Annotated in this window: 53 protein-coding genes and 2 pseudogenes (1 of these 55 cut by a window edge); 43 read left to right on the top strand and 12 right to left on the bottom strand. The window is 67.8% G+C overall.

What is annotated here, in order from left to right:
* Positions 1–271, top strand: the 3' portion of a protein-coding gene (locus CQ042_RS17260) for a methyltransferase domain-containing protein (protein ID WP_258132303.1). Its footprint begins 410 nt before the window's first position; only the last 271 of its 681 coding nucleotides appear in the window; the start codon falls outside the window, past its left edge; the stop codon is at positions 269–271.
* Complete coding sequence (locus CQ042_RS17255; RefSeq protein ID WP_181157610.1) at positions 258–1,376, top strand: NAD(P)/FAD-dependent oxidoreductase; 1,119 nt, start codon at positions 258–260, stop codon at positions 1,374–1,376. Before CQ042_RS17260 ends, CQ042_RS17255 begins: the two co-directional genes overlap by 14 nt.
* Positions 1,377–1,442: 66 nt before the next feature.
* Here CQ042_RS17255 and lpdA read toward each other — a convergent pair whose 3' ends face one another.
* Positions 1,443–2,840, bottom strand: a complete 1,398-nt coding sequence (gene lpdA, locus CQ042_RS17250; RefSeq protein WP_105671682.1) for a dihydrolipoyl dehydrogenase — start codon at positions 2,838–2,840, stop codon at positions 1,443–1,445.
* Between the two features lie 9 nt (positions 2,841–2,849).
* Entirely contained in the window at positions 2,850–3,500 is a 651-nt protein-coding gene (locus CQ042_RS17245) for a copper resistance CopC family protein (RefSeq protein ID WP_105671681.1), read from the bottom strand.
* A gap of 100 nt (positions 3,501–3,600) precedes the next feature.
* On the opposite strand from CQ042_RS17245, the gene CQ042_RS17240 reads away from it, so the two are divergent.
* The 3 genes from CQ042_RS17240 to CQ042_RS17230 all read left to right on the top strand — a co-directional run bounded on the left by CQ042_RS17240 (position 3,601) and on the right by CQ042_RS17230 (position 5,418).
* Positions 3,601–4,086: an FHA domain-containing protein gene (locus CQ042_RS17240; protein ID WP_105671680.1), complete on the top strand. Its 486-nt coding sequence runs from the start codon at positions 3,601–3,603 to the stop codon at positions 4,084–4,086.
* Positions 4,086–4,772, top strand: coding sequence for a MerR family transcriptional regulator (locus tag CQ042_RS17235; protein ID WP_105671679.1), 687 nt, complete (start codon positions 4,086–4,088; stop codon positions 4,770–4,772). Before CQ042_RS17240 ends, CQ042_RS17235 begins: the two co-directional genes overlap by 1 nt.
* A 100-nt stretch (positions 4,773–4,872) precedes the next feature.
* Positions 4,873–5,418, top strand: coding sequence for a MerR family transcriptional regulator (locus tag CQ042_RS17230; RefSeq protein WP_021199318.1), 546 nt, complete (start codon positions 4,873–4,875; stop codon positions 5,416–5,418).
* A 72-nt stretch (positions 5,419–5,490) separates the two neighbouring features.
* Here CQ042_RS17230 and CQ042_RS17225 read toward each other — a convergent pair whose 3' ends face one another.
* Positions 5,491–6,303, bottom strand: coding sequence for a ParA family protein (locus tag CQ042_RS17225; protein ID WP_105671693.1), 813 nt, complete (start codon positions 6,301–6,303; stop codon positions 5,491–5,493).
* A 93-nt stretch (positions 6,304–6,396) separates the two neighbouring features.
* Between CQ042_RS17225 and CQ042_RS17220 the strand changes: the two genes are divergently transcribed.
* The 3 genes from CQ042_RS17220 (at position 6,397) to def (ending at position 12,134) form a co-directional block, all read left to right on the top strand.
* On the top strand, positions 6,397–9,804 hold the full coding sequence (locus CQ042_RS17220) for a pyruvate carboxylase (protein WP_105671678.1): 3,408 nt from the start codon (positions 6,397–6,399) through the stop codon (positions 9,802–9,804).
* Positions 9,805–9,870: 66 nt separating this feature from the next.
* A complete protein-coding gene (locus CQ042_RS17215; RefSeq protein WP_105671677.1) occupies positions 9,871–11,643 on the top strand; it encodes a MinD/ParA family protein in 1,773 nt (590 codons plus the stop codon).
* Positions 11,643–12,134, top strand: coding sequence for a peptide deformylase (def, locus tag CQ042_RS17210; protein ID WP_105671676.1), 492 nt, complete (start codon positions 11,643–11,645; stop codon positions 12,132–12,134). Before CQ042_RS17215 ends, def begins: the two co-directional genes overlap by 1 nt.
* Before the next feature lie 70 nt (positions 12,135–12,204).
* On the opposite strand, the gene CQ042_RS17205 is transcribed toward def, so the two are convergent.
* Positions 12,205–14,037, bottom strand: a complete 1,833-nt coding sequence (locus CQ042_RS17205) for a long-chain fatty acid--CoA ligase (protein WP_105671675.1) — start codon at positions 14,035–14,037, stop codon at positions 12,205–12,207.
* 152 nt (positions 14,038–14,189) lie between these two features.
* On the opposite strand from CQ042_RS17205, the gene CQ042_RS17200 reads away from it, so the two are divergent.
* Together CQ042_RS17200 and CQ042_RS17195 are read left to right on the top strand one after the other, a co-directional pair.
* Positions 14,190–14,879 (top strand): 1-acyl-sn-glycerol-3-phosphate acyltransferase, encoded by a 690-nt coding sequence (locus tag CQ042_RS17200; RefSeq protein ID WP_105671674.1) that lies wholly within the window; start codon positions 14,190–14,192, stop codon positions 14,877–14,879.
* 47 nt (positions 14,880–14,926) lie between these two features.
* Positions 14,927–16,267, top strand: coding sequence for a class II 3-deoxy-7-phosphoheptulonate synthase (locus tag CQ042_RS17195; protein ID WP_105671673.1), 1,341 nt, complete (start codon positions 14,927–14,929; stop codon positions 16,265–16,267).
* A 132-nt stretch (positions 16,268–16,399) separates the two neighbouring features.
* Here CQ042_RS17195 and pknB read toward each other — a convergent pair whose 3' ends face one another.
* Both pknB and CQ042_RS17185 read right to left on the bottom strand, forming a co-directional pair.
* On the bottom strand, positions 16,400–18,346 hold the full coding sequence (pknB, locus tag CQ042_RS17190) for a Stk1 family PASTA domain-containing Ser/Thr kinase (protein ID WP_105671672.1): 1,947 nt from the start codon (positions 18,344–18,346) through the stop codon (positions 16,400–16,402).
* A 78-nt stretch (positions 18,347–18,424) separates the two neighbouring features.
* Positions 18,425–19,624, bottom strand: a complete 1,200-nt coding sequence (locus CQ042_RS17185; RefSeq protein WP_258132301.1) for a LysM peptidoglycan-binding domain-containing protein — start codon at positions 19,622–19,624, stop codon at positions 18,425–18,427.
* Positions 19,625–19,745: 121 nt separating this feature from the next.
* On the opposite strand from CQ042_RS17185, the gene CQ042_RS17180 reads away from it, so the two are divergent.
* Positions 19,746–20,114: an Rv2175c family DNA-binding protein gene (locus tag CQ042_RS17180; RefSeq protein WP_374954477.1), complete on the top strand. Its 369-nt coding sequence runs from the start codon at positions 19,746–19,748 to the stop codon at positions 20,112–20,114.
* Positions 20,115–20,124: 10 nt separating this feature from the next.
* On the opposite strand, the gene CQ042_RS17175 is transcribed toward CQ042_RS17180, so the two are convergent.
* Positions 20,125–21,213, bottom strand: a complete 1,089-nt coding sequence (locus CQ042_RS17175) for a polyprenyl synthetase family protein (protein ID WP_374954476.1) — start codon at positions 21,211–21,213, stop codon at positions 20,125–20,127.
* Between the two features lie 97 nt (positions 21,214–21,310).
* On the opposite strand from CQ042_RS17175, the gene CQ042_RS17170 reads away from it, so the two are divergent.
* The 27 genes from CQ042_RS17170 to CQ042_RS17040 all read left to right on the top strand — a co-directional run bounded on the left by CQ042_RS17170 (position 21,311) and on the right by CQ042_RS17040 (position 49,724).
* Positions 21,311–21,685, top strand: a complete 375-nt coding sequence (locus tag CQ042_RS17170; RefSeq protein ID WP_105671668.1) for a DUF3040 domain-containing protein — start codon at positions 21,311–21,313, stop codon at positions 21,683–21,685.
* Positions 21,686–21,947: 262 nt separating this feature from the next.
* The gene (gene mraZ / locus CQ042_RS17165; RefSeq protein WP_105671667.1) at positions 21,948–22,379 is read left to right on the top strand and encodes a division/cell wall cluster transcriptional repressor MraZ; all 432 of its coding nucleotides are present in this window, start codon (positions 21,948–21,950) and stop codon (positions 22,377–22,379) included.
* Between the two features lie 102 nt (positions 22,380–22,481).
* On the top strand, positions 22,482–23,420 hold the full coding sequence (rsmH, locus tag CQ042_RS17160) for a 16S rRNA (cytosine(1402)-N(4))-methyltransferase RsmH (RefSeq protein WP_105671666.1): 939 nt from the start codon (positions 22,482–22,484) through the stop codon (positions 23,418–23,420).
* Complete coding sequence (locus CQ042_RS17155; protein WP_105671665.1) at positions 23,417–23,977, top strand: hypothetical protein; 561 nt, start codon at positions 23,417–23,419, stop codon at positions 23,975–23,977. Before rsmH ends, CQ042_RS17155 begins: the two co-directional genes overlap by 4 nt.
* 25 nt (positions 23,978–24,002) lie before the next feature.
* Entirely contained in the window at positions 24,003–25,772 is a 1,770-nt protein-coding gene (locus CQ042_RS17150; RefSeq protein WP_105671664.1) for a penicillin-binding protein 2, read from the top strand.
* 27 nt (positions 25,773–25,799) lie between these two features.
* Positions 25,800–27,212, top strand: a complete 1,413-nt coding sequence (murF, locus tag CQ042_RS17145; RefSeq protein ID WP_105671663.1) for a UDP-N-acetylmuramoyl-tripeptide--D-alanyl-D-alanine ligase — start codon at positions 25,800–25,802, stop codon at positions 27,210–27,212.
* A complete protein-coding gene (gene mraY / locus CQ042_RS17140; RefSeq protein WP_105671662.1) occupies positions 27,209–28,315 on the top strand; it encodes a phospho-N-acetylmuramoyl-pentapeptide-transferase in 1,107 nt (368 codons plus the stop codon). Before murF ends, mraY begins: the two co-directional genes overlap by 4 nt.
* On the top strand, positions 28,305–29,840 hold the full coding sequence (murD, locus tag CQ042_RS17135) for a UDP-N-acetylmuramoyl-L-alanine--D-glutamate ligase (protein ID WP_105671661.1): 1,536 nt from the start codon (positions 28,305–28,307) through the stop codon (positions 29,838–29,840). The genes mraY and murD overlap by 11 nt, the downstream gene beginning before the upstream one ends.
* Complete coding sequence (ftsW, locus tag CQ042_RS17130; RefSeq protein ID WP_105671692.1) at positions 29,809–31,014, top strand: putative lipid II flippase FtsW; 1,206 nt, start codon at positions 29,809–29,811, stop codon at positions 31,012–31,014. Before murD ends, ftsW begins: the two co-directional genes overlap by 32 nt.
* On the top strand, positions 31,011–32,087 hold the full coding sequence (locus CQ042_RS17125; protein ID WP_105671660.1) for a glycosyltransferase: 1,077 nt from the start codon (positions 31,011–31,013) through the stop codon (positions 32,085–32,087). The genes ftsW and CQ042_RS17125 overlap by 4 nt, the downstream gene beginning before the upstream one ends.
* A 40-nt stretch (positions 32,088–32,127) precedes the next feature.
* Positions 32,128–33,528: a UDP-N-acetylmuramate--L-alanine ligase gene (gene murC, locus CQ042_RS17120; protein WP_105671659.1), complete on the top strand. Its 1,401-nt coding sequence runs from the start codon at positions 32,128–32,130 to the stop codon at positions 33,526–33,528.
* Positions 33,529–33,531: 3 nt separating this feature from the next.
* Complete coding sequence (locus CQ042_RS17115; protein WP_105671658.1) at positions 33,532–34,473, top strand: FtsQ-type POTRA domain-containing protein; 942 nt, start codon at positions 33,532–33,534, stop codon at positions 34,471–34,473.
* 164 nt (positions 34,474–34,637) lie between these two features.
* The gene (ftsZ, locus tag CQ042_RS17110; RefSeq protein ID WP_105671657.1) at positions 34,638–35,780 is read left to right on the top strand and encodes a cell division protein FtsZ; all 1,143 of its coding nucleotides are present in this window, start codon (positions 34,638–34,640) and stop codon (positions 35,778–35,780) included.
* Between the two features lie 20 nt (positions 35,781–35,800).
* Positions 35,801–36,484, top strand: coding sequence for a YggS family pyridoxal phosphate-dependent enzyme (locus CQ042_RS17105; RefSeq protein ID WP_105671691.1), 684 nt, complete (start codon positions 35,801–35,803; stop codon positions 36,482–36,484).
* A gap of 43 nt (positions 36,485–36,527) precedes the next feature.
* On the top strand, positions 36,528–37,007 hold the full coding sequence (locus CQ042_RS17100) for a cell division protein SepF (protein WP_021199342.1): 480 nt from the start codon (positions 36,528–36,530) through the stop codon (positions 37,005–37,007).
* A gap of 3 nt (positions 37,008–37,010) precedes the next feature.
* Complete coding sequence (locus CQ042_RS17095; protein ID WP_105671656.1) at positions 37,011–37,310, top strand: YggT family protein; 300 nt, start codon at positions 37,011–37,013, stop codon at positions 37,308–37,310.
* A 181-nt stretch (positions 37,311–37,491) separates the two neighbouring features.
* Entirely contained in the window at positions 37,492–38,088 is a 597-nt protein-coding gene (locus CQ042_RS17090; protein ID WP_105671655.1) for a DivIVA domain-containing protein, read from the top strand.
* A 9-nt stretch (positions 38,089–38,097) separates the two neighbouring features.
* Positions 38,098–38,793 (top strand): signal peptidase II, encoded by a 696-nt coding sequence (lspA, locus tag CQ042_RS17085; protein ID WP_105671654.1) that lies wholly within the window; start codon positions 38,098–38,100, stop codon positions 38,791–38,793.
* Between the two features lie 2 nt (positions 38,794–38,795).
* Entirely contained in the window at positions 38,796–39,716 is a 921-nt protein-coding gene (locus CQ042_RS17080) for an RluA family pseudouridine synthase (RefSeq protein WP_105671653.1), read from the top strand.
* Positions 39,717–39,764: 48 nt separating this feature from the next.
* Positions 39,765–40,364, top strand: a complete 600-nt coding sequence (locus CQ042_RS17075) for a GNAT family N-acetyltransferase (RefSeq protein WP_105671652.1) — start codon at positions 39,765–39,767, stop codon at positions 40,362–40,364.
* A 31-nt stretch (positions 40,365–40,395) separates the two neighbouring features.
* On the top strand, positions 40,396–41,001 hold the full coding sequence (locus tag CQ042_RS17070; protein ID WP_105671651.1) for an RNA polymerase sigma factor: 606 nt from the start codon (positions 40,396–40,398) through the stop codon (positions 40,999–41,001).
* Positions 40,976–42,052 (top strand): hypothetical protein, encoded by a 1,077-nt coding sequence (locus tag CQ042_RS17065; RefSeq protein ID WP_146115421.1) that lies wholly within the window; start codon positions 40,976–40,978, stop codon positions 42,050–42,052. Before CQ042_RS17070 ends, CQ042_RS17065 begins: the two co-directional genes overlap by 26 nt.
* 63 nt (positions 42,053–42,115) lie before the next feature.
* Positions 42,116–45,634 carry a DNA polymerase III subunit alpha gene (dnaE, locus tag CQ042_RS17060; RefSeq protein ID WP_105671649.1) on the top strand — a complete coding sequence of 1,173 codons (3,519 nt, stop codon included), beginning with the start codon at positions 42,116–42,118 and terminating at the stop codon, positions 45,632–45,634.
* A gap of 70 nt (positions 45,635–45,704) precedes the next feature.
* Positions 45,705–46,889, top strand: a complete 1,185-nt coding sequence (locus CQ042_RS17055) for a hypothetical protein (protein ID WP_105671648.1) — start codon at positions 45,705–45,707, stop codon at positions 46,887–46,889.
* A 1-nt stretch (position 46,890) separates the two neighbouring features.
* On the top strand, positions 46,891–48,195 hold the full coding sequence (hisD, locus tag CQ042_RS17050; RefSeq protein WP_105671647.1) for a histidinol dehydrogenase: 1,305 nt from the start codon (positions 46,891–46,893) through the stop codon (positions 48,193–48,195).
* 10 nt (positions 48,196–48,205) lie between these two features.
* Positions 48,206–48,676, top strand: coding sequence for a transcriptional regulator NrdR (gene nrdR, locus CQ042_RS17045; RefSeq protein WP_105671646.1), 471 nt, complete (start codon positions 48,206–48,208; stop codon positions 48,674–48,676).
* Positions 48,677–48,686: 10 nt separating this feature from the next.
* Entirely contained in the window at positions 48,687–49,724 is a 1,038-nt protein-coding gene (locus CQ042_RS17040) for a quinone-dependent dihydroorotate dehydrogenase (protein ID WP_105671645.1), read from the top strand.
* Here the strand turns inward: CQ042_RS17040 and CQ042_RS17035 are convergent.
* Positions 49,699–50,271, bottom strand: a complete 573-nt coding sequence (locus tag CQ042_RS17035; protein ID WP_105671644.1) for a DUF3043 domain-containing protein — start codon at positions 50,269–50,271, stop codon at positions 49,699–49,701. The two genes, CQ042_RS17040 and CQ042_RS17035, sit on opposite strands and share 26 nt — an antisense overlap.
* Positions 50,272–50,316: 45 nt before the next feature.
* On the opposite strand from CQ042_RS17035, the gene CQ042_RS17030 reads away from it, so the two are divergent.
* The 5 genes from CQ042_RS17030 (at position 50,317) to CQ042_RS17010 (ending at position 55,371) form a co-directional block, all read left to right on the top strand.
* Entirely contained in the window at positions 50,317–51,720 is a 1,404-nt protein-coding gene (locus CQ042_RS17030; protein ID WP_105671643.1) for a dipeptidase, read from the top strand.
* Between the two features lie 70 nt (positions 51,721–51,790).
* Positions 51,791–52,153, top strand: a complete 363-nt coding sequence (erpA, locus tag CQ042_RS17025) for an iron-sulfur cluster insertion protein ErpA (protein ID WP_105671642.1) — start codon at positions 51,791–51,793, stop codon at positions 52,151–52,153.
* Positions 52,154–52,293: 140 nt separating this feature from the next.
* Entirely contained in the window at positions 52,294–53,196 is a 903-nt protein-coding gene (coxB, locus tag CQ042_RS17020; protein WP_105671641.1) for a cytochrome c oxidase subunit II, read from the top strand.
* A gap of 3 nt (positions 53,197–53,199) precedes the next feature.
* Positions 53,200–54,933, top strand: a complete 1,734-nt coding sequence (ctaD, locus tag CQ042_RS17015) for a cytochrome c oxidase subunit I (RefSeq protein ID WP_181157608.1) — start codon at positions 53,200–53,202, stop codon at positions 54,931–54,933.
* 3 nt (positions 54,934–54,936) lie between these two features.
* On the top strand, positions 54,937–55,371 hold the full coding sequence (locus tag CQ042_RS17010) for a cytochrome c oxidase subunit 4 (RefSeq protein ID WP_105671640.1): 435 nt from the start codon (positions 54,937–54,939) through the stop codon (positions 55,369–55,371).
* A 66-nt stretch (positions 55,372–55,437) separates the two neighbouring features.
* Here CQ042_RS17010 and CQ042_RS17005 read toward each other — a convergent pair whose 3' ends face one another.
* From CQ042_RS17005 to CQ042_RS16990, 4 genes and pseudogenes are all read right to left on the bottom strand, one after another.
* Positions 55,438–55,857, bottom strand: a complete 420-nt coding sequence (locus tag CQ042_RS17005; RefSeq protein WP_105671639.1) for a rhodanese-like domain-containing protein — start codon at positions 55,855–55,857, stop codon at positions 55,438–55,440.
* A gap of 71 nt (positions 55,858–55,928) precedes the next feature.
* Positions 55,929–56,447 (bottom strand): GNAT family N-acetyltransferase, encoded by a 519-nt coding sequence (locus CQ042_RS17000; RefSeq protein WP_105671638.1) that lies wholly within the window; start codon positions 56,445–56,447, stop codon positions 55,929–55,931.
* Positions 56,448–56,449: 2 nt separating this feature from the next.
* Positions 56,450–56,656: pseudogene (locus CQ042_RS16995) on the bottom strand (RidA family protein); the annotation flags it as partial.
* Between the two features lie 113 nt (positions 56,657–56,769).
* A pseudogene (locus CQ042_RS16990) lies at positions 56,770–57,040 on the bottom strand (ubiquinol-cytochrome c reductase cytochrome b subunit); the annotation flags it as partial.

Below are 57,040 nucleotides of genomic sequence, written 5' to 3'. Positions count from 1 at the left end.
CTCCGTGCGGCTCGTCGCGCCCGGTGGACTGGTGTCGCACCACGACATCGCCCGGAGCCGCACCGCCCATGCGCTCTTCGCCGTGGCCACCTGGCCGATCTCCGGGACTCTCCTCGCGGACTCGTTCATCCGCGAGGACGGCCTCATCAGCATCCGCCGCTCGTACACGGTCTCCGAGCTCGCGACGATCGCCCCCGCCGGCTGGCTCGTCCGCGGGGGTGTGCCGGCCCGTCTGGAACTGCGATGGGAGAGGGATCGTGCCCGACCATGAGGTGCTGATCGTCGGCGCGGGCCCGGTCGGTCTGCTGCTGGCGTGTCTGCTGCGTCAGGAAGGGGTGCGGGCGGTCGTGTGCGAGCGCCGCACGGACGCCGACGACCGGACCAGGGCGATCGGCATCCACCGGCCGGGGATCGATGCGCTGGATGCCGCCGGGATCGGTGCCGATGTGCGGGCGGAGGCGCTGCGCCTGGAGGGCGGAGAGGTGCGGAGTCGACGCCGGACCGTCGCGACGCTGACCTTCGCGCCGGAGCGCCCGGTCCTGATACTTCCGCAGCCGCGGACCGCCGCCCTGCTCCGCGCGCGTCTGCGGACGCTCGCCGCCGACACCCTGATCGCCGGATGCACCGTGCGGGAGGTGCGGGATGACGGTGACGCCGTGCGGGTCGTGGCGGAGAGCGCGAACGGACGTCGCGAGCACACGGCGTCGGTCGTGGTCGTCGCGGATGGCGTCCGGAGCGGTCTCCGCGGCGATCTCGACGCCGGGTGGCGCCGCCGGGCGGGACGGGCCTCGTACTCGATGCTCGATGTGGTGGATGCCGCGCCCGGGGTGCGGGCGGTCCTGCACCTCGAGTCGGGCGGCCTCGTCGAGTCGTTCCCCTTGCCCGGGGGTCGGCGGCGGTGGGTCGTGCGAGAGGGCGTGCGAGAGATCCGCACCGCCGACGGCTTCGGCACCGCGATCGAGGAGCGCACGGGGATCCGCATCGACCTCCCGCCCGGGGCGGTGCCGACCTCTTTCGTCGCCGCTCAGCACGGGGCGACCCGGGTGCACCGGGGGCGCGTGGTGCTGCTCGGCGATGCCGCGCATGAGATCAGCCCGATCGGCGGGCAGGGCATGAACCTCGGCTGGGCGGATGCCGTGCGTCTCGCAGCCGAGATCGTGCGATCGCTGCCGAAGGGGACTCCGGATCTCGCGACGTACGACCGGCGGGTGCGCCGGTCGGCTGCGCGCGCGCAGCGCCGCTCCGCGTTCTACATGTCGATGGGTGCTCCGGCGCCCGGCGCGGTCGTGCGCAGCAGGGAACTGCTGGTGCGCGCACTCGGGTCGGCGCCTCTGCGTGGATGGACGGCGGGGCTCCTCACGATGCGCGGCCTCTGATCGGGGCCGCAGACGCACGAGGGCCCGGTCCGCCGCAGCGGACCGGGCCCTCGTGAGGAGTCTCGATCAGAAGTTGATCATGTGGCCGGCGAGGCCGTGGAAGCCCTCCTGCAGCGCCTCCGACAGCGTCGGGTGCGTGTGCACGTTGCGGGCAAGCTCCAGAGCCGTGAGGTCCCACTTCTGCGCCAGCGTCAGCTCCGGCAGGAGCTCCGAGACGTCGGGTCCGATCATGTGGGCGCCGATGAGCTCGAGGTGCTCGGCGTCGGCGATCAGCTTGACGAAGCCGACCGGCTCGCCCAGGCCGTGCGCCTTTCCGTTGGCCATGAACGGGAAGGTCGCGACCTTGATCTCGCGCCCTTCATCCTTGGCCTGCTGTTCGGTGAGACCGAACGAGGCGACCTGCGGCGAGCAGAACGTCGCGCGCGGCATCATGCGGTAGTCGCCGAGCGTCTGGGTCTCCGCGCCGCCGATGGTCTCGGCGGCCACGACGCCCTGCGCCTCGGCCACGTGGGCGAGCTGCAGCTTGGCGGTCACATCGCCGATCGCGTAGATGCCCTCGACGTTGGTGCGCATGTGGTCGTCGATGTCGATCGCGCCGCGCTCGGTCAGCTTCACGCCGGTGTTCTCGAGACCGAAGCCCTCGACGTTCGGGGCGAACCCGACCGACATGAGCACCTTGCCGGCGTCGATCGACGACTGCTGCCCGTCCTTGCCGGTGTAGGTGACGGTCACGGAGGAGCCGTTGTCGACGACGGACTCGACCTTGGTGGAAGTGAGGATGTCGACGCCGTAGTTCTTGTACTGCTTCGTGATCTCCTTCGACACGTCTGCGTCCTCGTTGGGGAGCGCACGGTCGAGGAACTCGATGATGGTGACCTTGACGCCGTAGTTCGTCAGGACGTACGCGAACTCCATGCCGATGGCGCCCGCGCCGACGATGACGATCGACTCCGGCAGCTCGCGGGTCATGATCTGCTCTTCGTAGGTCACGACGTTCTCGCTGAGCGTCACGCCCGGAAGGAGACGGACCCGAGAGCCGGTGGCGATGATGACGTTGTCGAACGTGACCTCTTCGGTGGAGCCGTCCGCCTTGGCGACCGAGATCGCCTTGGGGCCGGTGAAGGTGCCGCGACCGTTGTACTCGGTCACCTTGTTCTTCTTCATCAGGAAGTGGATGCCCTTGACGCGGCCCTCCGCGACCTCGCGGCTGCGGTCGAACGCCTTGCCGAAGTCGATCGTGAACTCGCCGGAGATCCCGAAGAACTCCGCCTTGTGGTTCAGGGTGTGTGCGAGCTCCGCGTTCTTCAGGAGCGCTTTGGAGGGGATGCAGCCGACGTTGAGGCAGACACCGCCCCAGTACTTCTCCTCGATGATGGCGGTGGAGAGACCGAGCTGCGCGCTGCGAACCGCAGCGACGTATCCGCCAGGACCTGCACCAAGGATGACGACGTCGTAATGTGGCATGCCTTAAGCCTATCGCTCGGAGGACGGGTCGGAATCGGTTGCCGGAGGGGTCTTCTGCCCGCGCATGCTGTACCAGAGCATCAGCGCCACGATCACGAGGATGCCCCCGATCGAGATCCCCCAGATCCATGCGGATGCGCCGGGGCCGGAGTCGGCGTCGGCGGGAGCCGGCGTGTCGCTGGGTGCGGGTGCGGCGGTCTGCTCCGTGGTGGGTGCAGTCGTCGTCGGCGCGGTGCTGGGCTGCTCGGTGGCTTCGCCGTCGCCGACGGTCACGGTGAAGGTGTACTCGCCGGACGTGGGGTGCCCGTCGCTGGAGACGACCTTCCAGATCACGTGATAGGCGCCGGCGGGTCCCGACCCCCGCAGCGGCTGGGTGACGATCGCGCCGTCGACCGTCGCCGCGCCGTCGGTGACCGGGTTGCCGTCCGGGTCGGTCACCACCACCTCGGTGGCGCCCTCACCGCCGATCAGCTTCGCGCTGAAGGTGAGCGTCAGCTCGGCGGGAACGACCTCGACCGACTCGTCGGCCGCCGGTGACGACGACACGAGGGCGTCGTGGGCCGAGGCGGAGAGAGGGGAGAGGAGGACGAGGAACGCGGCGAGCAGTGTCGCGGCGACGGCGATCGGAGCGGCTGGGCGGCGCAGGGCTGTGGTCTTCACGACTCCACCCTATGAATACCCGGTATGCGATGGCTGAGTATGAAAGCGGCCTCCCGCGAGCGGCTCGGCATCCGTTAGTCTGGACAACCAGGAGGGCACAGTGACTGACAGCGACAGCCGACCGGCCGGAGAAGCCGCTATCCACCGTTCCGGTGAGCAGAGACACGACGTTACGCAGACGTTCGGACATGATTCCGATCTGTCGTTCGTGCCGTTCGGGGTGGAACTCACCGATGTCGAGCAGAGCGCGATCGCGGCTCTGCCCGCAGGATCGGCCCTGCTGCTGGTCCGTTCCGGCGCTCTCGCCGGTGCGCGCTACCTCCTCGACACCGATGTGACGACCGTCGGTCGTCACCCCGAGGCCGACATCTTCTTCGACGATGTGACCGTCTCCCGTCGTCACGCGGAGATCACCCGCACCGGGTCGACGTTCGAGATCATCGATCAGCGTTCCTTGAACGGGACCTACGTCAACGGCGAACGCGTCGACCGCAGCATGCTCGTCGACGGCTCCGAGCTCCGCGTCGGAAAGTTCCGTCTGAACTTCTTCGCTTCTCCGCACGACCGCGGGGCGGCGAACGCCTGATGGCGGCTTCCCCCGCCCGCGAACGCTCTGCGTCCGCGGGCCTGCTGAGTATCGGTCAGGTGCTCGCGAGGCTCACCCCGGAATTCCCCGACCTGACCTCCAGCAAGCTGCGTTTCCTCGAGGTGCAGGGCATCGTCAGCCCCTCTCGCACCGACTCGGGATACCGCAAGTTCTCCGCGGCGGACATCGAGCGCCTCCGGCTCGGGCTCACCCTGCAGCGGGATCACTATCTGCCCTTGAGCGTCATCCGTGAACAGCTCGACGAGGCCGATGCGGGCGGCGAGACGACCTCGCTCCTGCCGCCGCCTTCGATCACACCCGCGCCGCGGCGCTACCGTCGCGACGAGCTCCTCGCCGCCGCGGGTGCCGGGCCGCAGCTCCTCAACGATGCGATCAGCACGGGCGTCATCACCGCCCAGGAGAGCTACCAGGAGACGACCGTCACGCTGCTGCGCGGCCTGGTCGCGCTGGACAGGCATGGCATCGAACCGCGGCACCTGCGTTCGCTGCGTCAGGGGGCGGAGCGCGAGGTCGCCCTCATCGAATCCGCCATGTCCTCGCTGCTGCGTCGGACGGATGCCACCTCTCGCGCCAAGGCCAGCGAACTGGCCCCCGAACTCGCCACGCGGATCGACGAGGTGCGCTCGCTCTTCGTCAAGGATGCGCTCTCGCGCGTGCTTTCGTAACGAACTGATTGCGACACACCTTCGCCGTCCCACGGATGTGATTGCCGGTGCCCAGGCACTGCTCTACCGTGGAAGATAACCGTTCCAGAGAGGATTTCAGATGAATGCGGATGAGCTCACAGGCGACCCGCGGTTCGTACCCGAACTCCTCTTCACGGACGGTCTCCCGGCCATGGATGACGAGGTCGGCTACCGCGGTGCGGTCGCCGCTCGTGCCGCCGGCATCACCTACCGTCAGCTGGACTACTGGGCGCGTACCGAGCTGGTCGAGCCCACCGTCCGTGGCGCGAGCGGCTCGGGATCGCAGCGTCTCTACGGCTTCCGCGACATCCTCGTCCTCAAGCTCGTGAAGAGCCTCCTCGACACGGGCATCTCGCTGCAGCAGATCCGCACCGCGGTCGAAGAACTGCGCCGTGCCGGCATCCGTGATCTCGCCGGGACCACGCTCATGAGCGATGGCGCCTCGGTCTATCTCTGCACCTCGAACGACGAGGTCATCGACCTCGTGAGCCGCGGCCAGGGCGTTTTCGGCATCGCTGTCGGCAAGGTCCTCCGCGAGGTGGAGTCGACGCTGGTCGCTTTCGACGCGACCGCTCCCGATCCTGTCGATGAGCTCTCCGCTCGTCGGACCAAGCGCTCCGCCTGACGCGCGTCCCGCGCCGACAGAAAACGGCCGTCCTCGATGAGGACGGCCGTTTCGCTGTGCGCGACGGGAGGGTCAGCTCTGGGGGCCGCTCTCGGGGACGGCGATGCGTCCGGTGCGGATGATCCGGTCGAGCAGCTGATCGAAGTCGGCGGCGAGTTCCTGAGCGGAGTCTCCGGGCCAGATGTGCAGAGGCTTGGCAGCGCCCTGAGCCTGCTGCAGCGACGTGCGCTCCGGCAGCTGAGGGGAGAGCACGAGGGGCCCGAACATGTCGCGCAGCTCCTTGATGCGGAACTGGTGCTCGATGGACTGCGGGCGCACACGGTTCACGACGATGCCGAGCGGCTGAAGCCGCGGCGACAGACCGCGGCGGATCTCTTCGATGGCACGGAGGGCGCGATCGGCGGCGGCGACGGAGAAGAGGCCGGGTTCGGTGACGACCATGACACGGTCGCTCGCCGCCCAGGCCGTGCGGGTCAGCGCGTTCAGCGAGGGCGCGCAGTCGACGAGGACGAGGTCGTAGTCGGCCTCGACGGACGCGAGTGCCTCTTCGAGCTTCCACACGTCGCGGACGCTGGGGTGCGGCCCGTCGAAGTTGATCGCGGAGGGGCTGCCGATGAGCACATCGATCGTTCCGGGGTGCACCTTCGCCCAGCCGCTGGAGGTGATCGCCTGACGGACGACCTTCTCCTTCGGGTTCGCCAGGACGTCGGCGATGTTGAGTCGTCCGGCCACCTGGATGTCCATCCCGGTGGAGACGTCGGACTGCGGGTCGAGGTCGACGACGAGAGTCCGGACTCCTCGGGCGAAAGCCGCTGAGGCCAGCCCGAGTGTCACGGTCGTCTTGCCGACGCCCCCCTTGAGAGAGCTGACGCTGAGTACGTGCACGGACACCACGTTACCTTCCCCTAGGCTGGGGGAACACTCAGCCCCGCCCCATGTGCATCGAAAACGCTGCGCATCGAGCTCCCAGAGGTGTGCATGTTCCAGAAGATCCTTGTGGCGAACCGCGGCGAGATCGCGATCCGTGCCTTCCGTGCGGCGGTCGAAGTGGGGGCGCGCACCGTTGCGGTGTTCCCGCACGAGGACCGCGGCTCCGTGCATCGACTCAAAGCCGATGAGGCCTACGAGATCGGTGAGCGCGGGCATCCCGTGCGCGCGTACCTGAACGTCGACGAGATCATCCGCGTCGCGCTCGAGTCGGGCGCGGATGCGATCTACCCCGGGTACGGGTTCCTCTCCGAGAACCCCGAGCTGGCGGAGAAGGCCGCGGCGAACGGCATCGTCTTCATCGGCCCGCCCTCGAACGTGCTCGAGATGGCGGGCAACAAGGTCGAGGCGAAGCGCCATGCGATCAAGGCGGGTGTTCCCGTCCTCCGCTCCACGGAGGCATCGGACGACGTCGACGCCCTCGTGGCGCAGGCTGAGGACATCGGGTTCCCTCTGTTCGCCAAGGCGGTCGCGGGCGGCGGCGGGCGTGGGATGCGCCGCGTCGAGACGTTCGGCGATCTGGCCCCGGCCCTGGCGGAGGCCATGCGCGAGGCCTCCAGCGCGTTCGGGGATGCCCGCATGTTCCTCGAGCAGGCGGTCGTGCGTCCGCGGCACATCGAGGTGCAGATCCTCGCCGACAAGACGGGGGAGACGGTGCATCTGTTCGAGCGCGACTGCTCGGTGCAGCGGCGCCATCAGAAGGTCGTCGAGATCGCTCCGGCGCCGAACCTCGACGACAGCATCCGCACCGCGCTGCACGGCTATGCGGTCGCGTTCGCGCGTTCCATCGGCTACGAGAACGCCGGGACGGTCGAGTTCCTGCTCGAGACAGCGGGGGAGCGGACCGGGGAGGTCGTCTTCATCGAGATGAACCCGCGCATCCAGGTCGAGCACACCGTGACGGAAGAGGTCACTGACGTCGACCTGGTGCAGAGCCAGATGCGGATCGCCTCCGGTCAGACCCTCTCCGACCTCGGCCTGCAGCAGGAGAACCTGCACCTGCGGGGAGCCGCACTGCAGTGCCGCATCACGACAGAGGACCCGACACAGGGCTTCCGACCCGACACCGGCAAGATCACGACCTATCGTTCTCCCGGTGGTGCCGGGATCCGCCTGGACGGCGGCACGGTGCACCAGGGCGCGCAGATCAGCCCCCACTTCGATTCCATGCTGGCGAAGCTCACCTGCCGGGGGCGGGATTTCCCCGCGGCCGTCGCCCGCGCGCGCCGCGCTCTCGCCGAGTTCCGCATCCGGGGCGTCTCGACCAACATCCCCTTCCTCCAGGCGCTCCTGGAGGACGACGCCTTCATCGCGGGCGACGTCAGCACGTCGTTCATCGACGAGCGCCCGGAGCTGCTGCGCGGTCGCGTCTCGAAGGACCGCGGCACGAAGCTCCTGAACTGGCTGGTCGACGTCACGGTGAACAAGCCGCACGGCGCCCACCCCGGCGTCGTCGACGCGGCCGTCAAGCTGCCGACGGTCGACCTGAGCGCCGAGCCGGCAGCGGGTTCGCGCCAGCGGCTCCTCGAGCTCGGACCGGAGGGCTTCGCCCGCAGCCTGCGTGCGCAGACCGCGCTGGCGATCACCGACACGACGTTCCGCGATGCGCACCAGTCCCTCCTGGCGACACGCGTCCGCACGAAGGATCTGGTCGCCGCGGCTCCGTATCTCGCCCGACTGACCCCCGGCCTGCTCTCGGTGGAGGCCTGGGGCGGCGCGACCTACGACGTCGCGCTGCGCTTCCTCGGCGAAGATCCGTGGGAGCGCCTCGACAGGCTGCGCGCGGCGCTGCCGAACGTCGCGATCCAGATGCTGCTGCGGGGACGCAACACGGTCGGCTACACGCCGTACCCGACGGCAGTGACCGAGGCGTTCGTCGCGGAGGCAGCTGCCAGCGGGGTCGACATCTTCCGCATCTTCGATGCTCTCAACGATGTGGAGCAGATGCGTCCGGCGATCGAGGCCGTCCGCAACACGGGTACCGCGGTCGCCGAGGTCGCGCTCTGCTACACCGGAGATCTGCTCGACCCTGCGGAGGACCTCTACACCCTCGACTACTACCTGGGCCTCGCGGACCAGATCGTCGACGCGGGCGCGCACATCATCGCCATCAAGGACATGGCGGGCCTGCTGCGTCCGGCCGCGGCCGCCCGACTGGTCACGGCGCTGCGCGAGCGCTTCGACCTCCCGGTGCATCTGCACACGCACGACACCCCCGGTGGCCAGCTCGCGACGCTTCTCGCCGCCAGCGCGGCCGGTGTGGACGCGGTGGACGCCGCTTCGGCGCCGCTCTCCGGAACCACGAGCCAGCCCTCGCTGTCCTCCCTCGTCGCGGCGCTGGCGCATACCGACCGAGACAGCGGCATCTCCCTCGGCGCCGTCTCCGACCTCGAGCCGTACTGGGAGGCCGTGCGTCGCCAGTACGCGCCGTTCGAGTCGGGTCTGCCCGGTCCCACGGGGCGCGTCTACCACCACGAGATCCCGGGCGGACAGCTGTCGAACCTCCGTCAGCAGGCGAAGGCGCTCGGCCTCGCCGACGACTTCGAGCTCATCGAGGACATGTACGCCGCGGCCGACCGTATCCTCGGCCGTGTGCCCAAGGTGACGCCCTCGTCGAAGGTCGTCGGCGATCTGGCTCTCCATCTGGCTGCGGTGAAGGCGGATCCGGCCGACTTCGAAGCGAATCCCGAGAAGTACGACGTGCCCGATTCCGTCGTGGGCTTCATGGCGGGAGAACTCGGCGATCTTCCTGGCGGATGGCCGGAGCCCTTCCGGACCAAGGTTCTCGCGGGGCGGTCGGTGCGCACCGGTCTCACCGCGATCACCGCGGACGATGAGGCGGCACTCGCGGGCACCAGCGCGGAACGGCGGACGCGTCTCAACACGCTGCTGTTCCCCGCACCCAGTGCGGAGTTCGCCGAGCGGCGTGAGCTGTTCGGCGACCTGTCGGTGCTCGACACGAGCGACTACCTGTACGGACTCGTGGCCGGGCAGGAGCACCGGATCGAGATCGATCGCGGCGTGCGACTGTACGTCGGCCTCGAGGCCATCGGCGATGCCGACGACAAGGGCATGCGCACGGTCATGACGACTCTGAACGGTCAGCTCCGTCCGGTGTTCGTGCGCGACCGCTCCATCACGGTCGATGCGCACGAGGTCGAGAAGGCCGACACGTCCGTTCCCGGCCAGGTGGCCGCTCCGTTCTCCGGTGTCGTCACCCTGAAGGCTGAAGTCGGGGCGACCGTCCGGGCGGGCGAGCCGGTCGCATCCATCGAGGCCATGAAGATGGAGGCGGCCATCACCGCTCCCGTCGACGGCGTCGTCGAACGCCACGCGATCGCGGAGACGCAGCAGGTGGATGCCGGAGATCTTTTGGTCGTCATCCGTCCCGCGCACTAATCTTGTGCGGGCGAGGGCCGCGCATCCTGTGCGCACCCGAGGCTCGCGCAGGCTTGGAGCGACATCGTGACACCGAAGAACACCACTGGCCCCGAGGAGAACCCGTTGGGGGTGCTCGACGAAGCCGCGTCCCTGGACACGGCAGGCATCGGTATCCTCGGCGGAACCGCCCAGGTCAGCGTGACCCTGCCCAGAGACGAGGACGATGACCTCGCCGATGACGGAGTCGTGGAGGGCGAGGTCATCGGCGATCTCGTCGTCGACCCGCCCCTCGCTGCGGAGTCGAAGCCGGCGTCGCCGTCGAAGTCGCGCCCGAAAGCGGCTCCTGTTCCGCGCCCCGTCTCGGCGAAGAAGTCGGCGAAGCCCGCGCTCGACGACGCGACCCCGGCTCCGAGGACGATCGTGGAGCCGCCCGCGGTGACCGGCGTGATCGAGGAGAACCCGATGGCCGAGCCGATCGTGATCGATGTGACAGCGCTCGCATCCGTCCGCGACGACGACGTCGTCGATGCCGTCGTCGTGGAACCCGCCGTCGTGGAACCTGTCTTCGTGGAACCTGTCTTCGTGGAACCTGTCGTCGCGGAACCCGTCGTCGATGCCGTCGAGGAGACGGCGCCCGAGACGGCGCCCGAGACGGCCGACGAGGCGCGTGACGCTGCGCAGGAGCGGGCAGCGGAGCAGGCCGCCGCGGCCCGGTTCCTCGCCAAAGCTCATTCCGAGATCGAGACGGCGCCCCCCGCCCCGGCATCCGCCGGGCGGACCTCCGTCGAGAAGGAGACCACTACCGTGTCCACACCCGAAGAGAGGTCCGTCGTGCCGCAGCCGGCCCGGGCGGCAGCCCGTACGGACGTGACGCTCACCTCGAAGCGCCTGGACGATCTGAGCGAGTCCTCGCGCGAGTCCGCCGACCTGCTGACCGCCGATCGGCTGCTCGACCCGCACCGCGTCGCGAAGCCGGAACCCGAGGGGGCCTGGAGCCACTTCCTTTATGCCGTGTCCGGACGACGGATCAACATCGGCGACGGTCGTCGTGCGCGCGAGCGCAAGGCTCTTTCGGCACGCATCGCGGCGCCGCTCGCCGGTGGCGCGCGCTTCGTCCCCGTCCTCTCCCGCAAGGGCGGCGTCGGCAAGACCACGATCACCGCGCTGCTCGGCATGGCACTCGCCGATGCCCGCGAGGACCGGGTGATCGCCGTCGACGCCAATCCGGATCGCGGCACGCTCGCCGAGCGCATCGTCCGGCCGCACCACAGCAAGTCGGTGCGCGATCTCGTCCGCATCCACGACGACGTCAAGGGCTATCACGACATCTCCGCCATCGTGGCGCGTGACGCGACCCGCCTCGACGTCCTCGCCTCCGACGCGGACCCGCGCATCGCCGAGGCCTTCAGCGACAGCGACTACCGCGACGTCGCCGGGGTCGCCGCGCATTACTACTCGCTGGTCCTGACCGACACGGGAACCGGGATCGTGCACTCCGTGATGTCGGCGACCCTCGACCTCGCGGATCAGATCGTGATCGTCTCCGGCCTCAGCGTCGACGAGGCCCGGTTGGCTTCCGAGACGCTCACCTGGCTCGAGACGAACGGCTACGCGGAACAGGCGCGCGAGGCGATCGTCGTCCTCAACCAGTCGACGCCGGGCACACCGCTCGTGCGTCTGAACGAGCTGCAGTCGCATTTCGCCACGAGGGCGCGCAGCGTCGTCCGCGTCCCCTACGACCCCCAGATCGCCGGTGGAGGAACGATCGTGTTCGCCAATCTCCTCCCGGAGACCCGCATCGCCGCGCGTGAACTGGCGGCGCTGCTGGTCGAGGGCCTGCGGGCCAGGGCCGCCTGATGGCGGTCCGCGAGATCCGCATCTTCGGCGACCCCGTTCTGCGGACGGTGTGCGATCCCATCCAGGAGATCGACGACGGAGTACGTGCCCTGGTCGCCGACCTGATCGACACCGTAGAGCTCCCGGGACGTGCGGGAGTCGCCGCACCGCAGATCGGCGTCGCGCTGCGAGCCTTCAGCTACAACATCGACGGCGACATCGGCTATGTGCTCAACCCCGTCCTCACAGAGGTCCGCGGTGAGCCGGTCCCGACAGGGGAGGGTTGCCTCTCCGTCCCCGGCCTGTGGCACGACGCACAGCGCCACCCGTGGGCACGTGTCGAAGGCATCGACCTCGACGGCAACGCGGTCGTGCTCGAGGGTGAGGGGCTGCTCGCCCAGGCTCTGCAGCACGAGACCGACCACCTCGACGGCAAGCTCTTCCTGACGAGGCTGGATCCGGAGACCCGCAAGACGGCCATGCGCGAGGTCCGCGAGAGCGCCTGGTTCTGACGCCGCGAACCGGTTCTGCATACGAAGAAGGGCCCCGCTCAAGCGGGGCCCTTCTTCGTATGTCGGAGTGTCAGCCTCCGATGGGGACGTTCGTCGTCGCGACGGGCTCGTCGTAGATCGCGGCGATCTCATCGGCGAAATCGTTCATGATGATGTTGCGCTTGATCGAGAGCTTCGGCGTCAGGTGGCCGGAGGCCTCCGTCCACTCGGAGTCGAGGATCGTGAACTTCCGGATCGACTCGGCGCGCGAGACTCGCGCGTTCGCGGCATCCACGGCTCGCTGCACCTCGGCGCGCACGGCGTCGTTCTTCGACGCGTCCTCGAGAGACATCGTGGCCTCGAGCCCGTTGTTCGCGAGCCATGTCGGGAGCATCTCCGGGTCGAGGGTGACGAGTGCGGAGATGAACGGCCGCTGGTCGCCCACGACGACGACCTGGCCGATGATCGGGTTGGCGCGGATCGGGTCCTCGAGCGCGGCGGGAGCGACGTTCTTGCCGCCGGCCGTGACGATGATCTCCTTCTTGCGCCCGGTGATCGTGAGGAAGCCCTCGGAGTCGAAGCTGCCGATGTCGCCGGTGTGGAACCAGCCGCCTTCGCTGAACGCCTCGGCCGTCGCCTCCGGGTTGTTCCAGTACTCCTTGAAGACGTTGATGCCACGGACCTCGATCTCACCGTCGTCGGCGAGGCGGACGCCGACGCCTGGGAGTGCGGGGCCGACCGTGCCGATCTTGGACTTGTCCGCCAGGTTCACGGTGGCCGGAGCCGTCGTCTCGGTCAGGCCGTAGCCCTCGAGGATGACCACGCCGAGGCTGTGGAAGAAGTGGCCGAGGCGCGAGCCGAGAGGTGCGGAACCGGAGACGGCGTACACGACGTTGCCGCCCATCGCCTCGCGGAGCTTGCTGTACACCAGCTTGTTGAACAGGGCGAACTTGAGCTTCATCCCGAAGGGGATCTTCTGGCCCGCTTCGAGCAGCTTGGAGTGCTCGAAGGCGACGTCGGCCGCCGCGCGGAAGATCTTGCCCTTCCCGCCTGCTTCGGCCTTCTGCTCCGCCGAGTTGTAGACCTTCTCGAACACGCGGGGGACCGCGAGGAGGAAGGTGGGCTTGAAAGAGCCGAGCGCCGGGAGGAGCTGGCGCGTGTCGGGCTGATGCCCGGTGCGCACTCCCGCGTGGATGTCGAGGATCGAGATGAACCGGGCGAACACGTGCGCGGTCGTGATGAAGAGGAGGGTGGAGGCCCCGGGGGTCTGGACGACCTCATCCAGCGCCTTGGCCGAGTTGCGGGACAGCTCGACGAAGTTGCTGTGCGTGAGCACGCATCCCTTCGGGCGCCCCGTGGAGCCGGATGTGTAGATGAGGGTGGCGATGTCGGAGCCGATGGCGAGGCTGCGGCGGCGCTCGATCTCGGCGTCCGTCACCGAAGCGCCCTGGGTGGAGAGCGTGTCGATCGCGCCCAGGTGCAGCTGCCACACCTCTCGGATCAGCGGCAGGTCCCCGCGGACCTCGTCGACGCGCGCGAAGTGCTCCGGCGATTCCACGATGAGGGCGATCGCCCCGGAGTCCTCGAGGATCCACTGGATCTGGGAGGGGGAGCTGGTCTCGTAGATCGGCACCATCACCGCACCGGCGTAGAAGAGTGCGAAGTCGACGAGTGTCCATTCGTACGTCGTGCGTGCGAGGAAGCCGACCTTCTCGCCGGGCTGGATGCCCGCGGCGGCGAAGCCCTTCGCCAGAGCGACGACGGCCGTCTGGAAGTCGGCGGCGGAGATGTCGCGCCAGCCGTCTCCCTCGGGGACGGAGAACAGCGCACGATCCGGGGTGGCCTCGACGCGCTTCACCAGGAGGTCGGCGACGTTCGCGTCGGGGTCGGCGGGGACGATCGCAGGGACTTCAAACTGGACCACGGCAGCTCCTTCGGTACCGGTCGGGCACGGACTTGGATTCGAGTCTAGGGCATGGAACCGAGTCGCGTCCGAGGTGAAACTGGGTCGCGGGTGCGGGGAGCGCGAGAAGATGACTCCGGTGGATGCCGGGCGCGGCGCTAGACTTCACCACGATGTTCTACTGGCTGATGAAGTACGTGGTGATCGGCCCCGTGGTCAAGGCGGTCTTCCGCCCCTGGATCGTGGGGCGGAAGAACGTGCCTGCGAACGGTGCGGCGATCCTCGCGAGCAACCATCTGTCGTTCGCCGACTCCATCTTCCTGCCGCTGGTGATCGACCGATCGATGTCCTTCCTCGCGAAGAGCGACTACTTCACCGGTCGCGGCCTCAAGGGCTGGGCGACGAAGTTCTTCATGAAGGCGACGGGACAGATCCCGATCGACCGGTCGGGAGGCAAGGCTTCCGAGGCGTCCCTGAACACCGGTCTCCAGGTGCTCGGCGGCGGCGACCTGCTCGGGATCTACCCCGAAGGCACGCGGAGTCCCGACGGCAAGCTCTACCGAGGTCGGACGGGCATCGCGAGGATGGCGTTGGAGGCGAAGGTCCCGGTGGTGCCGGTGATCATGGTCGACACCGACACGGCGATGCCGATCGGCCGACGGTTGCCCCGGATCGTGCGCGTCGGGATCGTGATCGGGGAACCGCTGGACTTCTCCCGCTATGCCGGGATGGAGAACGATCGCTACATCCTGCGCTCGGTCACCGACGAGATCATGGTCGCGCTGCAGCGACTGGGCGAGCAGAAGTACGAGGACGTCTACGCGTCGACGGTCAAGGACCGCATCCCTGCCCGCGTCACATAGCCTTCGCACGGATCTCGGCGGTACCGGCGACCACTAGGCTGGAACGCATGCTCCCGCACCACATCGAAGCCCTTGATGCATGGCGCTCGCTTCCCATCAAGCAGCAGCCGCAGTGGCCTGACGCGGACCGCGTCGCCGACGTCTCCCGGCAGATCGCCGCCCTCCCGCCGCTGGTCTTCGCGGGTGAGGTCGACAACCTCCGCGATCGTCTCGCTCGCGCGGCGTCCGGCCAGGCTTTCCTCCTTCAGGGGGGCGACTGCGCCGAGACGTTCGCCGGCGCGACAGCGGAGCAGATCCGCAACCGGATCAAGACCGTGCTGCAGATGGCGGTCGTGCTGACCTACGGCGCATCGATGCCCATCGTCAAGATGGGGCGCATGGCCGGTCAGTTCGCGAAGCCGCGCTCGAGCGACACCGAGACGCGGGGCGACGTCACCCTGCCCGCCTACCGCGGGGACATCGTGAACGGCTACGACTTCACCGAGGGCTCGCGGACCGCCGACCCCGGCCGCCTGCTCCAGGGCTACCACACGGCGGCGTCGACGCTGAACCTGATCCGCGCTTTCACTCAGGGCGGGTTCGCCGATCTCCGCGAGGTGCACTCGTGGAACAAGGGCTTCGCGCAGAACCCCGCCAACCAGCGTTACGAGCGCATGGCTGCCGAGATCGACCGCGCCATCAAGTTCATGGAGGCTGCCGGCGCCGATTTCGACGAGCTCAAGCGCGTCGAGTTCTTCACCGGTCATGAGGGTCTGCTCATGGACTACGAACGGCCGATGACGCGCATCGACTCGCGCACGGACACCCCGTACAACACGTCCGCGCACTTCCTCTGGGTCGGGGAGCGCACGCGCGAGCTCGATGGCGCGCACGTCGACTACTTCTCCAAGATCCGCAACCCCATCGGTGTGAAGCTGGGGCCGACGACCACGCCCGAGACGGCGCTCGCCCTGATCGACAAGCTCGACCCCGAGCGCGAGCCCGGGCGGCTCACCTTCATCACCCGGATGGGTGCCGGCAAGATCCGCGATGCACTCCCGCCGCTGCTGGAAGCGGTCCGCGACTCGGGCGCGCAGCCGCTGTGGGTCACGGATCCGATGCACGGCAACGGCATCACGACCCCGACCGGATACAAGACACGTCGCTTCGACGATGTCGTCGACGAGGTGCGCGGCTTTTTCGAGGCGCATCGGGCGGTCGGCACGTTCCCCGGCGGCATCCACGTCGAGCTCACCGGTGACGATGTCACCGAGTGCCTCGGCGGCTCCGAGCAGATCGACGAGGCGGCGCTGGCGACGCGCTACGAGAGCCTGTGCGACCCTCGCCTGAATCACATGCAGTCGTTGGAACTCGCGTTCCTGGTGGCCGAGGAGCTCGAGAAGCGCTGACGCCCCTCCATCGAGACGGAAGAGCCGCCCTCCGGGATTCACCGGGAGGGCGGCTCTTCCGTCGTCCGTGCGAACGCGGCCGGGCAGCCAGCTGAGCCGCTCAGCTGGAACGCCGCTCAGCCGCTCAGCCGCTCAGCCGCTCAGCTGGATCGAGAGGTTGACGGTGCCGCCGCGCGGGAGCGACTTGTCCGCTCCGGGATCCTGTCCCGTCACCTTGGCCATCTCCGCGAAGCCCGGGAGGTCGCCCCAGGCGGCGTAGGTCGACTTGAAGCCCTTGTCGGCGAGGATCTTCTTGGCATCGTTCAGAGTCTTGCCGGAGACATCGGGAACGGGGAAGAGCTCCGGTCCCTTCGAGACGATCAGCTGCACGGTGTCGCCAGGACGCCAGTTGCCTTCCTCCGCGCGGTCGACGACGCCGATGACCACGTCCTTCGCGACGTTCTCGCTGAAGGTGTACTGCGGCTCGTTCGAGGGGACGAGCTCCTTCTCCGTGAGGGCGGCGTTCGCCTCGTCGACCGTCATCCCCGAGACGTCGGGGAAGGCGCCCACCGAGACGTACAGCTCGACGGAATCATCCTCGAAGACCTCGCAGCCGTCACCGCAGATGTAGGTCTCGCCGCCGGATCTCGGGGTGACGTAGGCGTTGATGACGATGCCGCTGTCGGCGTCGGAGAAGAGTCGGAGGGAATCGTCCGCGACGTTGACGTTGAGGCTCGAGAGATAGTCGCGGGCGTCCTGCTCCGTGCGCCCGTTCAGGGCATCGAGCGTGTGGCTGGCGGGACCGGCGGAGACGATCACCGTGACGGGGGCGCCCTTGTCGAGGCGCGCCCCCTCCTCCGGATCGGTCTCGATCACGGTCCCCGCCGGGATGTCGATCGAGAACTCGTCCTCCTGCGCCGGCACGAAGCCGGCGTCGGTCAGGGCTGCGGCGGCCTCGTCGTATGTGCCTCCCGCGACGGAGGGCACGGCGATGAGCGAGCCGGGACCGGAGCCGAACCACCATCCCACGCCGCCCGCCAGCACGGCGAGCAGCAGGACGAGCGTGAGGAGGAAGGCGCCGCGGGCGCGCCGCTTGGAGGCGCGTCGGCGCAGCAGTGTCGCGTTGTCGATGGCCGTCGGCACCGGCGCGGTGGGATCGGCGATGACCATGGTGCCCGGCATCACCTTGGTGAGGTCTCCGGAGTCTCCGTGGCTGTGCTGCGGGGCCGTGGCTCTGGCCGCAGTCGGGGTGATGCCGAGGTCGCGCTCGATCTCGCGCAGGCGCTCGAGCATCTGCTGCGCGTCGTCCGGGCGTTCGTCGGGCGACTTCTCGGTGGCCCAGAGCACGAGCTCGTCGAGCTGCTCCGGGACGGCGGGGTTGCGCACACTCGGACGCGGCACCGACTCCGTGGCGTGCTGGAAGGCGATCTGCATGGGCTGTTCGCCCTTGTAGGGCTGCTCGCCGACCAGCATCTCGTACAGCATGATGCCGAGTGCGTAGATGTCGCTCCGGGCATCGGCAGTGCCGCGGGTGACGAGTTCGGGCGCGAGGTAGGCGATCGTCCCGAGCAGCTGCTGCCCGGTCGCCGTGTTCGCGGTCGTCGCTCTGGCCAGGCCGAAGTCGCCGATCTTGATGCGCCCGTCCTCGGCGAGGAGCACGTTCTCCGGCTTCACGTCGCGATGCACGATGCCGGCACGGTGCGCGGCCGAGAGGCCGGCCAGGATCGCATCCATGATGGTGATCGTCTGCGGGATCGTCAGCCGCTTCTGCTCGCGGAGCAGCTCGCGCAACGTGATGCCGGGGAGATACTCCATCACGAGGTAGGCGAGTTCGCCGTCCTGCCCCTGGTCGAAGACATTGACCACGTGCGGATCCGCGAGGCGGGCCGCAGCCCTGGCCTCCTGGATGAAGCGGCTCTGGAAGGCGGAGTCGTCGCTGAGATGCGCGTGCATCACCTTGAGGGCGATGCGTCGTTCGAGGCGGAGGTCGGTGGCGACGTAGACCGTGGCCATCCCGCCGCGGGCGATCCGCGCGCGTACCCGGTATCGGCCGTCGACAAGCCGCCCGATGAGGGGGTCGGCCTGCTGATTGGTCGTCACGTCAGAATTCTATGGAGAACTGCCTGAAAGACAGGGGAGCGGCTCACCTCTCGAGCCTTCGGGTTTTTCCGGATGTCGTCAGCTGTAGAGCGCGAGCCAGGCATAAGCTTGCGTCTCCCACTGTCCGTACCTGTCCGGATACGCCGAGATCTGTACCGTCTGCGCGGCGGCGGTGAAGGGCATGCTCTCCCATCCGGAGATGTCGAGCAGCCCGCGCGTGGTCTGCCCGTTCGGGTCGTTCTGACCCCCGTAGAACACGCGCGTGCTCCGGTCCGCGTCCATGATCTGGGCAGGCGTTCCCCATCCCGTGCTCGGACGCTGCTGGAAGATGCCGAGCGAATCGCGGTCACCCCCGTCGAGGTTGCGCAGTCCCGACTCGACCATGCCGGTCGCGAGGGCGAGGGCGATCGCGCGATCGGAGACGCCGAGTTCACGACCGATACGGATGATGAGGGCAGCGTTGCCGGCCTGCTCCGTCGTGAGCATCGCGGTCAGCTGTCCACCCGTCGATTCCGGCGTGGCTGCGGGTGCCGGAGCCGGTGCACCGTGCACGGCGAGCGTCTGACCGGGGTAGATGATCGACGACGCGCTCAGCCCGTTCAACGCGAAGAGCGTCTGCGTCGTCGTGCCGTACTTCTGCGCGATGCCGAAGAGCGTGTCGCCTGCCACCACGGTATGGGATGCGGAGGCGGACGGCGTGGCCGTGGCGGTGGGCGCCGCTGCGACCGGGGCGGGCGCTGACGGCGCGGATCCGGCGATGGCCAGGTTCTGTCCGGGGAAGATCACCGAGGCGCGTGTGAGGCCGTTCGCGGACAGCACGGCATCGACCGTGGTTCCGTACTTCCGGGCGATGGCGAACACGGTGTCGCCGGCGACGACCGCGTGCGTCGCCGAGGACGGCGCGGCAGGAGGAGCGGCGACGGCAGCCGGTGCGGCGGCGGGCGCGGCAGCGGGCGCCTGAAGCGTGAGAGTCTGCCCCGGATAGATCACCGAGCGCCAGGAGAGGCCGTTCCAGGTCAGGACGTCGACGGTGCGCAGACCGAATCGGGCGGCGACTCCCGCGACGGTGTCGCCCGGCTGGACCACATGACTCGGGGGAGCGGCTTCTGCGGGGACCACGCGGACGGGGGCGGTCCGCTGGCGTTCGATCGGCTTCATGTCCGTCGAGGATGCGGCGGCGGGAGCGGAGGAGAGTGTGGCGGCGAGGGCGCCGAGCACGACTGCGGGCACTCCGAGTTGCAGGTTTCGCGTTCGACGCGTGGCGGTCTTGAGTGTCAAGGCATGCCCCCTTTTCGAGTTTTTCACGCTGACACGGATGTAAACAGAAGTCAACAGGAGTGACAGAAGTGAAAGTTGTGACTGGAGCGCCGACATGCGTCGCACACGCGGAGGTGAGATAGTGGGCAACGTGTCTGAGAACGTTGCTGGAACCCCTGCCGCTGCTGCTGCCGAGTGGCTGACGATGCCCGACCTGGTCGAGGCGCTCGATGTGCCCCTCGGCCGCGTCCGTCGTCTGATCGACGATCACTACCTCGTCGGATCCCGCCGCGACGGCGTCTTCGCGGTGCCTGCGGTGTTCATCGTCGACGGGCACCCGCTGAGTTCGCTGCGCGGGACGATCATCGTCCTCCAGGACGCCGGGTTCTCCGACGACGAGCTGATCGATTGGCTCCTGTCCGAGGAGGAGACCCTCGGACGGTCGCCGATCGATGCGCTGCTCGCCGGGCACAAGAGCGCGGTCCGCAGGCTCGCGCGCACGCTCGCCTGAGCGCGTCCCGTCAGGCTGATCGCACGGTGGCCGCGCGTCCGAGTTCGCGCAGCTCGCCGACGGCCGCGTTGTCGAGCCGTGCGCCCGACAGCGCGCGGTCCGCTTCCCGTGCGTAATCGGCGATCATCGTCTCCACGCGATCCAGGGCACCGGAGCCGGTGATGGTGGCCTGCAGGAACGACACCTGCTGAGGCGTCAGCTCGGGGTCGCCGAGCATCTCGTCCAGGAGGTTTCTGGCGGAGGGGTCCAGGCTTTCTCTGGTGAGAGCGACGAGAACCGTGCGCTTGCCCTCGCGCAGGTCGTCCCCGGTCGGCTTGCCCGTGACCGATGCGTCGCCGAACACTCCGAGCACGTCGTCGCGCAGCTGGAAGGCCATGCCGATCGGATGTCCGAAACGTCGCAGTGCCGATATCTGATCCTCGTCCGCTCCGCCCAGGGCCGCGCCGAGGACCAAGGGCTGCTCGATGCTGTACCTCGCGGATTTGAGTGAGGCCACGCGCAGCGCCCGCTCCGCATGGAGATGCCCGTCGTTGACGCTCCATGCCGATTCTTCGGCGATGTCGAGGAACTGGCCGGTGGTCACATCCCGCCGCATCTTGGCGTACTCCGCGCGTACGACGCGTGCGTGCGGCTGCCCGTCCAGCGCGGACTCGAGCAGGTCATCGCTCCACGCGACGAGAAGATCACCGAGAAGGATCGCGGCGGCTCGGCCGAAGGCATCGGCATCTCCCGACCAGCCGGCTTCGCGGTGGGACGCCTCGAGCGCACGATGGGCGGCAGGACGGCCACGGCGCGTGTCGGAGTTGTCGATCAGATCGTCGTGGACGAGCGCGGCCGACTGGAAGATCTCGAGTGCCGTGCAGACGTCCCACAGGGGATCCGTCTCCGTCGCATCGCGATCGTCGAACCGGGCGACGGCTCGCCAGCCGGCATGGCAGAACCGGGCGCGGAGGCGCTTCCCGCCATCGAGCATGCCGACAGCGGCATCGAGGAAGGCCGCGGCATCCGGGCCGTACTCGGTGGATTCATCGCGCATCCGCGCGAGGAATCGCTCGAGGTGTGCGGCGACGGCGTCGGGGACGGGGGAGGGGGACGGCACGACTCCCAGCATACGTAAAGCAAGGGGACGTCGAACTGCTAGCCCCCAGCGCCTCGGCGAGCGTAGAATGGAAGGCACGATACCCGAGGGGGACGAAATGCCACTCTCCGAACAGGAGCAGCGTCTGCTCGACGAGATGGAACGCCATCTCCTTCACAATGATGCCGACGTCGTGACCGCGCCGTCAGGCGACCGCGCTTTGAGCTACCGCAATCTGGTCTACGGCGCGCTCCTCCTGCTCGCCGGTGTCGGCGGTCTCGTCGCCGGGGTCATCCTCGGCGGCGTATGGGGCATCGTCGTCGGCGTCGTCGGCTTCGCCGCGATGCTCGCCGGCGTCATGGTCGCCGTCACCCCGGTGCGACGATCGAGCCCGGCCGAGCCGCGCGAGCACTCGACGGCCAAGCGGCAGGATTCCGCGTCGTTCATGGATCGTATGAACGATCGATGGGATCGCCGCCAGGACGGTCACTGACCTTCCTCACCGCACTTCACGAAGAGCCCGGATGCTGAGCATCCGGGCTCTTCTCATTAGCGGCTGACGCTCGACGGCGCTCCGGCGCCCTGCGTCCTCCACTTTCCCTCCACCTTTCTCCACCGCGGAATTCCGCGGTATTTTTGCGCGCCATCTGACCGTCAAGCGCGATTCACCGTGATTGATCGTAGGTATGTGGAGGAAAGTGGAGTAAAGTGGGGTACACCTCGAAGTTGGCCGGACACAGAGGGGGTGATGGCCGATGTTGCTGGGTACGCACTCACCGAAGCTGGACGACAAAGGACGGGTCATCCTTCCTGCGAAGTTCCGCGAAGACCTCGGCGGCGGCATCGTCGTCACCCGAGGCCAGGAGCGCTGCCTCTACGTGTTCAGCACGGCCGAGTTCGAGTCGATGCACGAGCGGATCCGTCAGGCGCCGCTCGCCAACAAGCAGGCGCGTGACTTCATGCGACTGTTCCTCTCCGGTGCGAGTGCGGAGATGCCCGACAGCCAGAACCGCATCACCATCCCCGCGCACCTGCGTCAATACGCCGGGCTGCAGAAGGAACTCATCGTCACCGGAGTCGGCGCCCATGCCGAGATCTGGGATGCCGAGAGCTGGAACGCCTACCTCGCCGCCGGTGAGGAGACCTACTCAGACCTCGAGCAGGAGGTGATTCCGGGACTCTTCTGACCACGGCTGTGATGCCCCGCCGCTCCCGCCCCGACACACTTCCCCGGTGCCGGGTCGAGAAGCGGAGGGGGATCAGAGCCGAAGGTCACCCCGAGAAAGATCATGAACCTCCGAGACATACACACCCCCGTCCTGCTCGACCGCTGCGTCGAACTGCTCGCTCCCGCCCTCCAGGCGGACGGAGCGGTGCTCGTCGATGCCACTCTCGGCATGGGCGGCCACTCCGAGGCTCTGCTCACGCGCTTCCCGAACATCCGCCTCGTCGGACTCGACCGGGACACGGATGCCCTGCGCATCGCAGGGGAGCGGCTCGCCCGCTTCCGGGACCGCGTCACTCTCGTGCACACCGTGTATGACGAGATCGGCCTGCATGCACAGGGCGCCGCCGGTATCCTCTTCGACCTCGGGGTCTCCTCCCTGCAGCTGGATGAGGCGGAGCGCGGGTTCGCGTACTCCAAAGATGCTCCGCTCGACATGCGGATGGATCAGACCAAAGGCATCACGGCAGCGGATGTGATCGCCACCTACAACGAGGGAAACCTCCGTCGCATCTTCGAACGCTACGGCGAGGAGAAGCTCGCCGGTCGCTACGCGCGCTTCATCATCGAGGCGCGGCAGAAGCAGCCGATCACGCGTTCCGGTGAGCTCGTCGAGATCCTCATCGCGGCGACACCCGCCGCCGCGCAGCGGGCAGGGCACCCTGCCAAGCGCGTGTTCCAGGCGCTGCGCATCGAGGTGAACACCGAGCTCAACGTGCTCGCGGACGCGATCCCGTCGGCGATGGATGCCCTCGGCGTCGGCGGACGCATCGTGGTGATGTCGTACCAGTCGCTCGAGGACCGTCTCGTGAAGCAGGCGTTCGCCGCGGCATCCGCGTCGACCGCCCCGGCCGGGCTCCCGGTCGAGCTCCCCGAGCACGCCCCCCGATTCCGCATCCTGACGAAGGGTGCGGAACTGGCCGATGACGAAGAACGCGCGCGCAACCCGCGGGCGATCCCGGTGCGACTGCGCGCCGCTGAGAAGGTCCGGGAGAGCGCATGAGTCTCAACGCCGTCGTCCGCAAGCCGGTACAGCCGGTCGCCCCCGACAAGAAGCCGCAGCGCAAGCTGCAGCCTGTCACGCGTCCTGCCGTCCGCCGCAAGCCCAAGCTCGCCTACGCTCTCGCGGCGCTCGGCGGCGCCCTCGCGATCGGGGCCGCGCAGATCGCCCTGTCCCTCGCGATCACCCAGGACTCGTTCACGCTCGCGAGCCTCTCGTCGCAGCAGCGCGAACTGAATCTCCAGACCCACGCGCTCCAGGAAGAGCTCACCGGTCTGAGCTCGCCACAGGTGCTCGCGAGCAGCGCCGCCGGACTCGGAATGGTCGTCGCGGGCTCGCCGTCGTATCTGCGCCTCAGCGACGGAGCCGTCTTCGGTACCGGCGCCGGTGCCGACTGGACCTCGACCGTGAACCCGGACGGCGTCGGCGCGGTGAGCAACTCGCTGATCACCGAGCCCCCGCCTCCGCCGGCGGAGACGGACGGCGCGGTCACGGAGCAGACCACGCAGGACCTGCCGCCGGCCATCACCGACGGACTCCCCAGCCCCACCACGCACTGACACCCACGACTGACGGAGAGATCCCATGACGACACGAGCCACCCGCGGACCGCGGCGACGCACCGTCGTCGCCCTCGCCGTCATCCTGTCCGTGCTGGCCGCCTTCGTGGTGCGGCTCGTCGACATCCAGGTGGTGAGCGCCGACGAGCACGTCTCCGAGTCGCTCGAGCACCTCGGCGGAGGGAACACGATCGCCGGTCAGCGCGGATCGATCCTCGACGCCGACGGCACGGTCCTCGCCTCGAGCGTGCTCGTCTACGACGCCCAGCTCAGCCCGCAGGTGATCATGCTCCTCGAGGAGAAGGAACCGAAGCTGCCGTGGGCTGAAGCCTCCGACAAGATCGCGGCCATCACCGGACAGACCGGTGACGAGGTGCGGGCGCTCGTATCGAACGCGCTTGCGGAGAACTCCAACAGCCAGTACGTGGAACTCAAGCGCGGTCTCAACACGGAGCAGTACATCCAGCTCCGCGAACTCGGCATCTCCTCCTACCTGAGCATGCCCGCGCGTGAGACGCGGGTGTACCCGAACGGCGCGGTGGCGGGCAACATCCTCGGCTTCCTCGACAACTCGGGGGAAGCGCAGGCGGGCGTGGAGCAGTTGGACGACGCGTGCCTTGCTCCGGTCAACGGCCAGCAGACCTTCCGCCGCGGCAAGGACGGGGTCGTGATCCCCGGGAGCGAACGCACGGTCGAGGCCGTGAACGGCGGTTCCGTGCAGCTCACGCTCAACAGCGACCTCAACTGGTACCTGCAGCAGATGATCGCCGAAGAGGCGCAGAAGCAGGGCGCGAAAGGCGGCACCGTCACCGTCGTGGAGGTGAACACCGGGAAGATCCGTGCGGCGGCCGAGTGGCCGGCGCTGGACCCCAACGATCTCGACGCCTCCACCCCGGCGACCAGGGCCAGCCAGATCTTCCACCACGACTTCGAGCCCGGATCGACCTTCAAGGCCATCACCGCGGCTGCGGCCATCGAGGGCGCCGGTCTGACCCCGCTCAGTACCGTCAGCGCGGCCTCCCGCGAGAAGTTCCCGAACGGCGCCGTCGTGAACGACGCCTTCAGCCACCCCGCGTACAACTACACCCTCGCTGGCGGACTCATCGACTCTTCGAACGTCGCGCTGTCGAAGTTCGGCACGATGGTGAGCCCCGAGGTCCGCTACGACTATCTGGAGAGGTTCGGCGTCGGCGAGAAGACGCTCGACTTCCCCTCCGAGGTCGGCGGCATCCTGCACCCCGTCAGCGACTGGGACAGCCAGTCGCTCTACACGACGACCTTCGGGCAGTACTTCACCGTCACCGCGGCACAGCTGGCCGGGGCGTATCAGGCGATCGCGAACGGCGGCGAGAAGATCGATCTCTCGCTGGTCGAGTCGTGCACGGGCGCCGACGGCAGCGTCACCACGCCGGCCGAACCGGGACGCGAGCAGATCATCCAGGAGCAGACGGCCGCCGAGCTCACGCGGATGCTGGAGAACGTGGCCGTGCAGGGCGGCAACGCCGAGCGCATCCAGGTTCCGGGCTACCGCGTGACCAGCAAGACCGGTACGGCGCAGGTCTCGGACGGCAACGGCGGCTACAAGGCGGGGGTGTACTACACGAGCATGGTGGGCTTCGCGCCGGTCGACGATCCGCAGTACGTCGTCGTGGTCACCCTGGACGAGCCGACTAAGGTTGTATCGTCCGCGGCCACCGCATCCGCCTTCCAGAAGGCGATGACGCAGGTGATGAAAACGTATCGCGTGATGCCGTCCTCTGTCCCGATGGACGAGCTCCTTCCCAAGTTCGGATAGTCGGCGAGAGCCGCGCATGGAGATGACATGATCGCCCTGACGCTCGCTGAGATCACCGCCGCAATCGGCGGTGATCTGCGCGTGGCCGGAGAAGACACGGCCGAGACCGTGGTCGACGGACTGGTCGACACCGACTCCCGCACGATGGTCCCCGGATCGATCTTCGTGGCCAAGCCCGGCGCCGAGACCGACGGACACCGATTCGTGGGTTCCGCGGCGCAGTCCGGGGCCGTGCTGGCGATCGTGGAGCATCCGGTCGACGTGGCCATCAGCCAGATCGTCGTGCCGGATGCGGTCGTCGCACTCGCGGACCTGGCCAGAGAGGTCGTCGCCAGGGTGCGCGCCGGCGGGCGGCTCCGCATCGTGGGCATCACCGGATCGAACGGCAAGACGACGACCAAGAACTTCCTCGCACGCATCCTGGAGGACGAGGGCGAGACCGTCGCCCCAGTCAAGTCCTTCAACAACGAGGTCGGCGCTCCCGTCACCATGCTGCGCGTGACCGAGACCACCCGGTTCCTCGTGAGCGAGTTCGGAGCCGCGGCCCCCGGCAGCATCGCCCACCTCGCGGGACTGGTGGAGCCCGACGTCGTCGTCGTGCTGATGGTCGGCATGGCGCACGCCGGCGGATTCGGCGGTATCGAGGCCACGGCCAAGGCGAAGGCGGAGCTCGTCGAGGCCGCCCGCGTGCCCGGCACCGCCGTCCTCAACATCGACGACCCTCGGGTCGCCGCCATGCAGGCGCTCGCGAACTCCCGCGGTCTGCGCGTGGTCGGCTTCGGGCAGGGACCGTCAGCCGACGTGCGCGCGCAGGACATCGAGGTGTCCGCCGCCGGCACCACCTGCATCATCGAGGTCGACGACGAGCGGCTTCCCCTTCGCCTGCGCGTCCTCGGCGCGCACCACGTGTCCAACGCGCTGGCGGCGATCGCCGCGGCCTCCGTGCTCGGTGTCGCGCCTGCAGACGCCGTCGCCAGACTGGAGACCGTGGAGATCGCCGAGCGGTGGCGTATGCAGCCCCTCGGCAGCGATCGGGTGCGGATCATCAACGACGCCTACAACGCCAGCCCGGACTCGATGGCGGCCGCCCTGCGCACCCTCGCACAGATCACCGGCCCCGAGGAGCGCACCGTCGCGGTGCTCGGCGCGATGAGCGAGCTCGGAGAGAGCGCGGGTGAGGAGCACGACCGCATCGGGCTGCTCGCCGTGCGTCTCAACATCCAGCGCATCGTGGTCGTCGGTCCCGAAGCGCGGCGCCTCTATCTCGCTGCCGTCGGCGAGGGGTCCTGGGACAGCGAAGCCGTGCATCTGCCCGACCAGGACGCGGCGTTCGAGTACCTGCGCACCGAACTCCGTGACGGCGACCGTGTGCTCGTGAAGTCATCCAATTCCGTGGGCCTCCGGCATCTCGGCGATCGTCTGGGAGAATTGTTCTCGTGAGGTCACTCATCATGTCGGCGGCGATCTCGCTCGCCTTCACCCTGTTCCTGACCCCCGTCTTCCTCCGGCTCTTCCGGAAGTGGGGCTGGGGGCAAGTCATCCGCACCCCGGAATCGGTGCACAACCCGAGCCATGAAGCCAAGCGCGGGACGCCCACGATGGGGGGTGTCATCTTCATCCTCGGCTCGATCGTCGGCTACTTCACCGGAGTGTTCGTGAGCGGCGAGGTGCCGGCGCTCTCCGCTCTCCTCGTGATCTGGCTGATGGTCGGATTCGGAGCCGTCGGGTTCATCGACGACTACATGAAGGTGCGCAGCCAGCGCAGCCTCGGGCTGTCGGGCTGGCGCAAGGTGATCGGCCAGCTGCTGGTCATCATCCCGTTCGGCATCGTGGCGCTGAGCTTCCCGAACAAGTGGGGCCAGACACCCGCGAGCGCGTCGATCTCGTTGTTCCGCGACATCACCTGGCTCAACCTGTTCGCCTTCGGTGTCGTCCTCGGTTGGATCCTCTACCTGGCGTGGATCTCGATCATCGGCGTCGCCACCTCGAACAGCGTGAACCTGACCGACGGTCTCGACGGCCTCGCCGCGGGCGCGGGCGTCATCGTCGTCGGCGCCTACAGCCTGATCGCGTTCTGGCAGTTCAAGCAGCCGTGCATCGGTGGCGACCCGGATGCCCTCGGCGGGTGCTACGAAGTCCGCGATCCGTTCAACCTCGCCATCATCGCGGCATCGGTCGCGGCCGCGCTCATCGGCTTCCTGTGGTGGAACGCGCCCAAGGCGAAGGTCTTCATGGGCGACGTGGGATCGATGGCGATCGGCGGTGTCATCACGGCGATGGCGATCCTGACCCGCACCGAGCTCCTGCTTCTCGTGATGGCGGGCGTCTTCGTGCTGTCGTCCGGTTCGGTGATCCTGCAGCGGGCGTACTTCAAGCTCACGCGCGGCAAGCGGCTGTTCCTGATGAGTCCGTTCCATCACCATCTGGAGATGCGCGGCTGGTCCGAGGTCACGATCGTGGTGCGCATGTGGATCATCGCCGGACTGCTGGCCGTCTCGGCCGTGGGGCTGTTCTACGTGGAATGGCTCACCCGTGTCGACTGATCGGCTCGCAGGACTCACGAGCTGGAACGCTGACTGGAGCGGCCTGCGCGTCGCCGTGCTCGGTCTCTCCGTGACCGGGTTCTCCGTCGCGGACACGCTCACCGAACTCGGTGCCGACGTCCTGGTGCTCAGCGAATCCGCCGACGAGGAGTACGCACGCCTGCTCCCGGTCATCGGCGCCCGTCTCGAACTGGGTTCGCTCGCCGAGATCCCGGCCACGCTCGTCGACTTCCTCCCCGACGTCCTCATCGCGTCGCCCGGGTTCGCGCCGGCCCATCCGCTCATCCGCTGGGCGCAGGAATCCGGCATCGCCATCTGGGGAGACGTCGAACTCGCCTGGCGGGTGCGGGACAAGGTCGTCCGCCCCGACGGAACGCCGGCGGACTGGGTACTCATCACGGGGACGAACGGGAAGACGACGACGACCCAGCTGACGGCGACGCTGCTCGTCGAGGGCGGTCTGCGTGCTGCTCCGTGCGGCAACATCGGCGTCCCCGTCCTCGATGCGGTGCGCGATCCGTCCGGCTTCGATGTGCTGGTCGTCGAGCTCTCCAGCCATCAGCTCTGGTATCTCGGCCAGTCCCGCCCCGAGGGCGAGCTCTCTCCGTACGCGGCGGTCTGCCTCAACCTCGCGGACGACCACCTCGTGTGGCACGGCAGTGCGCAGGCCTACCGTGACGCGAAGGCCGTTGTGTACCGGAACACCCGCGTCGCCTGCGTCTACAACAAGGCGGACGAGGCCACCCGGCGGATGGTCGAGGAAGCGGAGGTCGTCGAAGGTGCTCGGGCGATCGGCTTCGATCTCGGCATCCCCGGGCCCAGCGACATCGGCGTGGTGGAGGGGCTGATCGTCGATCGGGCGTTCCTCGACGATCGCGCACGCAGCGCCCTCGAGTTGACGACCGTCGCCGAACTCGACGCCGCGGGACTCGCCGCGCCTCATATCGTGCAGAACATCCTCGCCGCGAGCGCTCTCGCGCGCTCCCTCGGCGTCGAACCGGAAGCCATCCGCACCGCACTGCAGTCGTTCCACCTCGATGCTCATCGCATCCAGGTCATCGCCCGGCATGCCGGCATCACGTGGGTCGACGACTCCAAGGCCACCAACCCGCATGCCGCAGCTTCGTCGCTGCGCGCCTACCCGGGAGCCGTGTGGGTGGTCGGGGGCGATCTGAAGGGCGTCGACATCGCCGACCTCGTCGCCGACGTCGGGACGACCGCACGAGCAGCCGTCGTGATCGGTGTCGAGCGCGACGCCGTCGTCACGGCATTCCGGCGACACGCGCCCGGGGTGCCGGTGTTCGAGGTGGATGCTGGCGAGACTGAACAGGTCATGAACCGTGTCGTGGAGATCGCCGCGGGGATCGTCGAAGACGAGGGCACAGTCCTGCTGGCCCCGGCGGCGGCATCCTTCGACCAGTTCTCCAGCTATGCGGATCGAGGCCATCGCTTCGCCGAGGCGGTGCGGGACTGGATCGATCGGGGGAGTGCCGATGACGCAGGTATCCCGCCCTCCGCGCTCTGAGTCGGGCGGTCTCGCAGCCAGGGTCTCTCTCGGGCGCCGGTTCACACCGGTGTCGACGGAGTTCCTGCTCATCGCGTCGACCGCTCTGCTGCTCACTCTGTTCGGTCTCGTCATGGTGCTCTCGGCCACGAGCGCGACCGCCGTCGCCAAGGGCGTGAACCCGATGGACGGCGTTCTCCGCCAGGGCGTGTTCGCGCTCCTCGGCATCCCGCTGATGTTCCTGATCAGCCGCCTGCCCATCGCGTTCCTGAAGAAGATGGCGTGGCCGGCGCTGTTCGGCGCCGTCGCGCTGCAGATGCTCGTCTTCACCCCGTTGGGCATCGCCGACGGCGGAAACCGGAACTGGATCAAGATCGCCGGTTTCACGCTGCAGCCCTCCGAATTCCTCAAGCTCACGCTCGCCCTGTGGATCGCCGCCGTGCTGCTCCGCAAGCGCACGATGCTCGGCACCTGGCATCACGTCTTCATCCCGGTGATCCCGGTCGGCGCGCTCGCGATCGGCACCGTTCTCGCCGGAAAAGACCTCGGTACCGCGATGGTGCTCGTGCTCATCCTCCTCGGTTGCCTGTTCTTCTCCGGCGTCAAGCTGCGTCTGTTCATCATCCCGGTGGTGCTCGGCGTGGCCGCCGTGCTCGCCTACGCCCTGTCGAGCCCGGACCGGATGCGGCGCATCACGGCGACGTGCGACAACATGGCGCTGTACTACACGGACTGCTATCAGTCGATCCACGGGATCTGGGGGATGGCTTCCGGCGGCATCTTCGGCCTCGGCCTCGGCAACTCGCAGGAGAAGTACGGCTGGCTGCCCGCCGCGGGCAACGACTTCATCTTCGCGATCGTCGGGGAAGAGCTGGGCCTGATCGGGTGCATCGTGGTGCTCGCACTGTTCACGTTCTTCACGGTCGGGGCCTTCCATATCATCCGCAAGACGCCCGATCCCTTCATCCGCGTCGCTGCGGGCGGCATCACGGTGTGGATCGTCGGCCAGGCGGTACTGAACATCGGCGTGGTCATCGGCCTCTTCCCGGTGATGGGAGTCCCGCTGCCGTTCATGTCGCAGGGGGGTACCGCACTGCTCGCCGTGCTCATCGCGTGCGGGGTGCTGCTCGCTTTCGCCCGCACGATTCCCGTCACCGAGAAGCAGCCAGCTGAGCGGGGTAGGGTCGCCAGGTGACCTCGTATCTCCTCGCCGGCGGTGGCACCGCCGGCCATGTGAACCCCCTGCTCGCCGTCGCCGACGGACTTCGCGATCGGGATGCCGATGCGTCCGTCCTCGTGCTCGGCACGGCGGAGGGATTGGAGTCCCGGCTCGTGCCCGAGCGCGGCTACGAGCTCCTCATCGTCGACAAGGTGCCTTTCCCTCGTCGGCCGAATCGGCAAGCTCTCGCGTTCCCCGCACGCTTCCGCCGTGCGATCGCCCAGGTGCGCGACCACATCCGCCGCCACGGCATCGACGTCGTCGTCGGGTTCGGCGGCTACGCCTCCGCGCCGGCGTACGTCGCGGCGCGCCGCGAGGGTGTGCCGTTCGTGGTGCACGAGGCCAATGCGAAGCCGGGCCTCGCGAACGTGCTGGGCGCACGCAGGGCCGCCGCGGTGGGTGTCGCATTCGAAGGCACTCCGCTCCGCGGGGGCGAGGTGGTCGGCATGCCTCTTCGTCAGGAGGTGATCGCCCTCGACCGCGCCGCATCGCGCGCGGAGGCGGCGGAGTACTTCGGGCTCGATGCCGAGCGACCCGTCCTTCTCGTCTTCGGCGGCTCGCTGGGCGCACAGCGGCTCAACGAGGCGCTCGCGGACTCCTGGCGCGACATCCTCGACGCCGGGTGGCAGCTGTTGCACGTGACGGGGGAGCGCAGCGATCTCGCCGATCCCGGCGTCGTGGGATATTCTCTGCATCGCTACGTCGACCGGATGGATCTCGCCTTCGCGCTGGCCGACCTGATCGTCTCCCGTTCCGGTGCGGCGACCGTGAGCGAGATCAGCGCGCTGGGGATCCCCGCGCTCTACGTGCCGTACTCGGTGGGAAACGGCGAGCAGCGGCTCAATGCCGCGTCCGCGGTCGCTGCGGGAGCCGCTGAGCTCCTCGACGACGCGACGTTCGACGGCGACGCCGTGCGGCGCATCGTCGTCCCGCTGCTCGGAGACAAGGAGCGGATCGCACGCATGGCGGCGGCGGCCGAGACGGCCGGAACCCGCAGCGGCACGGCGAACGTGATCACGCTCATCGACCGCGCGCTCGTCGCGGCCTGACCCGGCCGACGAGACCGAAGAAAAGTAGACTGAAGCGGAAATGATCAGACCCGACCTCTCCCTCCCCATTCCCGAGACGATCACCTCCGCGCACTTCATCGGCATCGGCGGGTCCGGCATGAGCGGACTCGCGAAGATGTTCCTCGACGCCGGCATCCGCGTCTCGGGCAGCGATCGCGCCGACAGTGACAACCTGCGCGCACTGGCCGCAGCCGGAGCGACAGTGCACGTCGGGCACGACGCTGCGCACCTCGGCGATGCCGACACGGTCGTGCACACCGGCGCGATCTGGCCGGAGAACCCCGAGTTCGTGACGGCGAAGGCGCGAGGGCTCCACGTCATCCACCGCTCCCAGGCGCTGCACTGGCTGATCGGGACGCGGCGGCTCGTCTCAGTGGCCGGAGCGCACGGCAAGACGACCTCGACCGGCATGATCGTCACCGGACTGCGTGATCTCGGGGCCGACCCGCACTTCGTCAACGGCGGGGTCATCGAGCAGCTCGGCGCGTCGAGCGCGACGGGTACGGGCGACCTGTTCGTCGTCGAGGCCGACGAGTCCGACGGCACCTTCCTGCTCTACGACACCGCGGTGGCGCTGATCACCAACGTCGATCCCGATCATCTCGATCACTACGGATCGGACGAGGCCTTCCACGCGGCGTTCGTGCAGTTCGCCGACGCCGCGACCGAGGCGGTCGTGATCTCCAGCGATGATGCCGGCGCGCTTCGCGTCGGCGCAGGGCTCTCGCACCCGAACGTGCTCACGTTCGGCCAGGCGGAGGACGCCGACGTGCGGGTCATCGACATCGTCACCTCCGGCCCCGTCTCTGCGACGCTGAGGCACGAGGGGGAGCAGGCCCGGATGCAGCTCGCCGTCCCCGGGGTGCACAACGCGATCAACGCGGCAGGTGCGGTCACCGTTCTGCGCGCGCTCGGCTACCCGCTCGCCGATGCGGTGCGCGCCGTCGAGGGATTCGCCGGCACCGTCCGCCGTCTGGAGCAGCACGGTGTCGAGCGCGGGGTGACCGTGTACGACGACTACTCGCACCACCCGACCGAGGTACGTGCCGCCCTCGAGGCGATGCGCAGCATCGCGGGCTCGGGGCGGATCATCGCGATCCAGCAGCCGCACACGTACTCCCGTACACAGCACATGTATCAGGAATTCGCTGACGTGCTCGAGGAGTTCGCAGATCACACCGTGATGCTGGATGTCTACGGTGCGCGGGAAGACCCCGTTCCCGGCGTCACCGGTGAGCTGGTGAGCGGAGCGTTCCGCGACCCCGCGCGTGTGCACTACGTCGAGGACTGGCAGCAGGCGGCCGACTACACGGCCACCGTCGCGCGTGAAGGCGACTTCGTCGTCACGCTCGGCTGCGGCAACGTCTACCAGATCATCCCGCAGGTCTTGGATTCACTGCGTCGGACCGACGAGGCGTAGCCGATGCGCCGGCCCGCTCCGCTTCCGACCACCCCGGAGAGTTCGGGGGAGAAGGATGCCGCGCCGACGGTGAAGGCGCGTCAGAGACGCGATGCCGCCGCCGAGGAGTTCTCGACGACGGAAGGTCCGGCGCCGGACGGTGCCGCACCCGATGGGGGTCCGGACGGCGTGTCTGCCGAGGACCCGCAGCCGACGTCGACCAGGGACGTCTGGCGCGCCGCGCGCGCGAGACGCAAGGCGCTGAGGGCCGAGATCCGGCGCTTCACCCAGCGCTCCCGACGTCGAAGGATCATCTGGCTGAGCAGCATCGGCGCCGCCGTCCTGCTGGTCGGCGGAAGTGTCGCCGCCGCGTACAGCCCGCTCTTCGCCGTGCAGAAGATCACGGTCGCCGGAGCCACGAGTCTCGATCCCGCCGCGATCGAGGCTGCTCTCGACGACCAGCTCGGCACCCCGCTGGCCCTCGTGGACACGAGCGAGGTGAAGGCCGCGCTGCTGGCGTTTCCGCTCATCGAGACCTACGCGCTCGAGGCGCGCCCTCCGCACGATCTCACCGTGCGCATCGTGGAGCGCACCCCTGTCGGCGTGATCAGGTCGGACGCCGGGTACACCCTGGTGGACGCGGCCGGTGTCGCGCTTTCGACCACGTCCGATCAGCCCGCGGGGCAGCCGGTGATCGATGCCGCGGGTGGCGTGGATACGGCGGCATTCCGGAGCGTGGGGCTCGTGGTGCGGTCTCTCCCCGCCGATGTCCGCACCGTGCTCACCGGTGTCCGTGCGACCACGGCGGACGATGTGACCCTCACCCTCAGCAGCGGGCTGACGGTGGTCTGGGGGAGCGCGGAGGAGTCCGCGCTCAAGGCTGTCGCGCTCTCGACGACGATGCTCGCGAACCCCGGAGCCGGGTCGATCGACGTCACTTCCCCTGACGTGGCCGTCGTCGGCTGACGGCTTTCACGGAGAATGGCGCGACACGCCCATGTCTTCGCGCGCGCGCGGCCAGGCGGCGCTTACCGTCAATCAAAGAGAACGCAATACCGGGAAATACTTTACACCTCTAGTTGAGGTTTAAGGTTCACCCATTTCCAGGCTTTACTAATCGGAGGCCGGCCATGAGCCAGAACCAGAACTACCTCGCCGTGATCAAGGTCGTCGGCGTCGGCGGTGGCGGCGTCAACGCCGTGAACCGCATGATCGATCTCGGTCTCCGTGGAGTCGAGTTCATCGCCGTCAACACCGACGCGCAGGCGCTCCTCATGAGCGATGCCGACGTGAAGCTCGACGTGGGCCGCGAGCTCACTCGCGGCCTCGGTGCCGGAGCGGATCCGGAGGTGGGTCGCCGTGCGGCGGAAGACCACGCCGAAGAGATCGAGCAGGCACTGACCGGAGCGGACATGGTCTTCGTGACCGCCGGAGAAGGTGGAGGAACCGGAACCGGTGGCGCTCCCGTCGTCGCCCGGATCGCGAAGTCGATCGGCGCCCTGACCATCGGTGTCGTGACCAAGCCCTTCTCGTTCGAAGGGCGTCGCCGCCAGAGCCAGGCCGAGGCCGGCGTCGCCAAGCTCAAGGAAGAAGTCGACACCCTCATCGTGGTGCCGAACGATCGTCTCCTCGAGATCAGCGATCGCGGCATCTCGATGATCGAAGCGTTCGCGACCGCCGACCAGGTGCTCCTCGCCGGTGTCCAGGGCATCACCGACCTCATCACGACCCCGGGTCTCATCAACCTCGACTTCGCCGACGTCAAGTCGGTCATGCAGGGCGCGGGCTCGGCCCTCATGGGCATCGGCTCTGCGCGCGGAGCCGATCGTGCGATCAAGGCCGCCGAGCTCGCCGTCGAGTCTCCGCTCCTGGAGGCGAGCATCGAAGGTGCGCACGGTGTGCTGCTCTCGATCCAGGGTGGCTCGAACCTCGGCATCTTCGAGATCCACGATGCCGCCGACCTGGTGAAGGAAGCCGCGCACCCCGAGGCGAACATCATCTTCGGTACGGTCATCGACGACACGCTCGGCGACGAGGTCAGGGTGACCGTGATCGCCGCGGGCTTCGACGGCGGAGAGCCCTCGCTGCGACTGGACCCCATGGTCGTGTCCCGGCCGTCGACCGCGACCCTTCCCGAGGTCGAGGTCGCTGAGGAGGTCGAGACGGTGAACGAGCCCGCGAAGCCCGAGCCCGCTCAGCCGCGTGTCCAGACGACCAGCATCGAGCCGGCGTTCGCGGACGACGACATCGACATCCCCGAATTCCTGAAGTGACCCCCGGGGGCGACGCCGCGATGCCCTCGGGCCTCGCCGCGCGGCTGTCGGCGATCGATGAACAGATCGCCGACGCCGCGCGGACGGCGGGCCGCGAACCGGAGGAGATCACTCGGATCGTGGTGACGAAGTTCCACCCGGCGGAGCTTGTGCGCGAACTCCACGGGCTCGGTGTCCGAGACGTCGGGGAGAACCGTCAGCAGGAGTTGTCCGCCAAGCAGTCCGCGCTGTCATCCCTCGACCTGCGCTGGCACTTCATCGGCCAGGGGCAGACCAACAAAGCTGCGGCGATCCGCCGAAGCGCGGACGTCGTGCACTCGGTCGATCGCGACCGATTCGCTGATGCGCTGCATCGGGCGGCGGACGACGACGATCGACTCGACGTGCTCGTGCAGGTCAACCTCACCGACGACCCGGGCCGCGGGGGAGCAGTACCCGCGGATGCCGTCTCCCTCGCGGAGCACATCCTGGCCCTGCCGTCGCTGCGTCTGCGCGGCGTGATGGCCGTCGCGCCCCTCGATGAGGACCCCGCGTCCGCCTTCGCCCGTCTCCGGGAGGTGGCCGAACGCGTCCGTACGGTCGAGCCCTCCGCCTCGTGGATCTCCGCGGGGATGACGGGAGACTTCGCCGAGGCGATCGCCGCCGGCGCGACACACCTGCGGATCGGCTCCGCAATCACCGGCCCTCGACCCGACCGGGGTTAACCTGTGAAAAGACCAGCCCCAAACGTTCGAACCGGAGGACACGATGGGTAACCCGCTGAAGAAGACCATGGTGTATCTCGGCCTCGCCGACGAGGAAGAGGTCTACGAGGAGGAGACGCAGGCACCTGCCCGCGCTCACCGTGAACGCGACCGCGATCGTGACCGCGAGGAGCCGGCCCCGGCCCCCGTCACCCCGCTGCGTCGCCCCGTCGCCGTCCGCCAGCCGTCTGCAGGAGCCGTGAACGAGATTCTCACCGTCCACCCGAAGCAGTACCGCGACGCGCAGCTGATCGCGGAGAGCTTCCGCGAAGGCGTCCCGGTCATCATCAACCTCTCGCAGATGAGCGATGCCGACGCGCGTCGTCTCATCGACTTCGCGAGCGGTCTGTCCCTGGGCCTCTACGGCCGCATCGAACGCGTGACCTCGAAGGTGTTCCTGCTCTCGCCGGAGAACATCGCGGTCTCGGGTCACGGGGGCATCGCACACGCAGACGCCGAGTCTGCGGGCTTCGACCAGTCGTAGCCCGTGCAGCTGGTCTCGGTCATAGCGAGCATCGTCCATCTGGTGCTCCTGCTGTATGTCTTCGTGCTGTTCGCACGCCTGATCCTGGACTACATCCCGATGTTCAATCGGGAATGGCGTCCGAAGGGATTCGGACTGGTCGCCGCTGAGGCGGTCTACACGCTCACCGATCCGCCTATCCGGTTCTTCCGGCGGATCATCCCGCCCCTGCGGATCGGCTCGCTGTCCCTCGACTTCGGGTTCGCGCTCACGCTGTTGGTCGTCCTGATCCTGATGAATGTCGTCGGGCTGTTCATGCGCTGAACTCCGGGCGAAACCCCCGATGGTGACCTGCCGAGTTCGCGCACTCTGGGTGTCGTGACATCGCGGCGCCAATGTGCGGGGGCTATGCTGGCACCCAGGTGCGCGCCCCGGGTTCGCGCCACATCACGACCACGCCATACATCGGTACTGGCAATCGAACTCATCGAAAGAGGAGCCACCCATGGCACTTACCCCGGATGACGTCGTCACCAAGCAGTTCCAGCACGTCCGCTTCAAGGACGGCTTCGACCCGGACGAGGTGGACGACTTCCTCGACGAGATCGTCATCGAGTGGCGCAAGGCCCTCGAGGAGAACGTCGAACTGAAGGCCAAGCTGGCCGCGTACGAGTCCGGTGCTGCTCCTGAAGCCGCCGCTCCCGCCGCTGTCGAGGCTCCGGCTCCCGCCGCCCCGGTCGCCGAGGCTCCGGCCGAGCCCGCTCCGACCGGCTCCGCGACCGCGACCGCCGGCATCATCGAGCTCGCACAGCGTCTGCACGACGAGCACGTCGCCGAGGGCGAGGCGAAGCGCAACGCGCTCATCGCCGAGGCCGAGACCGAGGTCGCTCGAATCCGCACCGAGGCCGAGGCCAAGCAGCGCGAGGAGTCCGCACGTCTGGAGCGCGAGCGCAACACGCTCGAGGCTCGCATCACCGAGCTTCGCAACTTCGAGCGCGACTACCGCTCGCAGCTGCGCGGCTACATCGAGGGCCAGCTCCGCGAGCTCGACGAGAAGTCGACCTCCACGGACTCGACGCCCGTTTCCGCGATCGGTCTGTAAGGCGCCCTCTTGTCAGGACGCCGTCCCTTTCGTCGGTCGGCGGCCGGTGCGGTCGTTGCGATTCTCGCAGCGCTCGTACTGGCCGCCGACCAGTTTGTGAAGTACCTCACGATCGAGAACCTCCCGTATCAGGAGCCGGTTCCCGTCCTCGGAGAGTTCCTTCAGCTGTACTACGTCCGCAACCCCGGTGCGGCGTTCTCACTCGGATCCGAGGTCACCTGGATCTTCACGATCGCTCTCGCGGTCGTCGCCTGCGTGATCGTCTGGAAGGCGTTCGGGCTCAAGTCGCGGCTGTGGGCCGTCGTTCTCGGCTGCCTGCTCGGCGGCGTGCTCGGCAACCTCAGCGATCGCCTCTTCCGCGAGCCCGGTTTCCCGGTGGGACATGTCGTCGACATGATCTCGATGCCGTGGATGATGCCGGCGATCTTCAACGTCGCCGACATCTTCATCGTGACGGGAATGATCTCCGTCGCGCTGCTGGTCGTCTTCGGACTGCGCTTCGACGGGACGCGCGAGCGCGACCACGCCGTGGTCGAGACCGAGGAAGAAGCCGAAGCGGCGGCCGTGGCCGCCATGGCCGACACGGAGACGGATGCGGAGTCGCTCGACGCGGATGACGCGGCGGTGGATGCCGTCGGCGCAGAGCTTTCGATCGACGATGATGCGCCCTCGGAGGGTGCGGCTCCCGCATCCGAAGGACGCTGACCGTGGAGTCCCGGTCTCTGCCGGTGCCCGATGGCTTGGACGGCACTCGCGTCGATGCGGCTTTGGCGAAGCTCATGGGCTTCTCCCGTACCTTCGCCGCCGAAGTCGCCGCAGCAGGCGGTGTGCGGTTGGACGGCGTGACGCTCGACAAATCCGATCGCCTCCGCGGCGGCGGCTGGCTCGATGTGGAATGGCAGCCGAAGGAAGCGCCGAAGATCATTCCGATTGCGGTGCCCGAACTCGGCATCGTGTACGACGACGACGACATCGTCGTGGTCGACAAGCCCACCGGCGTCGCGGCGCATCCCTCGGTCGGTTGGGAGGGTCCGACGGTCGTCGGCGCTCTCGCGGCCGCAGGATTCCGGGTCGCCACCAGCGGTGCTCCCGAACGTCAGGGGGTCGTGCATCGGCTCGATGTCGGCACCAGTGGTCTGATGGTCGTCGCGAAATCCGAACACGCCTATACGGTGCTGAAACAGGCGTTCAAGGACCGTACGGTCGAGAAGATCTACCACGCTGTCGTGCAGGGGCATCCGGACCCCCTCGCGGGGACGATCGACGCGCCGATCGGGCGCCACCCGAACCACTCCTGGAAGTTCGCGGTGGTCCCCGACGGCAAGCCGTCGGTCACGCACTACGAGACACTCGAGGCGTTTCCCGGCGCGTCGCTCCTCGAGATCCACCTCGAGACAGGGCGCACGCATCAGATCCGCGTGCACATGGCGGCCCACCGGCATCCTTGCGTCGGCGACCCACTCTACGGCGCGGACCCGACCATGTCGGCTCGGCTCGGGCTCACGCGGCAATGGCTGCACGCGCACCGGCTGGCGTTCGCCCACCCCGCGACGGGGGATTGGGTGCAGTTCGAGTCGCCGTACCCGGAGGACTTCCGACACGCGCTGGACGTGCTCCGCGGGGAGTAGTCCGCGCTTCTCCGGTGCGATGTCGGTGATGTGCGCAACACTGAGCGCATGACCATCGAGGTTCGCCCCGCCACCGTGTTCGACGACGTCGCGACGCTCGTCGGGCCGAAGAAGCCGACGTCGAACGTGTGCTTCTGCCTGAGCTACCGCATCGGCAGCAAAGAGAACGTGGCGCTGAAGGGGCAGGCCCGTGCCGACCGCGTGCGCGAGCTGTGCCACCAGGACCCACCGCCCGGGGTGATCGCCTATCTCGACGACGAACCGGTCGGCTGGGCGGCAGTGCATCCGCGCAGTGAGACGAGTTTCGCCCGCAATCGACTCATCCCGCACATCGACGACCTGGATGTGTGGTCGCTGTGGTGTTTCCGGGTGCGCCCCGGGCATCGTAAGCAGGGCATCTCGCACGCGTTGATCCAGGGAGCGGTCGACTACGCGAAGGAGCGCGGCGCCCCGGCGATAGAGGGATACCCGGTCGACAACAGCGGTGAGAAGGTGAATCTGACGATGGCGTACGTCGGCACGAGGTCGCTGTTCGAAAGCGCGGGATTCTTGAAGGCGGCCGACACCGGTTCCGTGCTCGACGGATTTCCTCGGGTTCTGATGCGGCTCGACCTGGGGGCATCGCGGAAGTCGTCGAAGAAAGCGTGAACCGTTTTCGTGAATCGTCCCAATACTCAGTGTGAGCACGGACAGCGAGATCATCCAGCGGTCGCTCGAAGAGCCCGGAGTCTTCTCCGAGATCTTCGAGCGGCACGTCCGACCCGTCGGCGGCTACATCCGGCGACGGGTCGGAGCAGACGCCGTCGACGACGTTCTGAGCGAGACGTTTCTCATCGCCTTCCGACGGCGTTCATCGTTCGATCTCCGGACGGAGTCGGCGCGGCCCTGGCTACTCGGTATCGCGACCAAGGTGGTGAAGAGCCATCGGGCTGCGGAAGCGCGACAGTGGCGGGCATTCGAGGCGTCGGCATCAGCGGAGGAGGTCGCGGTGGAGATTCCTCAGGTCGCCTCCGATTCGCGGATCGACGCCGACGCCGCTCTCCGTGCCCTGGCCCCGCGAATCGCCGCCCTCGCGGCAAAGGAACGGGACACGCTGCTGCTGCATGCGTGGGGTGATCTCACCTATGCGCAGATCGCCGTTGCACTGGGTGTCCCGGTCGGAACCGTTCGGTCGCGGCTGAATCGCGTTCGTCGCAAGCTCGCGCCGCCCGGCTCACACGGATCAGCCCGATTGACATGGATGGCGAAGGAGGAGAGCGATGCCGCTTATGGAACGAGTTCGTGAGATCGGGGTGGACGAGTCCCGCGTCGACGATGACACCGTGCTCACGGCGCGTCGGGCGCTGATGAGGGAGATGGCGCGGAGTGCGCGTCCGGAGCGCACGCTTCGTTCGCGACGGCGGACCTGGACCGGGGTCGGCATCGGGGGGCTCGTCGCCGGGGCCGCGGTGACCGCGATCGTGGCCGGCTCCGTGCTCGCGCCGCCGGCCGCGCCCGATGCCGCAGCGGCGGAAGTGCTGGAGCGGGCATCCGCCGTGACGTTCGATGCGACGGACACGACACTCGTCGCCGGGCAGTATCTGCGGATCGAGACCGTCGGTGAGCATCTCCAGTTTTGGCGAGCCGACTGGGCCGATGACGACGACGAGAACACGATGCCGTTCAACGCCTCCCGAGGCGGCAGCGACGCTGCCGTGCTCGTCCGCGACACGCGAGTGCTGTACATCCCGGCCGACCGGTCCGGTGATTGGTTCTACGACTGGGGGCGCGCCGAGGCCGTCGAGTCCTTCGGAGCACGTGGTGCGGATGCGGTACGGGAATGGTCCTCTTCGCCCGGGGCCCAGATGCGCGAAGGCGACACGATCGAGACGCTCCCGGGGGGAGAGTTCGTCGCCGTCGGCGGTGACGAACCTCCGACGCCCTATCTGGCGGACCGATACCGCCCGCACTATGCCGTGATGCCGAGAGAACCCCGGGAGTTGCTCGAGTGGCTTCGCACGCCGTCGGGGATGTCAGGCGAGGAAGCGGACCGGTGGCTCGTGGCGAGCCTCAGCGACCCGTCGGCGATAAACCTGATGCCGGCCGACCTGCGTTCCGCGTTCTTCCTCGCGATCGCCCTGATCCCGGGATTCGAAGTGCTCGGCGATGATGGTGCGGCGGCGACGCTGCAGTACGTGGTCCCCGGTCACCGCACGACGACGATCGTGATCGACACCGCTCAGGGTCTCGTCTCCTCGATCGCGGAGAGCTACGGAACCGGCGGTCCCGCAGGCGACACCCTCGACTCCGTCACCACCGTGCACACGTCGGTCGTGGACTCGGCGCCACGACCCTGACGACCCTGCGAAGCGCCCCGGCACCGACGTCCGGTGTCGGGGCCTCGCCGTAGACTCGAAGGCATGGCATCCGACTCCTTCGTCCACCTGCATGTGCACAGCGAATACTCCATGCTGGACGGTGCGGCGAAGATAAACGCGATGACCCAGGCGGCCGCCGAGTACGGCATGCCGGCCATCGCGGTGACCGACCACGGCAACACGTTCGCGGCGTTCGAGTTCTACAACGCGGCGCGGAACGCGGGCATCAAGCCCATCATCGGGCTCGAGGCGTACATGACCCCGGGCACGCACCGCAGCGACAAGACGCGTGTGCAGTGGGGGTCACCCGACCAGAAGAGCGACGACGTCTCCGGCTCGGGTGCGTACACCCACATGACGATGTGGAGCCAGAGCACCGAGGGCATGCACAACCTCTTCCGGATCAGTTCCCGGTCGAGCACGGAGGGCTACTACTTCAAGCCCCGCATGGACCGCGAGCTGCTCCAGACCTACGGCAAGGGGATCATCGCGACGACGGGATGCCCATCAGGCGAGGTGCAGACCAGGCTCCGGCTCGGCCAGTACGACGCGGCGCGGGCGGCAGCGGCGGAGTTCCAGGACATCTTCGGCAAGGAGAACTACTTCGCCGAGATCATGGACCACGGTCTCTCCATCGAGCGACGGGTGATGACCGACCTGCTCCGCCTCGCGAAAGACCTGAACATCCCGCTCGTCGCCACCAACGACTCGCACTACACGCATCAGCATGAGGCCGATGCGCACGAGGCGCTGCTGTGCGTGCAGTCGGGATCGACCATGGACGACCCGAACCGCTTCAAGTTCGACGGCGACGGGTACTACATCAAGACGGCTGCCGAGATGCGGCAGCTGTTCCGCGACCACCCTGAGGCCTGCGACAACACCCTGCTGATCGCCGAGCGCTGCGAGGTCGAGTTCGACACCTCGGCGAACTACATGCCGCGGTTCCCCGTGCCGGACGGCGAGACGGAGGACAGCTGGCTCATCAAAGAGGTCGAGACGGGCCTCCACTACCGCTACCCCGGCGGCATCCCGGACAAGGTGCGCAAGCAGGCCGAGTACGAGACCGGCATCATCCTGCAGATGGGATTCCCCGGGTACTTCCTCGTCGTCGCCGACTTCATCAACTGGGCCAAGGACAACGGCATCCGTGTCGGCCCCGGGCGTGGCTCGGGTGCCGGATCCATGGTCGCCTACGCGATGAAGATCACCGACCTCGACCCGCTCGAGCACGGCCTGATCTTCGAGCGATTCCTCAACCCCGACCGCGTCTCGATGCCCGACTTCGACGTCGACTTCGATGACCGGCGCCGCGGCGAGGTCATCGACTACGTCACGGAGAAGTACGGGTCGGAGCGCGTCGCACAGATCGTCACCTACGGAACGATCAAGTCGAAGCAGGCGCTGAAAGACGCCGGCCGTGTGCTCGGCTTCCCGTTCAGCATGGGGGAGCGGCTCACCAAGGCGATGCCGCCGCCCGTGATGGGCAAGGACATGCCCCTCGACGGCATGTTCGACTCGGCGCACCCCCGCTACAAGGAAGCCAGCGAGTTCCGCGCGCTGATCGACACCGACCCCGAGGCGAAGACCGTCTTCGACCGCGCGCTCGGGCTCGAGGGGCTGAAACGCCAGTGGGGTGTGCACGCCGCCGGTGTGATCATGTCGTCCGATCCGCTGCTCGACATCATCCCGATCATGAAGCGCGAGCAGGACGGCCAGATCGTCACGCAGTTCGACTACCCGTCGTGCGAGTCGCTCGGTCTGATCAAGATGGACTTCCTGGGGCTCCGCAACCTCACGATCATCTCGGACGCGCTCGACAACATCCGTACCAACCGCGGCGAAGAGCTCGACCTCGAGCACCTCGGTCTCGACGATCCCGGGGTGTATCAGCTGCTCGCGCGCGGTGACACCCTCGGCGTCTTCCAGCTCGACAGCCCGCCGCTGCGCTCCCTCATGCGCCTGATGAAGCCCGACAACTTCGGCGACATCTCGGCACTCATCGCGCTGTACCGACCGGGTCCGATGGGCGCGAACTCGCACACCAACTACGCGCTGCGAAAGAACGGCGTGCAGGAGATCACGCCGATCCATCCGGAGCTGGAAGCACCGCTCGCCGAGATCCTCGAGGAGTCCTACGGGCTCATCATCTACCAGGAGCAGGTCATGGCGATCGCCCAGGCGGTCGCCGGGTTCAGCCTCGGACAGGCCGACATCCTGCGTCGAGCGATGGGAAAGAAGAAGAAGTCCGAGCTCGACAAGCAGTACGAGGGCTTCGCGGGCGGCATGAAGGAGCGCGGCTTCGGTGAGGCCGCGGTCAAGGCGCTGTGGGACATCTTGCTGCCCTTCTCGGATTACGCCTTCAACAAAGCCCACTCGGCCGCGTACGGTCTCGTGTCATATTGGACGGCCTACCTCAAGGCGCACTATCCCGCCGAGTACATGGCAGCACTGCTCACCAGCGTCGGCGACTCCAAAGACAAGATGGCGCTGTATCTGAACGAGTGCCGCCGCATGGGCATCAAGGTGCTGCCGCCCGATGTGTCGGACTCGATCAACTTCTTCGCGGCCGTCGGCGACGACATCCGCTTCGGCCTCGGAGCGGTGCGCAACGTCGGCAGCAACGTCGTCGAGGGCATCGTGCAGGCGCGCAAGGATGAGCGCTTCACCTCGTTCCACCACTTCCTCGACAAGGTGCCGCTGCACGTCTCGAACAAGCGCACCGTCGAGTCGCTGATCAAGGCCGGTGCGTTCGACTCGATGGGAGATTCCCGCCGAGCGCTCATGGAGGTGCACGAGGACGCGGTCGAGGCCGCGGTCGACCGCAAGCGCAACGAGGCCCAGGGCGCCATCGGATTCGACTTCGACAGCCTCTACGACGGCATGGAAGAGGCGGCGCCTGCGAAGGTGCCCGCCCGGCCGGAATGGGTCAAGAAGGACAAGCTCGCATTCGAGCGGGAGATGCTCGGTCTCTACGTGTCCGACCACCCTCTCGCCGGTCTGGAGGTCCCGCTCGCGAAGCACGCATCGATCTCGATCCACGACCTCAACAACTCCGAGGACATGCAGGACGGCGACCAGGTGACGGTGGCCGGACTCGTGACCAGTGTGCAGCATCGCGTCGCGAAGGCCAGTGGAAACCCCTACGGCATGATCACCGTCGAGGACTTCAACGGCGAGGTGACCGTGATGTTCATGGGGAAGACGTACACCGAGTTCCAGCACACGCTGCAGCAGGACGCCATCCTCGCGGTGCGCGGGCGCGTCTCCCGTCGCGATGACGGACTCAACCTCCATGCGCAGTCGGCGTTCGCGCCCGATGTCGGTTCCTTCGATGCCGCGGGACCGCTGTCCCTCGTGCTCGCCGAGCAGCGCGCCACCGAGCGCGTGATGATGGAGCTCGCCGAAGTGCTACGCCGCCACAACGGCGACACCGAGGTGCTGCTCCGCGTGCACCGTGGCGGCACCGCGAAGGTCTTCGAGGTGCCGATGCCGGTCAAGGTCTCCGCAGACCTGTTCGGTGACCTCAAGTCACTGCTCGGACCCACCTGTCTGGGGTGAGCGGGTAGGATCGTGAGCCGTCGGCAGCACGACGAATCCCCCCGTCGAGCACGTGACGAAAGGACCACCCATGAGCACGGATCTCCCTGAAGTTGAGCCCGAGGACACGGTCTTCAGCGACGACGACGGCGTCCTGTACGACGAGGAGGTCACCCCCGAGTTCGGGATCCTCGGGTTCACGCTGCGCGAACTGCTCATCGTCGGCGTCTGGCTGCTGTCCTTCGTGTTCTCTTTCTTCCCGGTGATCGGCCACCTGTCGCTGTGGGCAGTCGGCATCGAGTGGATCCTGCCCGTCGCCCTCCCGACTGTCGCCGTATTCCTGCTCGTGCTGCGTCGCTTCTCGCCGGACGGCATCCGCCGGGTCGGTTCGCTGGGCATCGACCAGTTCGCCTCCGTGGCGTTCTCCGTGTCCGCCGTGGTCTGGGCCGGGAGTCTCTGGCTCGCGATCTCCACGCTCATCTCCACCGGGCACTGGGGCCTCCCGTGGAACGGCGTCGCGATGGGCGTCACGTCGCTCGCGCTCGTCGTCCTCACGGTGTTCGCCCCGATCATCCCCGGGCTGAAGGAGGACTTCCACGGTCGCCTCGTCACTCTCGCCCACCGCAACGCGAATCCGGTGCGCCCCGTCATCCCGCGCCCGGAGCCCGTCGCCGAAGCTCCCGTCGCCGATGAGGCATCGGTCGACGATCGAACCGACGTCGCGGGGGACAGCGCTGCGCTCCCGCTCGTCGTCGATGTCGACATCGAGACATCGGGTAGGCAGGCCACCGACGAGATCGCCCGGCTCGACCTGGCGGAACAGGTGCCCCTCACCGCGCACGCCTCCGGCGGAGACATCGGAACCGAACCGGCAGTCTCCGGAGAGGAGTACGTTCCCGCCTACTCGCGGCGCTCCCGAGGGCAGGAGCCGGAGATCGTCTCGGACACCGGAAGCATCGAGTCCCTGTTGGAGACCGCAGCGACCTACGAGACGGCCGTCGTCGCCGACGACTCCGAACCTCCCGTCGTGGAAGGGCTCGCCGAGGTCGAGGCAGACGTCGCCATGGACCAGCGTGGGGCTGCCGCCGCTCAGCCGTTCTGGATCCTCGCACCGTCCGAGCGCGACGTCCATGACGAGCGCGGGGAGGCGCTCTTCCGCATCGGTCCGAACGCCTGGGCCCTCGTGATCGAGGACCGTGGGGGTGCGTTCGTCATCCGCCATGACGACGGACGGATCGGGTATCTCCACGACATCTCCGACATCACGAAGGGCTGAAATGCGCACGATCGACCTGCGAGGGCGGGAGCTCTCGCCCTCAGACATGCTCGCCGCCGTGCCTCGGGCCAGCCAGGCACGTGCCGAGGCGCTCGACACCGCCGCACGCATCGTCGAGGACGTACGTGTGCACGGGGAGGTCGCGCTGCGGGAACAGGCCGAGCAGTTCGACCGCGTCACGGGTCACGATGTCCGCGTTCCGGCCGAGCACATCGCCTCGGCTCTGGCCGAACTCGCTCCCGAGGTGCGGAGTGCTCTCGAGGAAGCGATCCGTCGGGTGCGTCTCGCCTCGGCCGCGCAGGTTCCCGCCACGCAGGTCACCCGCATCGGGGAAGGCGCGGTCATCACGCAGCGCTGGCAGCCCGTGCACCGCGTGGGGGTCTACATCCCCGGAGGCAAGGCCGTCTATCCGTCGAGCGTGATCATGAACGTCGTTCCCGCGCAGATCGCCGGTGTCACACAGATCGCGCTGGCATCACCGCCGCAGGCCGATCAGGACGGGCGGATCCACCCGACGATCCTCGCGGCCGCCGCGCTGCTGGGCGTGACCGAGGTGTATGCGATGGGTGGCGCCGGAGCGATCGGCGCCCTGGCGTACGGCGTGCCGACGCTCGACCTCGATCCGGTGGATGTCGTCTCCGGCCCGGGAAACAACTATGTGGCGTCCGCCAAGCGTGCCGTCGCCGGTGTCGTCGGCACGGACTCGGAGGCGGGGGCGACAGAGATCCTCGTCGTCGCCGACGCCGCGGCGGATCCGCGCCTCATCGCCGCCGACCTGGTCAGCCAGGCCGAGCACGACGAGCAGGCGTCAGCCGTGCTGGTCACCGACGCGGTCGAGCTCGCCGCGCAGGTCGCCGCCGAGGTGGAGCGCATCACCGCGATCACGCGACACAGCGCTCGAGTCGCCGCGGCCCTCTCAGGCCCCCAGTCGGCGATCGTCCTCGTCGATGGCAGGGACATGGCCACCGCCTTCAGCAACGCCTACGCGCCGGAGCACCTCGAACTGCACCTCGTCGACGCCGAGGAAGCCGCAGCCGCCTTCACGAGCGCCGGCGCCGTGTTCGTCGGCGATCAGACGCCGGTGAGTCTGGGCGACTACATGGCGGGAAGCAACCACGTGCTGCCGACCGGGGGACAGGCGCGCTACGCCCCGGGGCTCGGGTCCTATACGTTCCTCCGTCCACAGCAGGTGATCTCCTACGACAGGGCCGCGCTGGCGGCCGTGCGCGCAGGGGTCGTCGCCCTCGCCGACACCGAGGTGCTCCCCGCACACGGTGAGGCGATCGAGGCGCGGTTCACCGCGTAGGATCGGTCAGATGCACTGCCCCTTCTGTCGACACCCCGACTCCCGCGTCATCGATTCGCGCACCAGCGACGACGGGCTCTCGATCAGACGGCGCCGCCAGTGCCCGGAGTGCGGCGGCCGTTTCACGACCACGGAGACGGCGAGCCTCAACGTCATCAAGCGGTCCGGGGTGATGGAGCCGTTCAGTCGCGAGAAGGTCATCACCGGTGTGCGCAAGGCCTGCCAGGGGCGTCCGGTCACGGAAGGCGATCTCGCCGTTCTCGCCCAGCGCGTGGAAGAGGCGGTTCGGCAGACAGGCGTCTCGCAGCTCGACACCAACGAGATCGGTCTCGCGATCCTCGGCCCCCTGCGCGAGCTCGACGAGGTCGCGTTCCTGCGGTTCGCCAGCGTCTACCAGGCGTTCGACTCGCTCGAGGACTTCGAGGCCGCGATCACCGATCTGCGCGCGGACCACACGAAGCGGGAGGCCGAGGACCGGTAATCTGGCAGGGATGTATCCGCTGCTCTTCCGCGCTGTCCTCTCGCGCTTCGACCCCGAGTTCGCCCACCATGCCGGGATGGCGGTGATCCGCGTCCTCGGTGCACCGCCGTTCGCTGCGGCGACGCGTGCGTTCACCCGTCCCGACCCGTCTCTGCGCGTCGAGGCTCTCGGGCTCACGTTCCCCTCCCCGTTCGGCATCGCTGCGGGCTTCGACAAGAACGCGGTCGGTGTGCGTGGTCTGGCCGCACTCGGCTTCGGGCACGTGGAGGTCGGCACCGTGACGGCGATCCCCCAGGAGGGAAACCCGAAGCCGCGTCTCTTCCGCCTGATCGCCGATCGGGCGGTCATCAACCGGATGGGCTTCAACAACGCCGGAGCGGATGCGGCGGCACGCCGTCTCGCCCGTCTTCGTCGGGGTGCGCCGGACACGGTGATCGGCGTGAACATCGGGAAGAGCCGGGTGGTGGACGTCGAGAACGCGACGGCCGACTACGTGGCCTCCGCGATCCGCCTCGCCCCGCTGGCGGACTATCTGGCAGTGAACGTGTCGTCTCCGAACACGCCGGGACTTCGCGGTCTGCAGGCCGTCGAGACGCTCGCGCCACTGCTTCGTGCGGTCAGGGAGGCATCGGGAGCCACACCGTTGCTCGTCAAGATCGCGCCCGATCTTCCTGATCAGGAGATCGCGGCGATCGCACAGATGGCGGTGGACGAAGGCCTCGCCGGGATCATCGCGCACAACACCACGATCAGCCGAGACGGTCTGCTCACGGACGCCGCGACCGTCGAGGCTGCAGGTGCGGGTGGTCTTTCCGGTGCGCCGCTGAAGAAGCGGTCCCTCGAGGTGCTCCGTGCCGTGCGCGACGCCGTGCCCGCCGACTTCTGCGTGATCGCGGTGGGCGGCGTCGAGACTCCCGCCGATGTGCAGGAACGTCTGGACGCCGGAGCCACCCTCGTGCAGGGGTACACCGCGTTCCTCTACCGCGGGCCCTTCTGGGGCCGCGAGATCAACAGAGGACTGGTCAGTCGGGGTACTGCCCTCGCTTGACCTGCGGCTTGGGCAGGCGCATGAAACGCATCTGCAGCGCGCGCATCGCGGCGTACCAGCCGAGGCCGCGCTCGAGGCGCTCCTTGCCGAACTTGGCTGCCGCCTTGCGCTTGACCCGCATGCTGAGCAGGACCATGCCGCCGATCGCGATCACCAGGTACCCCATCATCACGATGTAGGCGTAGAACGAGATGGCCGTGTTCGCCGGCACGAGCGAGGCGAGGATGACCAGAACCATGACACCCATCACGAACTCGGCCGGGTGCCAGCCCGCATCCACGTAGTCGCGGACCCAGCGCCGCTGCGGCCCCTTGTCGCGGACAGGAAGATACTTCTCCTCGCCGGCGGCCATGCCGGCCTGCGCGCGGGCGCGACGTTCGTTGAGGTCGGCCTTGGCAGCCGCCTTCGCCTCCTTGGTGTTGGCGACCAGGGGGCGGCGTCGCGCCGCCTCCTGCTCCGCGCGGGTCGGCGTCGCGCGCCCCTTGCCGACGCCAGGCGTCTCGGGAGCATCGTCGTTCGTCGAAGGGGTAGCAGGGGTAGTGGCCACGGAATTCCTCGGTTCGCTGCGGGGGATCGCCTTAAGATTACTCGCATGACCTCTCCTCTTCCTCCCCGCGAGTCCGATGCCGCCGTCCTCGAAGCCGTGGCGACCGGGCTCCCGTCCGCGCTTTCGGACCTCGGCCACCTCGTGCGCATCCCCGGGATGGCCTGGCCGGCGTTCGATCAGACGCAGCTGGAGCGCAGTGCGGAAGCCGTCGCGGCGCTCGCTTCGGACACCGGGATCTTCGACGAGGTCCGCGTGCTGCGCGCCGCGATCCCCGGTACCGACGAGCAGGGACAGCCGGCGGTCCTCGCCACGAGGGCGGCCCGCAACGGCAAGCCGACCATCCTCCTCTACGCACACCACGACGTGCAGCCTCCCGGTGACGACGCCCTGTGGGAGACCCCGCCCTTCGAGCCCACGGTGCGAGACGGACGCCTCTACGGGCGTGGTGCCGCAGATGACAAGGCCGGGATCATGGCCCACATCGCCTCGATCAGAGCGGTGAGCGAGACGCTCGGCGACGACCTCGACCTCGGCATCGCCATGTTCATCGAGGGGGAGGAGGAGTACGGATCGCGCTCCTTCGCGCAGTTCCTCTCCGACAACAAGGAGGCGTTGCGCGCGGATGCCATCGTCGTCGCCGACTCCGGGAACTGGGATTCCGTGACCCCGGGCCTCACCGTCTCCCTTCGCGGCAACGCGCGGTTCACGATGCGTGTGCGCACCTTGGATCACGCGTCTCACTCGGGGATGTTCGGCGGTGCCGTGCCGGATGCGATGATGGCCACGGTCACCCTGCTGTCGACATTGTGGAACGCGGACGGCTCCGTCGCCGTCGCGGGCATGACAGAGCGTGACTCTCCGACGCCCGAGTACACCGAGGAGACCCTCCGGAACGAGGCGGGCCTCCTCGCCGGAACATCGCCGATCGGCGACGGGACCATCCTCAGCCGGATCTGGAACAAGCCGGCGGTCACCGTGATCGGCATCGACGCCACGAGTGTCGCTGCGGCATCCAACACCCTCCTTCCGGAGGTCACCGTGGTGATCAGCGCGCGCGTCGCACCAGGACAGACCGGGCAGGACGCGTACGACGCGCTCGAGAGCCATCTTCGCGCCCATGCGCCGTTCGGTGCGGAGCTCACCTTCGCCGATGTCGATCTCGGCGACGGCTTCCTCGTCGACACCAGCGGTTGGGCGGTGTCGCTGACGCGGGACGCCATGCGCGACGGATACGGGGTGCCGCCGGTCGACCTCGGAGTGGGAGGGTCGATTCCGTTCATCGCCGATCTGGTGCGGGAGTTCCCCGAGGCGCAGATCCTCGTCACCGGAGTGGAGGATCCGTTCTCGCGTGCCCACAGCCCGAACGAGTCGCTGCACCTCGACACCTTCCGCCACGCCGTGGCGACCGAGGCTTTGCTGCTCGCGCGGATGAATGCCGCCGAACTCTGAGCCTCACAGGATCCGCGGCGGTAGAATCGTCCGAGAAGCCGTGCACCTGCGGCCCGTCACAAGGAGCGACATGAGCGACACCACACTCTCCCCAGAGACCATCCGCGCACACGGCGTCACCCTGACCGACGCTGCCGCCACGAAGGTGAAGAACCTCCTCGAGCAGGAGGGACGCGACGATCTCCGTCTGCGCGTCGCCGTGCAGCCCGGCGGATGCTCGGGCCTGATCTACCAGCTGTACTTCGACGAGCGCTACCTCGAGGGCGACGAGACCGTCGACTTCGACGGCGTCGAGGTCATCATCGACAACATGAGCGTCCCGTACCTCGACGGTGCGGCGATCGACTTCAAGGACACGATCTCCGAGCAGGGGTTCACGATCGACAACCCCAACGCAGCGGGCAGCTGCGCGTGCGGCGACAGCTTCCACTGATCTTCGCTCTGCCGATCCGGCCGCCGTCACCACTGGTGACGGCGGCCGTTCCGCTTCCGGAACCTGCGTGGTTGGCATGAATCAGGTGTGAGGTTGCCCTAGACTTGGGTGTGCTCTGTTCGCGATCTGAAAGGTGCATCGTGCCCTCGAAACGCAGCCTTCGTTGGGCCGCCCTCCCTGTGGGAGTTGCGGCAGCCTTGGCCCTGGCGGGATGTACTCCCACTGAGCTGAACGGCTTTCTTCCGGGCTTCGTGGAGGGTGGCCCCGCAGCCACCAATCAGACCGAGCGTGTCTCTTCGCTCTGGGTGAACTCCTGGATCGTCCTGCTCGCCGTCGGCATCATCACCTGGGGCCTCATGGCCTGGGCGGCGATCGCCTACCGCCGTCGCAAGGGTCAGACCGGTCTGCCGGTGCAGATGCGGTACAACATGCCGATCGAGATCTTCTACACGATCGTGCCGCTCATCCTGGTGCTGGGCATGTTCTTCTTCACCGCTCGCGACCAGACGGCGATCGAGGCGAAGTGGGACGAGCCCGACGTCGAGATCACCGCGATCGCCAAGCAGTGGGCGTGGGACTTCCAGTACGACGGTGAGGAGAAGGACAACTCCGACGCCGTGTGGACCATGGGCATCCAGGCCCAGCCCGACAAGGACGGCAACATCGACCAGGCGCAGCTGCCGACGCTGGTGCTGCCGGTCGACCAGAAGGTCACGATCCACCTGCAGTCGCGTGACGTCATCCACTCCTTCTGGATCATCGACTTCCTGTACAAGAAGGACATGTTCATCGGGAAGGACAACTCCTGGTCGTTCATCCCGACCCGCGAAGGCGAGTACGCCGGCAAGTGCGCCGAGCTCTGCGGTGAGTATCACTCGATGATGCTCTTCAACGTGAAGGTCGTCTCGCAGGACGAGTACGACGACTACCTCGCGTCCCTCGAGGAAGAGGGCAACACGGGCGACATCACCGACGCCTACGACCGTCTCTCGAACTTCCCGGGCACGACCCCGAAGACCGACACCGAGGAAGGAGGGGAGTAAGTCATGTCGACCACAGAAGCTCCCCGTACCGACGAGACCCCCCGGTCGCGTCCCAGCACACTGCCCGCCCGCCAGGCCGCTCTCATGAGCTCCTCGCGTGTGGAGCAGAAGGGCAACATCGTCGTCAAGTGGATCACGTCCACGGACCACAAGACGATCGGGTACATGTACCTGATCGCCTCGGTGATGTTCTTCCTCCTCGGCGGTGTGATGGCGCTCGTCATCCGTGCCGAGCTGTTCGCGCCGGGAATGCAGATCATCCCGACGAAGGAGCAGTACAACCAGCTGTTCACGATGCACGGCACGATCATGCTGCTGATGTTCGCGACGCCGCTGTTCGCGGGCTTCGCCAACGCCATCCTGCCGCTGCAGATCGGTGCTCCCGATGTCGCGTTCCCGCGTCTGAACGCCTTCGCGTTCTGGCTCTTCCTCTTCGGCTCGACGATCGCGGTCGCCGGCTTCCTCACCCCGCAGGGTGCGGCATCCTTCGGGTGGTTCGCCTATCAGCCACTGGCGGGAGCGTCGTTCTCGCCGGGCGCCGGTGGAAACCTCTGGATGGTCGGTCTCGGCATCTCCGGATTCGGAACCATCCTCGGTGCGGTGAACTTCATCACGACGATCATCACCATGCGTGCCCCCGGCATGACCATGTGGCGCATGCCGATCTTCTCGTGGAACACGCTCATCACGAGCCTGCTCATCCTGATGGCGTTCCCGGTTCTCGCCGCGGCCATCTTCGCTGCCGCGGCGGACCGTATCCTGGGTGCGCACATCTACGACCCGGCCAACGGTGGCGTCCTGCTCTGGCAGCACTTGTTCTGGTTCTTCGGTCACCCCGAGGTGTACATCATCGCACTGCCGTTCTTCGGCATCGTCTCCGAGATCTTCCCGGTGTTCAGCCGCAAGCCGATCTTCGGGTACAAGACCCTGGTCTACGCGACGATCGCGATCGCGGCACTTTCGGTCGCGGTGTGGGCGCACCACATGTACGTCACCGGCTCGGTGCTGCTGCCGTTCTTCGCGCTCATGACGATGCTCATCGCGGTGCCGACGGGTGTGAAGATCTTCAACTGGATCGGCACGCTCTGGCGAGGCTCGGTGACCTTCGAGACCCCGATGGTGTTCGCCCTCGGCTTCCTCGTGTCGTTCGTCTTCGGTGGTCTGACGGGTGTGATCCTCGCGGCCCCGCCGCTGGACTTCGCGCTGTCCGACTCGTACTTCGTCGTCGCACACTTCCACTACGTCGTGTTCGGCACGGTCGTGTTCGCGATGTTCGCCGGCTTCTACTTCTGGTGGCCGAAGTGGACGGGGCGCATGCTGAACGAGCGTCTGGGTTACGTGCACTTCTGGTTGCTGTTCATCGGCTTCCACATGACGTTCCTGATCCAGCACTGGCTGGGCGTCGACGGCATGGTCCGTCGTTACGCGGACTACTCGGCGGCGGACGGCTGGACCTGGCAGAACCAGGTCTCCACGATCGGTGCGATCATCCTCGGCGCCTCGATGCTGCCGTTCTTCCTGAACGTGTGGATCACGGCGCGCAAGGCACCGAAGGTCACGGTCAACGACCCCTGGGGCTACGGCGCGTCGCTGGAGTGGGCGACGTCCTGCCCGCCGCCGCGACACAACTTCACGTCGATCCCGCGCATCCGCAGCGAGCGCCCCGCATTCGACCTGAACCACCCGGAAGCCGCCGAGTTCGCGACCACGGCTCCCGGCGAGCGAGAGGCCCACTAAGTCATGCGCGACAACGTCATTCTCTGGTGGATCCTGACGGCGTTCTTCGCCCTCGTCGGTGTGATCTACACCGGCTGGCACATCCTGGCCACGCCGTCCGACAACTTCGCGGAGCGGATCGAGTGGGTCGGCACGGTAGCGCTGTTCTTCGCGGCCTTCATGGCAGCCATGATCGCGTTCTATCTCGACCGCACGCACAAGGCGCAGCGGGGTGAACTGCCCGAGGACATCCTGACCGCGGACATCGATGACGGCGATCCGGAGCTCGGTGAGTTCAGCCCGTGGTCCTGGTGGCCCATCGTGCTCGCGGCCTCGGCCGGCGTCTTCGTCGTGGGTCTCGCGGTCGGACACTTCCTCCTCCCGATCGGCCTCGCGATCTTCGTCGTCGCGATCGTCGGCTGGGTCTACGAGTACTACCGCGGCAACTTCGCCCGCTGAGACGGCGGTATCGAAGAAGGCCCCCGGATTCGTCCGGGGGCCTTCTTCGTGTGCGGAGAGTGTCGATCAGGCGCGGGTGCGGATGCGTGCGATGCCGGTCAGCGGATCCACGGGGCGGTGATGGACGCCATCGGCGTCTTCGACCGCGTACCCTTCGCGGACCCAGTACTCGAAGCCGCCGATCATCTCTCGGACCTGATATCCGAGACGGGCGAACTCGAGCGCACCCTTCGCGCCGGCGTTGCACCCGGGGCTCCAGCAGTAGACGACGACGTCGGCGCTCTCCGGAACCTCGACGGGGGCGCGGGTGGCGATCTCGCTGTAATGCATGTGCACGGCCCCTGCGACGCGCCCTTGGGCCCAGGCCTCGTCGGAGCGCACGTCGACGACCACGACATTCTCACCGGCCTTGAGCGCGGCATGAACGTCGCTGGGGTCGGTCTCGTAGGTCAGCTTGGCCGCGTAGAAGTCGGTGCGATCGATCATGCTCCCAGCCTAGGAGCGACGGTGCGTGGCCCCCAGCGGATTCCTGTCGGTCAGCGTCCGATTGCCGTCGATCAGAGGGTCGCAGTCATCTGGACGCGAGGGCCGTGCGCGAAGAGTCCGAGGGCCGTCTCGACGTGCACGAGCCCGCGGAGCAACGGAGTTTCAGGTTCGCTCTCGACGAAGCCGCATGAGGCGTAGAAGGGTGCGTTCCAGGGCACATCGACATAGGTGCGAAGCGTGATCTCGCTATGACCACGACGCCGGGCCTCAGCGAGTGCAGCCTCGACGAGCCGGCGACCGATGCCACGGCGCCCGTAGGCGGGGAGGACGGAGAGCTGTTCGAGATGTGCATGCCCGTCGATCTCCATGACGTGAACGAATCCGACCACCCCCGGTACCGCATCATCCTCGTCGCCGAGGGATTCTGCCACGAGAACGAAGCCCGGTGCGGATGTGCGTTCGTGGGGGGATGTCGGGGGAGGCCAGTCGACGGCACGGAAGCGGTCGATGAGCAGGGCGTCTGCGGCAACCTCGATCTGCTCGGTGACCTCATCGTCTTCCGGGGTGGCCGAACGCACGGAGATGTCCATGATCAGCTGGTGACCGCGGCGATCGCCTCGATCTCCACGAGTTGATGGTCGTAGCCGAGCACGGTGACGCCCAGAAGGGTGCTGGGGACGTCATGAGAGCCGAAAGCCGCGTGGACCACATCCCAGGCCGTGACGAGGTCAGCTTGCGCGGAGGAGGCCACCAGTACCCTCGTGCTGATGACGTCGGTTAAGGTCGCGCCGGCGAGGGAAGCGGCGCGGATCAGCTGGACGGCGGATGACATGGTTGGATCCTCTCATTCAGGACTTAACGATGAAGGCCCCGTCCGCATGGACGAGGCCTTCATCAGTGGGGGAGTGGCGACTACTCGCCGTCCTCCGACTTCTTGCGAGGCTTCTTGACCGGCTCGGTCGCGATGACCGTGCTGGGGGTGTTCGGCGTCTCGTCGACGTGCGTCTCATCGACCGTGAGCGGGGCATCCGGGAAGCCGGCACGCTCGTGAGCGCCCTGGATCTCCGCGGCCTCGGTCTCGTCGTTGTGCGCCGTGACGTGGTGCTGGTGCGCGTCTGCCGCCTCCACCTCGGCCTGCGTGAGCGGCGCGAGGCGGTCTTCGAAGAACCAGCGGGAGATCGAG

It is taken from the genome of Microbacterium sp. MYb62 (assembly GCF_002979475.1).
In the GTDB taxonomy this organism is placed as follows: Bacteria; Actinomycetota; Actinomycetes; order Actinomycetales; family Microbacteriaceae; genus Microbacterium.
This window is presented reverse-complemented; position numbering and strand designations above follow the sequence as displayed.

What these genes read in the sequence shown, in the direction of transcription:
- lpdA (WP_105671682.1), bottom strand. Translation starts at nt 2,840, where the DNA reads ATGCCACATTACGACGTCGTCATCCTTGGTGCAGGTCCTGGCGGATAC.
- CQ042_RS17235 (WP_105671679.1), top strand. Translation starts at nt 4,086, where the DNA reads ATGGCGGCTTCCCCCGCCCGCGAACGCTCTGCGTCCGCGGGCCTGCTG.
- CQ042_RS17230 (WP_021199318.1), top strand. Translation starts at nt 4,873, where the DNA reads ATGAATGCGGATGAGCTCACAGGCGACCCGCGGTTCGTACCCGAACTC.
- CQ042_RS17220 (WP_105671678.1), top strand. Translation starts at nt 6,397, where the DNA reads ATGTTCCAGAAGATCCTTGTGGCGAACCGCGGCGAGATCGCGATCCGT.
- def (WP_105671676.1), top strand. Translation starts at nt 11,643, where the DNA reads ATGGCGGTCCGCGAGATCCGCATCTTCGGCGACCCCGTTCTGCGGACG.
- CQ042_RS17200 (WP_105671674.1), top strand. Translation starts at nt 14,190, where the DNA reads ATGTTCTACTGGCTGATGAAGTACGTGGTGATCGGCCCCGTGGTCAAG.
- CQ042_RS17195 (WP_105671673.1), top strand. Translation starts at nt 14,927, where the DNA reads ATGCTCCCGCACCACATCGAAGCCCTTGATGCATGGCGCTCGCTTCCC.
- CQ042_RS17170 (WP_105671668.1), top strand. Translation starts at nt 21,311, where the DNA reads ATGCCACTCTCCGAACAGGAGCAGCGTCTGCTCGACGAGATGGAACGC.
- mraZ (WP_105671667.1), top strand. Translation starts at nt 21,948, where the DNA reads ATGTTGCTGGGTACGCACTCACCGAAGCTGGACGACAAAGGACGGGTC.
- rsmH (WP_105671666.1), top strand. Translation starts at nt 22,482, where the DNA reads ATGAACCTCCGAGACATACACACCCCCGTCCTGCTCGACCGCTGCGTC.
- CQ042_RS17155 (WP_105671665.1), top strand. Translation starts at nt 23,417, where the DNA reads ATGAGTCTCAACGCCGTCGTCCGCAAGCCGGTACAGCCGGTCGCCCCC.
- CQ042_RS17150 (WP_105671664.1), top strand. Translation starts at nt 24,003, where the DNA reads ATGACGACACGAGCCACCCGCGGACCGCGGCGACGCACCGTCGTCGCC.
- murF (WP_105671663.1), top strand. Translation starts at nt 25,800, where the DNA reads ATGATCGCCCTGACGCTCGCTGAGATCACCGCCGCAATCGGCGGTGAT.
- ftsW (WP_105671692.1), top strand. Translation starts at nt 29,809, where the DNA reads ATGACGCAGGTATCCCGCCCTCCGCGCTCTGAGTCGGGCGGTCTCGCA.
- murC (WP_105671659.1), top strand. Translation starts at nt 32,128, where the DNA reads ATGATCAGACCCGACCTCTCCCTCCCCATTCCCGAGACGATCACCTCC.
- CQ042_RS17115 (WP_105671658.1), top strand. Translation starts at nt 33,532, where the DNA reads ATGCGCCGGCCCGCTCCGCTTCCGACCACCCCGGAGAGTTCGGGGGAG.
- ftsZ (WP_105671657.1), top strand. Translation starts at nt 34,638, where the DNA reads ATGAGCCAGAACCAGAACTACCTCGCCGTGATCAAGGTCGTCGGCGTC.
- CQ042_RS17105 (WP_105671691.1), top strand. Translation starts at nt 35,801, where the DNA reads ATGCCCTCGGGCCTCGCCGCGCGGCTGTCGGCGATCGATGAACAGATC.
- CQ042_RS17100 (WP_021199342.1), top strand. Translation starts at nt 36,528, where the DNA reads ATGGGTAACCCGCTGAAGAAGACCATGGTGTATCTCGGCCTCGCCGAC.
- CQ042_RS17090 (WP_105671655.1), top strand. Translation starts at nt 37,492, where the DNA reads ATGGCACTTACCCCGGATGACGTCGTCACCAAGCAGTTCCAGCACGTC.
- CQ042_RS17075 (WP_105671652.1), top strand. Translation starts at nt 39,765, where the DNA reads ATGACCATCGAGGTTCGCCCCGCCACCGTGTTCGACGACGTCGCGACG.
- CQ042_RS17065 (WP_146115421.1), top strand. Translation starts at nt 40,976, where the DNA reads ATGCCGCTTATGGAACGAGTTCGTGAGATCGGGGTGGACGAGTCCCGC.
- dnaE (WP_105671649.1), top strand. Translation starts at nt 42,116, where the DNA reads ATGGCATCCGACTCCTTCGTCCACCTGCATGTGCACAGCGAATACTCC.
- CQ042_RS17055 (WP_105671648.1), top strand. Translation starts at nt 45,705, where the DNA reads ATGAGCACGGATCTCCCTGAAGTTGAGCCCGAGGACACGGTCTTCAGC.
- hisD (WP_105671647.1), top strand. Translation starts at nt 46,891, where the DNA reads ATGCGCACGATCGACCTGCGAGGGCGGGAGCTCTCGCCCTCAGACATG.
- nrdR (WP_105671646.1), top strand. Translation starts at nt 48,206, where the DNA reads ATGCACTGCCCCTTCTGTCGACACCCCGACTCCCGCGTCATCGATTCG.
- CQ042_RS17040 (WP_105671645.1), top strand. Translation starts at nt 48,687, where the DNA reads ATGTATCCGCTGCTCTTCCGCGCTGTCCTCTCGCGCTTCGACCCCGAG.
- CQ042_RS17030 (WP_105671643.1), top strand. Translation starts at nt 50,317, where the DNA reads ATGACCTCTCCTCTTCCTCCCCGCGAGTCCGATGCCGCCGTCCTCGAA.
- erpA (WP_105671642.1), top strand. Translation starts at nt 51,791, where the DNA reads ATGAGCGACACCACACTCTCCCCAGAGACCATCCGCGCACACGGCGTC.
- ctaD (WP_181157608.1), top strand. Translation starts at nt 53,200, where the DNA reads ATGTCGACCACAGAAGCTCCCCGTACCGACGAGACCCCCCGGTCGCGT.
- CQ042_RS17010 (WP_105671640.1), top strand. Translation starts at nt 54,937, where the DNA reads ATGCGCGACAACGTCATTCTCTGGTGGATCCTGACGGCGTTCTTCGCC.
- CQ042_RS17005 (WP_105671639.1), bottom strand. Translation starts at nt 55,857, where the DNA reads ATGATCGATCGCACCGACTTCTACGCGGCCAAGCTGACCTACGAGACC.
- CQ042_RS17000 (WP_105671638.1), bottom strand. Translation starts at nt 56,447, where the DNA reads ATGGACATCTCCGTGCGTTCGGCCACCCCGGAAGACGATGAGGTCACC.